This is a genomic window from Curtobacterium sp. LFS079 (genome assembly GCF_047977865.1).
Taxonomy (GTDB): domain Bacteria; phylum Actinomycetota; class Actinomycetes; order Actinomycetales; family Micrococcaceae; genus Arthrobacter.
The window spans coordinates 1-57,671 of record NZ_JBFPFO010000009.1; the positions used below are offsets into that span (position 1 = coordinate 1).

Sequence of the window (57,671 nt, forward strand, 5' to 3'; positions counted from 1 at the left end):
CCCCGCCGGGGACCCCGCGCCGGGTGTAACGACCGGGGGGGGCGGGGGGTGCGGCGACACCCGTGTTATTTTGGCCGGGGCACCCCCCCCTTCTTCGGTGACCCTGGTGGGGCGGCACGGGGGGCCCGCCCCCACGCGCCTCACCTTGTACACCGCATTGAAGAACCCCGCCGCGGCTTCCACGACAGCCGCCCGGACCCCACCTAACGAAGGACCCATGACATGACAATGACAAGCGAACAGGCGGCCTGGTTTGCGGACACCTTCGAGAAGCTGGTCGGCAATGTCGGCCAGGCCGTGCTGGGCAAGTCCCATGTCATCCGCCTGACGTTCACGGCCATGCTCGCCGAGGGCCACGTCCTCTTCGAGGACGCTCCGGGCACGGGCAAGACCTCCCTTGCCCGGGCCCTTGCGGCCACGGTCCAGGGCTCGCACAACCGCATCCAGTTCACTCCGGACCTGCTGCCTTCGGATGTCACCGGCGTGACCATCTACGACCAGAAGACCCAGAAGTTCGAGTTCCACAAGGGCCCGATCTTCAGCAACATCGTGCTTGCTGACGAAATCAACCGGGCTTCGCCGAAGACCCAGTCCGCGCTCCTCGAAGTCATGGAGGAATCCCGGGTGACCGTGGACGGCACCACCTACGAGGCGGGCCGCCCGTTCATGGTGCTCGCCACCCAGAACCCGATCGAACAGGCCGGCACCTACCGCCTGCCCGAGGCCCAGCTGGACCGCTTCCTCATCAAGACCTCCATCGGCTACCCGGACCACGCATCCACGGTGCAGCTGCTGGGCGGAAGCAACCTGAAGGACCGTTCGCGCGACCTCAGCCCGATCATCACCACCCAGGCCGTGGCCGACATGGCCGACCTCGCGGCCACCACGCACATCGATACTGCCGTGCTGGAGTACATTTCGCGCCTGTGCGAGGAGACCCGCAACGCCCCCGAGACCCGTCTGGGCGTCTCGGTCCGTGGCGCCCTGGCCATGGTCCGCGCAGCCAAAGTGTGGGCGGCCGGGCAGGGACGCAACTTCGTCCTGCCGGACGACATCAAGGAACTGGCCGGGGTTGTCTGGACCCACCGTTTCGTCATGGACCCTGAAGCCGAGTTCTCCGGCGCCACGGCCGATGCCGTGCTTGGCCGCGTGCTGAACGACGTCGCTGCCCCGCAGCAGCGCGCCAACGTCTGACGCGCTTCCTGTTCCACGAACAAAGGTCTCCATAATGTCTACCGGCACACCCCTGAAACGGGCTGCTGCAACCGTCAAACGCTCCCTGGGCCCGCTCGGGGAGCGTCTCGGCGCCCTCGGGGGAGGGGCCGGGAAAGCGGCGGCCGCGATCCCCGGCAAGATCCCGCCAAAACTGCACCCGGCCGCCGTCTGGCGTGAAGCGTCGCAGGCCCTGGCTGAGTGGCTCACCCCGCTCGGGAAGACGCTGCGCAGCCTCTGGCTCGCCTACGCCTGGCCGCCGCTGTCCGTGGTCAGCATCCTCGGCTGGGTAGTCCTGGCCGCTGCCGTCCTGCTGTGGATCACCGGCCAGGCCTGGGGCTGGCAGGAGGCAAAGTCGGCAGCACTCGTGGCCTTCCTGTTGTTCCTCTTCGCGGTGGCTTTCATTCTCGGCCGCTCCGCCTACGGGGTGGTACTCGACATGTCCCGGACGCGGGTGGCGGTAGGCGACGACGCCGTCGGCAGCATCGCGGTGTCCAACACCTCCACCAGGCCGCTGCTGCCGGCCGACCTCGAACTCCCGGTGGGCAGCAACACCGCGGTTTTCCACCTGCCCAGGATGAAACCGGGCCAGGTGCACGAGGACCTTTTCACCATCCCGACGGCGCGCCGTTCCGTGATCGTTGTGGGCCCGGTGCGTTCCGTGCGGGCTGATCCGCTGCACCTTCTGCGCCGCCGCGTGCTCTGGACGGACCCGGTGGACCTCTATGTCCACCCGAAGACCACGGTCCTGGCCGGCTCGGCCGCGGGGTTCATCCGCGACCTGGAAGGCATGCCCACCACGGAGCTTTCCAGCGCGGACGTCTCCTTCCACGCCCTGCGCGACTACGTGCCGGGCGACGACCGCCGGCACATCCACTGGAAGACCACCGCACGCACCAACAAGCTGATGGTCCGCCAGTTCGAGGAGACCCGGCGCGCGCACCTGGCCATCTCGCTGTCCATTAACACCGACGAGTACGACTCCGAGGCCGAGTTCGAGCTCGCCATCTCCGTGGCCGCCTCCATCGGCCGGCAGGCCATCCGTGAACAACGCGAACTCGACGTACTGACCCAGAAGGGACCGCTGCGCTGCGAAACCGGCCGGAACCTGCTGGATGACATGACCCGGATTGTCGGGGCACCGATGCGACGGAACGCCGTCGACCTCGCCCGGACCCTTGCGGACACGGTGCCCAACGCCTCCGTGGTCTTCTTTGTCGTGGGCAGCGGAGTCACTCCTGCGCAGTTGCGTTCCGCAGCGGCGTCGGTACCCGCCGGAGTGCGCAGCCTTGCCGTGCGTGTGCAGGCAGGTGCGGCAGCGGCGCGGGCCAACATCGCAGACCTGACCGTCCTGACCGTTGGCGATCTTGACGATCTCGCCCTGGTACTCCGGAAGGCGGCCGCATGAGCTCCGTCCAGACTCCCCGCGCCCGGCGCGGCAAGCGGGCCGTGGTCGCCAAGTCGGCTTTCGCTGACGGCCGCCCCCTGTGGCATTCCGCGCTCGACGCCGGCGCCCTGGTCCTGCTGTTGGGCCTCGGCATGCTCGGGTTCAGCCAGAGCTTCGGCGGCGATCCGCACTATCTCCTGGCCGGCTTCGGCGGAATCGTGACCGGCCTGGCAATTGCCGCGGCCAATGCGCACTACCGCCTCGGACTCCTGATCACCGTGGCGGTGGCATTCGGCGCGTACATGATCCTGGGCACGCCCCTGGCGGTGCCGGATGCCGCCATCGCGGGCATGCTGCCCAGCCTCGACTCGCTGCGGACCCTGCTGCTGGGCGTGGTGTTCGCCTGGAAGGACATGCTGACTGTCGGCGTTCCCGTGGGCACGGCGGGCGGAATGCTGATCGTACCTTTCCTCAGCGCATTGATCTGTGCACTGACGGGCGGACTGTTCGCCTGGCGGCTGAAGAGCCCCTACTGGCCCCTCCTGCCCGTGATGGCACTGTTCGTCACCGGCATCCTGTTCAGCACCAGCGCGGCGTTCCTCAACGTCGAACGCGGCGTGGGAGTCGCCATCGGTGCCATCGTCTGGGCAACCTTCCGCCGCGACGTGCTGCGGCGCAACGACACCCGCCGGGTGTCCGCCAACCGCCCCGGGGCTGACGCCCAGGTGGCACGGCGTGGGCGGCTGCGCCGCCTGGGGATGGCGGCAACGGTGATCGCGGCCGCCGTCGGGATCACCGCCGTCGCTTCGCCGCTGGTCACGGCCACCGACGACCGCAAGGTGCTGCGCAACAGCATCGTTCCGCCGTTCGACCCGCGCGACTACATCACACCGCTGGCAAGCTTCCGGGAGTTCGTCAAGGACAAGAAGGACGACACCCTCTTCACAGTCAAGGGCCTGCCCAAGGACGGCCGGGTCCGCCTGGCCGCCCTGGACTCCTTCAACGGACTGAACTACAACATGGATCCGAACGGCTCCGGCAGCTTCAACAAAGTGGGTGACGCCCGCGCGCTGAACACCGGGACCGGGGAGGCCGCCGGAACCGCGGGGACCGACTACACGCTGGACATCACCGTGGGGGACTACCAGGGCTACTTCGTGCCCGGCGGCCGCCGCACCACGGGAATCAGCTTCGCCAACGGTTCGCAAGCGGCGTCCGGGCTGTATTTCAATGCCGGAACGGACACCGCGGTCACCACGAAGGGCCTCAGCCAGGGCGACAACTACTCGGTGCGGGTCTCGGACCCCGGCAAGCTCGAACACGGCCAGCTGACCCAGTACGATTTCGCCAAGCTGACGCTCCCGGCACCGCAAGAGGTGCCGCCGGTGGTCGGTTCGCAGGCCAACGAACTGTCCGCCGACGCCCCCACGGCGATCGACCGCGTGCGGCAGATCGAAGCCCATTTCCAGAAGTCCGGGGCGTTCAGCAACGGACTCGTCGCCGACGGCCAGCTTCCCAGCCTGCCCGGCCATAGCGCCGCCCGCATCCGCAGCCTGCTGACAGCCAAGCAGATGCTCGGCGACGACGAACAGTACGCGGTGGCCATGTCCCTGATGCTGCGCCATCTGGGCATCCCCTCGCGTGTGGTGATGGGTTTCTACCCGGACCCGAAGAGCCCCGAAAATGGTGCTGCGGATGTCCCGATCAAGGGCAAGGATGTCCACGCGTGGGTCGAGGTGGCCTTCGACCGCGTGGGCTGGGTTGCCTTCGATCCCACCCCGCCCAAGGACAACGTGCCGATTCCACCGGACCCGCAGACCAAGTCCAAGCCCAAGCCGCAGGTGCTGCAGCCGCCGCCCCCGCCGCAGGAGCCCGCGGACCTGCCGCCGGACTCCACTCCGGATGCCTTGGATGCCGACGAGAAGAAGAACAACCCGTGGCTGTTCTGGGGTGCGCTGCTGGCTGCGGTCGGCACCGCGCTGCTTCCGCTGGTGATCCTCGCGCTGCCGCTGGCGCTGATCCTGCTGTTGAAACTGCGGCGCAGGAAGAGCCGGTTGAGCACCGGCCACCCGGCACAGCGGGTCGGCGGCGGGTGGAGCGAGGTGGTCAGCCTCGCCACCGACATGGGCGCCGCGATCAACAGCAAGTCAACCCGCCGGGAGTCCGCCGAGGTAATCGCCGAGGCGTTCCCCGTGAACGGTTCGACGACGACGATGCTCGCCGGCCGTGCCGACGCTGCCATCTTCGGGGCGGGGCAGCCCAGCGAAGAAGAAGTGCAGAAGTACTGGGAAATCGTGGACGGCTCCCTCAAGGACATCACCAGCAACGTTGGCTTCTGGAAGCGCCAACAGGCGCGGTTCTCGCCGCGGTCCCTGCTGGCCGAGGGGCGCACGGCGATCCGGGATGGCAGCCTCAAGCCGCACCGGCTCCGCGCGGTCTTGCGCAGGAACACGCTCTTCGGCAGGAACACGGAGCAGCAGGGCGATGCAGGGAAGGAACAGCAGGAGCAATGAGCGGCAACGAGGAACAGTGCCCCGCCTGCCGGCAGGTCGTGAAACCCGGCGCATCGTTCTGCACCAGATGTGGTTCTCCGCTCAGCAACCGTGGTGCCAGGATCGAGCGCAACATCCGCCAGGCCCAGCCGGCCGGCCTGGACCCGGCTGTCCCTCATGCCGGAAGCGATGCCGGTAGGATCGCCATAGCGCCCACGCCGCCCGGTTCCGAAGGACCGCGGCCGTCGGGACAGCGCATGCCGCAGGGACCAGGGGGAGGGTTAAAGATGGACAACAATGTGGGACTGGTTCCGGCGTCGACGGGCAAGCGGCTGGGAGCCGCGGTGCTCGACTGGCTCGGACCGGCAGTCCTCCTGGGCATTGGATTCGGCGTCGGAGCGGCCGGGATTACGGAGCGGCGCAGCAACGGCTTCATTGTCTACGACACGGGGCTGTTTGTAGTCCTCGGCAGCATCGCCACGGGGTTGACCCTCGTCTACACCCTCGTGCTGCTTGGCATCGAAGCCCGCAGTGGCAACACCATCGGAAACCGGATGATGGGCATCCGCAGCACGGACTCCGACGGATATGCCCCTGGCGCCGGCGTCGTGTTCCTGCGCGGACTCATCACCGGCGGGGTGCTGCTCCTGACCGTCATCGCCGCTGCGCTGGTGATGGCACTCGGGTGGTTGGGCATCGCCCTGCTCATCCTCGGTCCGCTCTTCGCGCTGTCCGTCGCGTGGGCCGTGATCGTGGTTGTTTCCAATGCCTGGGACAAACAGGGCAAGCTGCGGGGCTGGCACGACAAAGCGTCCAAGGCGTTGGTGTTCGATGTCTCCGCGGGCCGCAACCCGGTCAAGACCGGCGGCATCCCGGGTGAGTACAACTTCGCCCCGATGGACCTGCCACCGGTGCAGCAGGTGGCATCGCCGGTTGCGATGCCGGCCGCGAAGGGCCCCGCCCAAAATGCCGGGCAGCCCCTGCAGATCCCGCAGCCGGGAGTTCCGGCAACCGGAGCGTCGCATGGAGCCCCGATGCAGCAGCACAACCCCGTACAGCAGCACAACCCGAACCAATGGCAGCCGCCCGTCTCCGCGCCGCCCTGGGCTGCCCCGGCAGGAGCACCCGGTCCGGCAGGCGCGCAGGCCCCGACCCACCCGGACGACGACGTCGAACGCACCCAGCTGCGCCCGGGTGTCCAAGCCGCCGCACCGGCGGTGCTGCGTATCCGCCTCGACGACGGTCAGGACCTCGAAGTGGGCAGCTCCCTGCTGATCGGACGCAATCCCGCTCCGATGGCCGGGGAAACGGTTGAGCAGCTGTTCCCGGTGTCCGATCCCGGGCGTTCGATCTCCAAGACCCACCTGCAGCTTCGGCGTGAGGGCGACGGCGTTTGGGTCACGGACCGGAACTCCACCAACGGCTCGGCCGTCACCACCCCGGACGGCATCCAAAACAAGCTGGTTCCCGGAGAGGCCGTCTTCATCCGCCCCGGCTCCACCGTCCAGTTCGGCGACCGTTTCTTCCACCTAGGACAGGCATGAATTCACACCCCGCAGCCGCAGCTGCCACCGCCAATGAGTCCGGATTCGGTCTCAGCTACGGCTACGGTACGGACCGTGGCCTGCGCCGCGAACTCAATGAGGATTCGTTCATCGCCTCTGATCCCGTATTCGCCGTGGCCGACGGCATGGGCGGTCATGAAGCAGGCGAGATCGCCAGCGGCCTCTGCGTCCGCACGCTCGGCGGTTACCCGCAGCTGGCTTCCGGCATCCGTACCGCTACGGCAGCGGAGCTGCAGGAGTGCCTGCTGGCGGCGGACGCCCGCATCCGCAGCGCGACCGGCGCCCGGGCCGGTACCACCCTGTCCGGCGTCGTCGTGGTGGAACAGCTGGGCCTGCCCTATTGGCTGGTCATGAACATCGGCGATTCGCGCACCTACCGGCTCAGCCAGGGTGGATTTGCCCAGATCAGCGTGGACCACTCCGAAGTACAGGAAATGGTGGACGCCGGAAGCATCACGGCGGAAGAAGCGATCGTGCACCCGCGCCGCCACGTCGTCACCCGTGCGCTGGGGACCGGAGACGAGACGGAGGCCGACTTCTGGCTCCTGCCGATCCACGAAGGGGACCGGATCCTGGTCTGCTCCGACGGACTCACGGGCGAGCTCAATGACGAGCACATCTTCCGGATCCTGAGCACCGTGGGCCATCCCCAGGATGCCGTGGATGCCCTGATCCAAGCGGCCCTGCGGTCCGGTGGCAGGGACAACGTGACGGTTGTGGTGGTGGACGCCAAGAACGTCATGAACGACGCGGGCGTGGCAACCACCGCTCCGCGGCCGGGCGCCGATGCTGAGGACGAGGACACTTTGCCGCGCCATGAACTGCCTGCCCCGGATTCCGGCGGCAGCGGCGGGCCGGACGGACACGGAGACGGCGGCAATGGCAAGGAATAGTTACGTTCCCGGTGACTGGTTCGGCGTGGTCCGCTCCGGCACCGTCGTCGTGCTCGGCCCTGGCACCGGCCCGGAGCTGCTTGACTCCCTGTGGGCCCTGCTTGGGCGCGGCCCGGAAATCCATGAGGTCCTGAACGAGGTCACCGAAGCCTTCGGGGTGTCCCTGACCCGCATCCCCCCGTTCGGCATCATCGACACCACGGATGCGCTGCGCGTCGTCCTGCGCGGCGACCTCGAACTGGAAACCCTGGATGGTGCCCTGCAAAGCCTCCATGGCCGCGACGTGACCACCTGGGCGGAGCGCCGCATGGAGCTCCCTGCCTCCTACCGCCTGCGGATCGGCGCGGCCCAAAGTATCGGCCAGGACCCCGTGGCTGAACGCCCCCTGCCTTTGCAGGAGGGAGTAGTGCTGCTGTCCGGGCTGGTGGCAACCCTCACCGGCGGCGACGAACCCACGGTTCGGGCCGATGCCATGGCAGCCCCGGCGTCGCCCATTACCGCAGCCTCCACCATTGCCTGGCCCCCGACGGCGGAGCGTCCGGCTTCGGTCGAAACGATCCTCGCGCTTGAGCCGGAGGCCGGGACGGTGTCCGGGGCCGTGCCCGGCGACGAAGAGCCGGAAGATGCAGCTCGGGATGACGCGGCACATGACGACCTGGAACTGACGATCGCTCCTGGACAGCTCCGTGACGACTCGGATGCGGCCGAAGAACCGGCTGCTGAAGACCCGGCCACCGAAGAGCCGGCAGCCGAAGACCCGGCCGCTGAAGAGCCGGCAGCCGAAGAGCCGGCCGCCGCGGAAGCCGGGGTGGACACTGGAGCCACCACTGACGAATTGGTCCGGAACCTGGAACAGACCAGCAGCTACGACCACCTGTGGGAGCGGACCGTCATCCGCAGCATCGAGGATGCCGCCGTGCGGCTGGACCAGGACGACGAGGAGCATGCGGAGCCCGCGCAGGTGCCGGCCCGGCCGGAGCCGCAGGCGCCGGAGGCCCGGCCCAGGTTGCCCGAGCCGCAGGTAGCCCCGCCGCAAGCGGCCCCGCAGCCGCCAGCCCCGCCGCAACCAGCCCCGCAAGGCAGCGGATTGATCTCCTCAGTGCCTTGGCTTTCGGGCAATCCTGCGCCCGCACCGCAACCGCCCGCACCGCAACCAGTTGCGCCGCAGCTGCCCGCACCGCAACCGCCCGCACCGCAACCAGTTGCGCCGCAGCTGCCCGCACCGCAACCGCCCGCACCGCAACCAGTTGCGCCGCAGCTGCCCGCACCCGGCGCCTTCTCCGGCGTCGGCGACGACGACAGTGACCACGACGGCCACACGGTCATGAAAAGCAGCCTGGCGAGCCTCACCTCCCCGCCGGCTCCGGCCGCCCCGGCCGGCGGCGAACTTCTGCCCGATGGAACGAAGCGTCCGCTGGTCCTGGCCCGGGTCTGCCCGCAAGGCCACGCCAACCCGCCCACCTATGCGCAGTGCCCGTCCTGCGGGAGCGCCCTATCCGGCGACGGCGTCCAGGTCCCGCGTCCGAGCCTCGGCAAGGTCCGGCTGTCCACCGGTGAAGTCATCGAGCTGGACCGGTCCCTGGTCATCGGACGCCAGCCGTCGGTGTCCCGGGTCCAGGGCGGCGGCATGCCGGCGCTGGTCCAGGTGGAGAGCCCGGGCGGGGACATTTCACGTTCCCATGTGGAGGTCCGCCTTGAGGGCTGGCACGTGATGCTCTGCGACCTCAAGGCCACCAACGGCACCGTCCTGGTCCGGGAAGGCCAGGCGCCGCGCCGGCTTGCCCAGAACGAGATGGCCATCGTCCTGGACGGCGACATCGCCGAGCTGGGCGACAACATTTCATTGCGTTTCGAGGAGATTCTGTGAGTTCCAAGCGGCCCCCTGCACCACCGCCGCCCCTTCCCGGCTACAACTACATCAGCCACCTCGGCTCCGGGGGCTTTGCAGACGTCTACCTCTACGAACAGGACCGGCCGCGCCGCAGGGTCGCCGTCAAGGTGCTCCTCTCGGACCTGAAGACCGAGGATGCGCGCCGCCGCTTCGAATCCGAAGCCAACCTCATGGCGCAGCTGTCCTCACACCCGTACATCGTCACCATCTTCGAGGCCGAGACCACCGAAGACGGCCACTCGTACCTGGCCATGGAGTACTGCTCGCGTCCCAGCCTGGACGTGCGCTACCGACGCCAGCGCTTCAGCGTGGACGAGGTCCTGGCGGTGGGCATCCAGGTGGCGTCCGCCGTCGAGACCGCGCACCGCGCGGGAATCGTGCACCGCGACATCAAGCCCGCGAACATCCTGGTGACCGACTACAACCGGCCGGCGCTGACTGACTTCGGCATCTCGGGCACCATCGGTGACGACAGCGATGAGGACGCCGGAATGTCCATCCCGTGGTCGCCTCCGGAGCAGTTCCGCGGCGGCCCGGTGGACGGCGTACCCGTGGACGTCTGGGCCCTCGGCGCCACCCTTTACACCCTGCTCGCCGGCCGTTCGCCCTTCGTGATGCCGGGGCAGGACAACTCCCAGCGTGAGCTGATTTCCCGGATCACCAACTCACCCGTGCCGCGCCTCGGCCGGGCCGACGTTCCGGAGTCGCTGGAACTGGTGCTGTCCACCGCCATGGCCAAAGCCCCGCAATCCCGGTACTCCTCGGCGCATGCCTTCGCACTTGCGCTGCAGCGGATCCAGGCCGAACTGAACCTGTCGGTGACGCCCTTTGAAGTGCTGGCCGAGCCCGCCGGCTCCGACGACGCCCACCCGGACGACAACTTCGAGGAAACCCGGGTCCGCAGTGTCGCCTCGATCGACCCCGACGGCGGTACCTCGCCTACCGGTTCCGCGCCGACGTTCCCGGCCCGGACCTTCCCGCAAACCCGGACCCAGCCGCCCGCCGTGCCGGCTGCCCCGCAGGCGACTCCGCGGGCTAGTCCGCAGGCAAAACCGCAGGCGACTCCGCAGGAGGAACACTACGATTCCACCGTCCTGCGCGGCTGGACGCCGGGGCCTGCTCATACGCCGCCGCCGGCCTTCCCCGGCGGGACGCCCGCCGGACAACGGCCGGTTCCGCAGCACTCCGAGGCCGACCTTGCCGCCACCGTCAACCGGCCGGCGGCGGCCGCGGACGAAGACAGCGAAGCCGCGGAAACCGGAGCGCCGGACCACCGCAGACGGAACCTCGTGCTCGCTGCCGTCGGCGCCGCGGTGCTGGTGGTCGCCGTCGTCGTCGGAATAGTGCTGGGCGCCAATGCACCCCAGAAGGCGCAGCCGATGGAAACGAACAGTAAAGCGCCGGCGGACGCCCTCGACAACGGAGTTGTGCCGGACGTCGCGAACCTGACAGCCAGGCGCACCGCGCCCGGAAAAGTCCGCTTCACCTGGGCAAATCCGCAGCCGCAGGAGGGCGACACCTACAAATGGCGCCGTGCATTCGCAGCCGACGCCGACTACCACGCCACGAAGGCCTTGACGATGGAAATCACCGAAAACCCAGGCGGCCGGACCTGTATCCAGGTGATCATCGTCCGCTCGGACGGCAACGCGTCACCGGCCGGCGACGACTCCGTCAACTGCTTTATCGGGAAGTAATGAAACACAGCTACGAGGACCAAGGAGGCCTGGCATGGGAGATCTGGCAATAGATTTCTGTGGGGAATGGCACGAGCCATCCGACGAAGACGTCTTCAACATCGGCCGCGAGGGTGACCTGGAGGTCGACGACAACCCCTACCTGCACCGCCGTTTCCTGCAGATCGCGCGCTATGACGGCATCTGGTGGCTGAGCAACGTGGGCACCATGCTCTCTGCCACCATCGCGGACGGCTCCGGCGGGATGCAGGCCTGGCTTGCGCCGGGCGCCCGGATCCCGCTGGTGTTCAGCCACACCAAAGTGATCTTCACCGCCGGACCCACCACCTATGAGTTCGCCGTGCACCTGAAGACGCCGTCCTTCCGGCAGGAAGTGCGCGACGACGAGTCGGCCGGCGACACGACGATCGGGCCGGTCGTGTTCACCGATTCGCAGAAGGCACTGATCGTCGCATTGGCTGAGCCGATGCTGCGCCGCGACGGGACCGGCTTCAGCTCGATCCCGTCCTCGGCGGAGGCCGCCAAACGGCTGGGCTGGGCCCTGACCCGCTTCAACCGCAAGCTCGACAACGTCTGCGACAAGCTGGACCGGGTGGGAGTGGTGGGCCTGCGCGGCGGTGGCGGAAAGCTCGCCACCAACCGGCGGGCCCGGCTGGTGGAGCACGCGGTCACCTCGCACCTGGTCACCTCGGAGGACCTGTTCCTGCTGGAAAAGATGAGGGGCGCTGACGAAGCATGAAGTTCCGCCTGACTTTGCGCCGCGATCCCGCCGTTGCCAAGGACCTCGCGGTCACCGTGGACGGCCGTGCCACGGTCGCGGACATCGCCGGCGAGCTCTGGGCCGCCGACCCGGACCGGCAAGGCACCGATGTTCCTCGGAACCTCTCCCTCAAGGTCGATGAAGCCTTCGTCGGGGCAGGCATGAGCGGCATCGTCCTGGACCCTGCCGGGAACCTGCTGGAGTCCGGGCTGCGGCCCGGATCGACGGTGTCCCTGACCCAGGTGAGCGAACAGTTCACCACCCCGGGCGGAACCCGCGGCCCGACGGCGGCGACCCTCCGTGTGCTGTCGGGTCCGGACTCGGGGAGCGAGTTTTCCCTGCCGTTCGGCACCAGCTACATCGGCCGGGACCGGGAAGCGGACATCCGGCTCAACGATCCCATGACCTCCAAGCGGCACGCCCGCATCACGGTCGCCGAGACGGTGGAAATCGCGGACACCAACTCCGCCAACGGCCTGCTCATGGACGGCCTGCCGGTGGCACGGGCCACCCTGAATTCCTCGGACACGGTCACCCTCGGCGACACCACGGTCGGCGTCGTCGCGCTGTCCCGCAACCACGGCGCCGCGCCCAGCTCCCCGCTGGTGGACTTCAACCGTTCCCCGCGGGTGGTACCGCGCTTCGACCCGCCCAAGCGCGTGGTTCCGGCCGGCCCGAAGCGCCCGGACCACCAGCCGTTCCCGTACATCATGCTGATGGCTCCGCTCCTGATGGGCGGCATCATGTTCGCCATCACCCAGAACGTTCTCTCCGTGGTCTTCATGATGATGATGCCGCTGTTCATCGTCGGCCACTACGTGGACCACAAGGTCCAGTCGAAGCGGCAGATGAAGGAGGCCATCAAGCAGTTCCGAGCCTCCATGCTGGCGTTCCGCGAAGACATCGCCGAGCAGCAGAACGTCGAACGCTCTGTGCGGCTGCAGGAATCGCCCTCCGTGAGCGACACCGTGGACGCGATCTACAAGCTCGGCCCGCTCCTGTGGACCCACCGCCCGGAACACAAAGGCTTCCTGGGCGTGCGCTTCGGACTGGGCACGGCGCCGTCGCGCATTCCGTTCGAGGAGCCCGGCAGCAACGACACCGAGGCGCAGTACATGCGCGAGATCCAGGAATGCCTGGCCCAGGTGCGGATGATCGACGGCGTGCCGATCGTCTCCCAGCTGCGGACCTCCGGCTCCTTCGGCATCGCCGGTGAGCGCGGATTGGTCGACGACGTCGCCCGCGGCATGGTGCTCCAGCTGGTGGGCCTGCATTCGCCGGCGGAGCTTGTGGTGACCGCCCTGACCTCCGGCCGTTCGCGTGAGCGCTGGAACTGGCTGCAGTGGCTGCCCCACGTCGGCTCCGGCCACAGCCCGCTTTCCGGCGACCACCTCGCGGCGGGGCCAGGCGCCGGAGCTTCCCTCCTGTCCAGGCTCGAAGATCTCGTGGAGCAGCGGGAGGCCGCATCCAAGGACCCGCGGCCGCTGCCGCGACCGTCCCTCGCCAACGAGCACGGCGACGTTGCAGCGCCGGTGCTGCCCACGGTCCTGGTGGTCGTCGAAGACGACGCGCCCGTGGACCGCGGCCGCCTCACCCGGCTGGTGGAGCGCGGACCCGATTCCGGCGTCCACGTCATGTGGGTCGCCGCAAACGTGCAGGCCCTCCCCGCCGCCTGCCGCGACTTCATGGCTGTCGACGGCGACCACGGCACCACCACGGGCCAGGTCCGGCTCGGACGGCACACCTATCCTGTGAGCTGCGAAAGCGTCGAAGCCGGGCTTGCCACCCAGCTTGCCCGCATGATGTCGCCCCTGGTGGACGTGGGCAAACCGGTCGACGACGACTCCGACCTTCCCCGCGCCGTGTCTTATGTGACGCTGGTGGGCAAGGAATTCATGGACCTCCCGCAGTCGGTGGCTGAACGCTGGCAGGAGAACAACTCCGTGCACTCCAGCGCCGTGCCCAACCGCAAGGACAACGGCAGCCTGCGCGCCCTGGTCGGATCCAAGGGCGTGGAACCGTTCTACCTGGACCTGAAGAACGAGGGCCCGCACGCCCTCGTCGGCGGAACCACCGGTGCCGGCAAGTCCGAGTTCCTGCAGTCCTGGGTGATGGGCATGGCCTCGGCCTACAGCCCGGACCGGGTCACGTTCCTCTTCGTGGACTACAAAGGCGGTGCCGCGTTCGCGGACTGCGTGAAGCTTCCGCACACCGTGGGCCTGGTGACAGACCTTTCGCCGCACCTGGTGCGCCGCGCCCTCACCTCGCTGCGGGCGGAGCTGCACTACCGCGAGCACCTGTTCAACCGGAAGAAGGCCAAGGACCTCCTCGCCCTGCAGCGCGAAGCTGATCCTGAGGCACCGCCGTACCTGATCATCATCGTGGACGAGTTCGCCGCCCTCGCCTCCGAGATGCCCGAGTTCGTGGACGGCGTGGTGGACGTTGCCGCCCGTGGCCGCTCCCTGGGCGTGCACCTGATCCTCGCCACCCAGCGCCCCGCCGGTGTCATCAAGGACAGCCTGCGGGCCAACACCAACCTGCGGGTCGCGCTGCGCATGGCCGATGAGGAGGATGCCACGGACATCCTCGGCGTGCCCCTGGCCGCGTACTTCGATCCCTCCATTCCCGGCCGCGGCGCTGCCAAGACCGGTCCGGGCCGGATCCAGGGCTTCCAGACCGGATACGCCGGCGGCTGGACCACCGAGAAGCCGCAGCGTCCGCGGATCGACATCGTGGAGATGGCCTTCGGTTCGGGTGCGAGCTGGGAGGCGCCCGCTCCGGTGGGCGCCGTCAAGGAGGAACCCGCCGGACCGAACGACATTTCGCGGATGACCACCAACATCATCCGGGCCGCGGATTCCCTGGGCATCATGCCGCCCCGGAAGCCGTGGCTCAACGAACTGGCCACCACCTACGATTTCTCCAAGCTGCCCAATCCCCGTACCGATGAGCGGCTGCTGCTTGGTGTGGCCGACGACCCGGTACACCAGGACCAGCCCACCGTGTTCTACGAACCCGACAAGGACGGGAACATGGCCGTCTATGGCACGGGCGGCTCGGGCAAGTCGGCGGCGCTGCGCGGTATCGCCATCGCCGCAGCCGTCACGCCCCGCGGCGGCCCGGTGCACGTGTACGGCATCGACTGCGGCTCCTCGGGACTCAAGATGCTCGACGGCCTGCCGCACGTGGGCGAGATCATCGGCGGGGACGACGTCGAACGCGTCGGCCGCCTGCTGCGCTGGCTCCGCGACATCGCCGAAGACCGTTCCGCGCGCTTTGCCGAGGTCCGGGCCTCCACCATCGTGGAGTACCGGAAACTTGCCAACAGGCCCGACGAGAAGCGCATCTTCGTGCTGGTGGACGGCATGTCGGCCTTCCGCGAAGCCTATGAGTACAGCCGCCTTTCAGCCCTGTGGGACATCTTCCTGCAGCTGGCCACGGACGGCCGTCCGCTGGGCATCCACCTGGTGGTCAGCGGCGACCGGCCCAACTCTGTGCCCGCGTCATTGCTCGCCTCGATCCAGCGGCGACTGGTCCTGCGCCTCAGCTCCGAGGACGACTACATGACCCTGGACGTTCCCAAGGACGTGCTCAGCCCGGCGTCACCGCCCGGCCGCGGGCTCCTGGGCGATCTTGAGGTGCAGCTGGCCGTGCTCGGCGGGAACTCCAACCTCGCCCTGCAGGCCCGCGAAGTCACCAAGCTTGCCCAGGCCATGCAGCGCCAGGGCATGGAGGAGGCGCCGCAGATCCAGCGCCTGCCGGAGCAGGTTGACCTGGACATCCTGCCCGCCGGCGGCCCCGACCAGCCGGTCATCGGCGTCGACGACGAATCCCTCGACCCGGCGGCCATCGCCGCGAAGGGTCCGCTGCTGGTGTCCGGCCCGCCCGGTGCGGGCCGCACGGTTGCGCTCGTCACCATGGCCTACGCGCTGCGCCGCTCCAACCCGGACACGGAACTGATCTACATCGGGGCGCGGCGCTCCGCCGTGGCCGGCCTGAAGGTGTGGAACCGTTCGCTCGTGGGAGCCGACGAGGTGGAGGAAGCCGCGGAAGAACTGACGGAGCGGTCCACGGAACGTCCGGGAACCATGGCGATCTTCATCGAGGGCCTGACGGACTTCACCGATTCCCTCGCCGAAATGGCCATCAACAACCTCGTCACCGCGTCGATCAAGGCGGACCAATGGGTGGTCGGCGAATCCGAAAGCTCCACCTGGTCCCAGGCATGGTCCCTGGCCCAGCCCTTCAAGTCCGGGCGGCGCGGCCTGCTGCTCAACCCCTCGGATGTGGAGGGCGACAGCCTGCTCAGCACCTCCCTGGGCCGGGTCAGTCCGGACTTCATCCCGGGCCGCGGGTACATCGTGGGGCGCGGCAAGGTCCGCAAGATCCAGGTGGCGCTGCCGCCGGAGAACCGCAGCTAGCTGTGGTTCTCCGGCAAGCCCCGGTTCTCCGGGAGGCCCCGGTTCTCCGGGAGGCCCCGGTTCTCCGGGAGGCCCCGGTTCTCCGGGAGGCCCCGGTTTCGCCAGTGAATGGATTTGCCGGGGCCGCCCGGGTGTAGGAAAATTCCGGGACCATCCCCAATTTCCGGGCGGCACCGCTGCCCTTCGAGGCAATCATGACTGTTCGCCCCACCCCGAAGCACGGTGTTCCCGCCCGGGCAGCGGCACGGACCCCGTTCGCCGCGTCCCTTGCGGCCGTGCTCCTTGCGCTCCTGCTGGGTGCCTTCCCGCTGCTGACTGCACACGCCGAAGAGTCGGCCAAACCCTGCCCGCCCGGGCAGGTCTGCCAGCTGATCCCGCCCCTCCCGACGGCGTCGCCGACGCCCAGCGCGACGACGCCGACGGATCCCGCCCCGGTCATCCGGAAGCCTGCGCCGGCGAAGCCTCCGGTGGTGACGCCCGCGCCGACGGTCCTGGTGCCCGCCCCGAGCCCGACGGCGGCGGAGCCGACGCCGTCAGCCACCCCGACGCCGTCGGCAACAACCGCTTCCGCGACCCCGACGCCGAGCCGCTCGAGCGCAAGCGCGGAGCCTTCGGGCGAATCGAACTGGAACAAACCCATCGACGACGGCAAGGAAGCGAGCCAGGCCGCCCTGGTCAGCGACAAACAGGCCTCGGGGACGGGGGTTTTCGGGATCCTCGCCATCATGGCGGGCGTACTGGTGGTGGGCCTCGGCGGCCTGGCCTTTGCGTTGTGGAGCAGGAACCGGATCGGCACCCACTGAGTTCCAGGCTTTCCCGTTTTCCGCCCGCCTTTTGCTCTGCCGTGAATTGTCGGCCCTTTGCGGCAAGATAGGAGGGTGAGCACAGCAGAGAGCGTCAGTGGAAGCACGCCCGGAACCATCGAGGCCGTCGAGGGGGAGGTCCCTGCGCAGCCGGTCCGCGAAGAGTACGACGACCTTGCGGACCTTGTCCGCAAGCATCGCTACGCGTACTACCAGGAGGACGCGCCCACCATCTCGGACGCGGAATTCGACGCCCTCTACCGCCGCCTCGAGGAACTGGAAGCGCTGCATCCGGAACTCGTCTCGAATGACTCTCCCACGCAGGAAGTAGGCGGCGAGGTATCTGCCGCATTCGCCGCCGTCGAGCACCTCCAGCGGATGTACAGCCTGGAGGACGTGTTCTCCCTTGAGGAGCTCGAGGCTTGGGTGCGGAAGGCCGAAGCCTCGGTGGAGAAGCTGGGATCCGGCGTCCCGCCGGTCGCGTGGCTGACCGAGCTCAAGATCGACGGCCTGGCTGTGAACCTGCTCTACCGCGACGGCAAGCTGGTCCGGGCCGCCACCCGCGGTGACGGCACCACGGGTGAGGACATCACCCACAACGTGCTCACCATCAAGGAAATCCCGCGCGAACTCAGCGGCTCCGGGTTCCCGGCCGAAGTGGAGATCCGCGGTGAGGTCTTCATCCCGTCCAAGGATTTCGCCGAATTCAACGAAGCCCTGATCGAAGCCGGCAAGGCGCCCCTGGCCAACCCCCGCAACGCCGCGGCGGGTTCGCTGCGCCAGAAGGATCCCGCCGAGACTGCCAAGCGCCCGCTGCGGATGTTCGTGCACGGCATCGGCGCCCGCGAGGGACTGGCCGCCGCCAGCCAGTCCGAAACATACAAGTTGCTGGCCGAATGGGGCATGCCGGTCAGCCCCTACCTGAAGGTGCTCGGTTCCTTCGAAGAGGTCCTGGACTTCATAAAGCACTTCGGCGAGCACCGGCACGATCTCCTCCACGAGATCGACGGCATCGTGGTCAAGATCGATGACTTCGCCACCCAGCGCGCGCTGGGCTACACCTCCCGGGTTCCCCGCTGGGCCGTTGCCTACAAGTACCCGCCGGAGGAGGTCCACACCAAGCTGCTGGACATCCAGGTCAACGTCGGCCGCACCGGCCGGGTCACGCCGTTCGGGATCATGGAGCCCGTGAAGGTGGCCGGTTCCACCGTGGAGATGGCCACCCTGCACAACCAGGACGTGGTGAAGGCCAAGGGCGTCATGATCGGTGACATCGTGGTCCTGCGGAAGGCCGGGGACGTCATTCCGGAAATCGTCGGACCGGTCCTGGCCCTGCGCGAACAGCAGGACCCGCCTGTGCGCGAATTCGTCATGCCCACTGAATGCCCGTCCTGCCATACGCCGCTGGCGCCGGCGAAGGAGGGGGACGTGGACATCCGCTGCCCCAACTCGCGGTCCTGCCCCTCCCAGCTGCGCGAACGCGTCTTCCACGTCGCGGGCCGGGGAGCCTTCGACATCGAGGCTCTGGGGTGGGAAGCGGCGATCGCGCTTACCCAGCCGGCCGCTCCGGAGGTACCGCCGCTTGAGAATGAGGCACGGCTTTTCGACCTCACTCCGGAGGACCTGCAGAATGTCATGATCCGCCGCGAGAAGCGCAGTAAGGGCGCAGGCACGGGGGAGTGGGAACTCGTTCCCTATTTCTGGACGAAGCCCACCGCGAAAACCCCCTCCAAGCCGAGCGCCAACACCCAGAAACTCTTCAAGGAACTGGAGAAGGCCAAGACCCAGCCGCTGTGGCGCGTCCTCGTCGCCTTGTCCATCCGGCACGTGGGACCCACGGCCTCACGGGCGCTGGCGACCCGCTACGGTTCGATGGAGGCGTTGCTAGCCGTGCTCGAAACGGCCGATGCGCGTGAGCAGCTGGCGGAAGTCGACGGCGTCGGCCCCATCATCGCCGACGCCCTCATCGAATGGTTTGCCGTGGACTGGCACCGTGAAATCGTGCACAGGTGGAAGGCCGCCGGGGTCCGCATGGCCGACGAACGCGACGGCTCGGTGCAACGCAACCTCGAAGGCATGACCGTCGTCGTCACCGGAACCCTGCCCAACTTCAGCCGCGACGAAGCCAAGGAAGCCATCATCATCCGCGGCGGCAAGGCTGCCGGTTCGGTCTCGAAGAACACCAGCTACGTGGTGGCCGGGGAAAGCGCCGGGACCAAACTCGACAAGGCCGAACAGCTGGGCATCCCTGTCCTGGACGAGGACGGCTTCCGCGCGCTGCTCGACGGGACGCTGCCCGGTACTGAAACCGGGGCGGGCACTGATCCCGAGGCATCCGTGCCTGCCGAAGGCGCCAGCGAAGGAACTGCCGGATGACTGACGCCTTGGAACTCCTCGCCATCGCCAAACGCGCGGCCGCTGCCGGCGCCGGCGTGCTCGCCACCCGCTCCGCCGGGGGAAGCAGCGGTGCCGGCCTGGACGTCAGCAACAAGGGCGACGCCGGCGACTGGGTGACCGCTTTCGACGTCGCCGCCGAGGAAGCCGTCCGTGCGGTAATCACTGCCGCACGCCCGCACGACACCATCACCGGTGAGGAGCACGGCACCACCCGCCCGGAAGAAAGCAGCGGCTTCCGCTGGTCCATCGATCCCCTGGACGGCACCACCAACTTCATCCGGAACATCGTCTACTACGCCACCTCCGTGGCTGTCGCCGGGCCCGACGGCGCCTGGCTGGCCGGCGTCGTCCATGCGCCGGCACTGGGCAGGGTGTATTCTGCCGCGCGCGGCCACGGCGCCTGGCTTGAGGTAGCCGGCGAGGCTAGCAGGCTGACGGGGCCGGTGCCCGGCCGCGGCGGACTGATCCTCGCCACCGGGTTCAGCTACGATCCGGCCACGCGTTCCAGCCAGCTCAGCGGCCTGCCCGGCATGATGGACGGCTTCGCGGACGTCCGCAGGCTGGGATCGGCGGCGCTGGACCTGTGTCTCGTGGCGGACGGCAGCCACGACGCCTACGGGGAACGCGGACTCAACGAGCACGACTTCGCCGCCGGCGCCCTGATCGCCGAAGAGGCCGGTTGCTGGGTCCGACGCCCCAAGCTGCAAAGCCCGCTCGACGGCGGACCCGAGGACTACGACCGTCTCTCGGCCTGGACGTGCGCCGGGCCGCTGGAGCTCTCGGGCAAGTTCCCGCTCTGAACTCAGCGGCCGGGGCGGCCAGGCCGCCCCGGCCGGACCGTTTCCGCTAGAAGCCTGAACCGATCGAGGTCAGCTGCGGCGCCTCGATTCCGGCGTAGCGGCTGACCGGACGTTCCAGGCCGTAGTGGCCGCGAAGCGTCGAAGCCGTGTATTCGCGGCGGAAGAGGCCGCGCTCCTGCAGGATCGGCACCACCTGGTCCACGAAGGTTTCCAGGCCCGAGGGGAGCACCGGGGGCATGATGTTGAAGCCGTCGGCCGCTCCGGCGTCGAACCACTCCTGGATGGCGTCCGCGACCTGCTCGGCGGTTCCGGCGAAGGTGCGGTGCCCGCGGCCGCCGCCGAGGCGCCCGATGAGCTGCCGCACCGTCAGCTGTTCCCGGCGGGCGAGTTCCACGATCAGGGAGTAGCGGCTCTTGGCGCCCTCGATCTCGTCCTCGGAGGGAAGGTCGGCCGGCAACTGCCGGTCCAGGGGCAGGTCCTCGGGTGCCAGCCGGAGGGTCTTGGCGAGCTGCTCGCGGGCATACTCGGGCTTGATCAGTTCATCCAGCTCCCGCTCCAGCTTCAGCGCCTCCGCCTCGGTGGCACCGATCACCGGGACGATGCCCGGGAGGATCTTGATGCCTTCCGGGTCGCGGCCGATGGCGGCCGTGCGGGCCTTGAGGTCGGTGTAGAAGGCCTGCGCGTCGGCCAGGGTCTGGTGCGCCGTGAAGACCGCCTCGGCGTAGCGGGCGGCGAGGTTCTTGCCGTTCTCCGAGGAGCCGGCCTGCACGATCAGCGGGTGGCCCTGCGGGGAGCGGGGCACGTTCAGGGGGCCGCGGACCCGGAAGTGCTTGCCTTCATGGTCGATCGTGCGGATCCTTCCGGCATCGCCCCACACGCCTTCTGCCTTGTCGGCCACGATCGCGTCGTCATCCCAGCTGTCCCAGAGTTTTTGGGCAACCTCGATGAACTCGGCCGCGCGCTCGTAGCGGACGGCGTGCGCCGGCTGGTCGTCCACGCCGAAGTTCCGGGCGGCGTCGGGCCCGGCTGTGGTGACCACGTTCCAGCCGGCGCGCCCTCCGCTGACCCAGTCAACGGAGGCGAAGCGGCGGGCCAGGTTGAAGGGCTCGTTGTAGGTGGTGGAGGCGGTGGCGATGAGTCCGATCTTCTCCGTGGCGCCCGCGATGGCGGTCAGCAGGACGGTGGGTTCCAGCTTGCCGGCGGGCCGGCGTCCGACCTCGCCGAACAGCACGGGCGAGTCGGCGAAGAAGATCGAATCCAACTTGCCGCGCTCGGCGATGCGCGCGAGCTGCTGGTAATGCGCCACTTTCGTATTGGCGTTGGGGTCGCTTTCCGGCAGCCGCCAGGAGGCTTCGTGGTGGCCTGTGCTCATGAGGAAGGCGTTGAGGTGGAGGGTTCGTTGGGTGCTCATTCGGCGGTCCTTTCCTGGGTCCTGGCCGCCAATCAACCACGCCCGCCGCGGCCGGCGCCAGCTGTCCGACATCTTCACGAAACAGCGGGAAACCGGGCTTCACGGCCCGCAACCGGACTCAACACGGCGCCATTCAAAGCAACATCGGAAAGGCGCCCCGGCGACGTTCCGGAAGGGCCGCCGTCGGGCTCAACAAGTGATAGATCGGTCACGGAAATGCCCGTTTCGGGGGTCCGCCGCGTGCGGCGCCACTACGATGGATCGGTGCAATTACCGTTCACCGTCCGTCCCGCCAGTCCGGCAGACTATGACGACGTAGCCCGCATCACGCTCGACTCCTACGTCACCGCCGGCTACTACGGAGATCCGGAGCACCCGTACCTGCGCCAGCTCCAGGACGTGGCCGGCCGCGCCGAATACGCCGACGTGTGGGTGGCGGAACGCGGCGGCGCAGTGATCGGCTCGGTGACCGTGGCCTCGGCCGGCGGACCCTTCGCGGACATCGCCTACGAGGACGAACTCGAGATGCGCACCCTCGTCGTGGATCCGGCCGTGCAGCGCTCCGGCGCGGGCAAAAGCCTGGTCAAGGCCCTCGTGGATCACGCCCGCTCCCGTGCCGGCATCAACGCCGTCGCCCTGACCACCGGCGCCACCTGGGAAAGCGCCAACGCCCTGTACCAGGCCACCGGATTCGAGCGGGTGCCGGAACGGGACTGGTTCGTGCCGGGCACCGACATAAAGCTGTTCGTTTACCGGCGCGAGCTCGGCCAGCCCTAAAGTTTCACCGTAGACCCCGGCCACCGGGCCGGGCGCGGCGACAGGAGAAGCGCGGCATGCGCAAGACTTACGGCACGGGTTCGGTCTGGGAACAGTCCCTCGGATACTCGCGTGCGGTGCAGGTGGACAACACCCTTTACATTTCCGCCACGGCCGCCTCCGGTCCGGACGGCATCGTGGGCGATGACTTCTACTCGCAGAGCAAGTACATCCTCGAGAAGCTTGGCACCGTGCTGGCCGACGCCGGGTTCTCCTACGAAGACGTGGTGCAGTCGAAGCTGTACCTGACGGACATCAGCAAGTGGGAAGACGCCGGCCGCGCCCACGGCGAGGTCTTCGGCGACATCCGTCCCACCCTCTCTCTGGTGCATGTGCTGCCGTTCCTTGACCCGCAGATGCTCGTCGAGATCGAACTGGTCGCACGGAAGAGCGCCAACTAGACCCTCCTTATTTGGCGCGAACGTACAGTTGAGGCCCTGAAACCGCCGGTTTTGGGGCCTCAACTGTACACTCGGCGTCGTTCCTGAAGCGGGATGTCCGGGTCAGTGCTCGTCGTCGAGCGGGTGCGGCACCACGGGCACCGGGGAGGTCAGCGGCAGCCCGGCCCGCAGGAGGCGGATCTTCTTCAGCTTCCACAGCACGGCCAGCAGCACGAACCACAACGGCGTGGCAAGGAACGGCAGGCGGGTGTCGTCGCCGATGAACAGCGTGGCTGCAATGAAGGCGAAGAAAGCCAGCACCAGCCACGGCGCGAAGCGGGCCAGGGGCATCCGGAAACCGGAGGCGGCGTGGCGTTCAGGGAAGCGCCGGCGGTAGAGGATGAAGCTCACCACGATCGAACCCCAGGTGAAGAGCACCAGCGTGGCGCAGACCGAGGAAACGAACGTGAATGCGGCCACCACGTTGTCCCCGGCGAACAGCAGCGGGATCGCGGCGAAAAGGAAGACGCTGGTGAAGAAGACCGCCTTGCGGGGCACTCCGCGGCTGTCCGTCCAGGCGAATCCCTTGGGGGCGTGGCCGTCCTTGGCGAGCCCGTAGAGCATGCGCGTACCGGAATAGAGCCCCGAGTTGGCGCTGGAGGCGGCCGATGTAAGCACCACCAGGTTGATGACCAGGGCGGCGATGCCGAAGCCCGCATAGGCCAGGGTGGTCACGAAAGGGCTCTTGCCCGGCACGATCCGGTCCCAGGGCGTGATGGTCATGATGATGGTCAGTGCACCCACGTAGAACACCAGGATCCGCGCCACGATGGAATTGATCGCCTTGGGCAGGGTCTTCCGGGGAGACTCGGTCTCGGCCGCAGCGGTGCCCACCAACTCGACGCCGATGAAGGAGAAGATCCCCATCTGGAAGCCGAGGATGAAGCCGCTGAGGCCGAAGGGGAACATTCCGCCGTGCTCCCAGAGGTTGGCCAGCGAGGCGTGGGTGCCGGTGTCCGGGTTCTGGAAGCCGGTGAACAGCAGCACCAAGCCCGTGGCGATGAGCCCGACGATCGCCACGATCTTCACCACTGCGAACCAGAATTCGGTTTCACCGAAGTACTTCACAGGCTGGAAATTCAATACGATCAGCACCAGGGCGGCGATGAGCGCGGGAACCCAGGACGGAATGCCGGGATCCAGGTAGGCCACATAGCCGGTGATGGCGACGATGTCCGCCACGCAGGCCACCACCCACGAGACCCAGTAGGTCCAGGAGACGAAGAACCCTGCCCACGGCCCGATCAGGTCCTTGGCGATGTCCCCGAAGGTCTTGTAGTGCAGGTTGGAGAGCAGGAGTTCCCCGAGGGCGCGCATGACGAAGAAGATCATGAAGCCGATGACCAGGTAGACGAAAATCACCGCGGGACCGGTGACGCTGATCATCTTCCCGGAGCCCATGAACAGGCCGGTACCGATGGCACCGCCGATGGCCATGAGCTGGAGGTGCCGGTTCTTCAGGCCGCGTTCGAGTTCGTCGCGGGGTGCGTGGGTGATGGTTGATGTGGACATGTGTCCTCCTGTGGTTGGGGTGTTTCCGGGTTCCAGGGCAACGCAGGGCAGGGCGGAGCGCGGCGCGTGGGTGCGCGCCGTGTAGGAAGGTGCTGTGGACTTGCAGGATTCAGGTTTGGCTGGATGTGTCGGGACCGGACAGGCTTCAGCGTGCGACGACGCGGAAGTGGTCCAGGGCGGGGTCATGGGCCCCGCGGACATAGCCGGAAGGGGCTGCCCCGGTGCCGCGCAGGAAGGCGATCGATTCGGCACCCAGGACCTCTCCGGGCAGGACGTTCGGGATGCCCGGGGGATAGGCAGCCAGCGAGTCCACGGAGATGCGGCCCTCCGCTTCCTGCCAGGGGACGGTTTCCACGGTGCTGAAGAACGCCTCCTGGAGGCCCATCCGGCGCTCGCCTGCCGGGGGAAGGGCACGCATCCGTTCGGGCTCGCTTTCTGCCTGCGGCAGTGCATGCAGCGCCGTGAGGAAGCGTTCGACGTCGGCCGGTGCGGTGGCGCCCACCAGCAGCAGAAGGGCGGCCGGGGTGGCGAGTTCGCAGTAGATCCGGTGGTCCCGGATGAGCCGGTACTGGGCATCGGTGCCCGTGATTCCGGCACCGCGGGTGTCGATGGCGATCTTGAAGGGGTCGTTGGCCACGGCGTCGGGGCTGGCCAGGATGTCCGGTGTAGCGTCCCGGAACCGGGTGCTGGCACGCACGCCGGCGCGGATGGCTTCCGCGGATTCCAGCGCCTTGCCGATCATTTCCGCGCCTTCGACGACCAGGTGGCGCCGGGCCTCGTCCAGGGAGGCCAGGAGCAGCGCGCTGCAGCTGGTGGACTGGAAGGAACGCACCACGCGGTCCACCAGGGACTCAAGCTTCCGCGCTAACGGGCCGTGGCCCAGGTGCAGCATGGCGGACTGGGTGAGGGACCCGGCGCCCTTGTGCGTGCTGGAGATGACCAGGTCCGCCCCGGCCCGGACGGCGTTGACGGGCAGTGAGGGGTGCAGGCCAAAGTGCGAACCCCAGGCCTCGTCCACGATGAGCGGGACCCCGTGCCGGTGGGCCACGGCGCTGATGGCCGCGACGTCCGCGACCGCGCCGAAGTAGCTGGGGCTGACCAGGTACACCGCCGCGCTGTCCGGGTGGGCGGCCAGGGCTTCCTCCACCTGTTCGGCGGTGACGCCGTGCGCGGAGCCCAGCCCGGCGTCGACGGCGCCCTGCACGAAGTGCGGCTCCAGGCCCACATGGGTGATGCCGTCGATGACGCTGGAGTGGACGCTGCGCTGGACCACGAACTCCTTGCCCAGGGCCCGGACCACTGTGGTGGCGATGTGGTTTCCGCCGGAGGCGCCGTTGGTGAGGAACCAGGTCCGGGACGCTCCCCAGGCTTCGGCGGCGAGGGCCTGGGCCTGCATGAGGGGTGTCTCTCGCCCGGAGGACACGAGCCGCCAGTCCTGCTGGTCGATTCCGCTGAACAGCATGGGGAAGTCCATGGCCAGGGCCTCCGCTCCCACCAGGGACGCGACCCCGGGGGCGTTGCCGCCGCGGCCCTGATGGGCGGGAACGTGCAGGCGCTGCCAGTCATGGGCGGCCAGCGAGCGCAGCGCGTCGGCGTATGGGGCGGTGGACCGGGAGGGGGAAACGGGTGCGGCTGCAAGCGGGACGGCCGGCCCAGCGGTGGGGGAAATCAGGGGCATGACATGAACGTTAGTCAGCTCACACCACCTAGGGAATATCATGTTTTCGTACTGTTCAACATAGTGAGTATGTGATGATCAACCTCCAGCAACTCAGCGTCCTCCTCGCCGTCCGGGAGCACGGGAGCCTCACCAAGGCCGCCGAAGCCCTGGGCTACGGGGTTCCCACGGTGACCCACCACCTCAACACCCTGGAGCGCCACCTCAAGGTGCGCCTCGTGGAACGCGACCGGCGCGGCGCAACGCTGACGCCGCTCGGTGCGGCCTTCGCGGAGGAAGCCGCGCAGATCCTCCAGAAGGTCGGCCAGGCCGAACGGCTGGTGGCCGAACAGCGCGACGCCGGCCTGGTTACCTTGCGCGTTGGCACCTTCGCCTCCATCGGTTCCCGGCTGCTTCCCTCCGCCATCGCCGAACTGCAGCAGCGCATCCGCGTCCGCGTGGAGGTGATCGAAGCCGAACCAACGGAGGTGGTGCGGCTGCTCCTCGCCGGGGACGTCCATGCCGGGCTCATCTACGAAGCCGAGGACGATCCCGCCTTCGTGTCGGCGGACCTCGCTGTCGTGCCGCTGCTGGTGGAGCCCTACCGCGTGATGCTTTCCCGGAACAGTCCGCTGGCCGCCCAGGAGGTGCTGGATTTCGCGCAGCTGCACGGCGAGGCCTGGATCCATAGCAGGTCCGACAACGAGGCCTCCGACCGGGTCCTGAAGAAGACCTTCAGCCTGGTGGGCCAGCAGCCGCGGGAGCTCATGCGCACGGACGATCTCAACATGATCCACGGCCTCGTGGCACAAGGCTTGGGGATGGCACTGAGCACCGAGACCGCCGTCGACACGCGTTTCGACGTCACCCTGCGACCGGCCGTCCAGGACCTCGGGAAGCGGCGGGTTTCGTTCATCACGCTGAACTTCACCACCCTGAACAAGGCGATGCCCCCGGCCATCGGGCTGTTGGAAAAGCTCCTCAGGCAGCGGACCGCCGGAAGCACCGGTGCCTGAACGGGCGACTCAGCGCCGGCCCGGCACCCCGTAGCGGTGCTCGGGACGGCCGGTGGTGCCGTAGCGGAGCTGGATCTCGACGGCGCCGTCGTCGGCGAGCGAAGACAGGTACCGTTGCGCGGTGGCCCGGGACACCCCCACCCGCTCGGCGACCTCCGCGGCGGAGTACTGCTCACCGGGTTCCAGGGATTCCAGCACCGCGGACTCGGTGGCCGTGCGCGGCCTGCCCGACGACGAGACCTCCCCTGCGAACAGCGCCCGCCGGGCTTTCTCGATGGTGTCCTGATCCACGGACTGCTGCCGGTCCAGGATCCGCCGGTAGCGGGCGTAGGCGCGCAGCTGCTGGGAGAGGGCGTCGGCCGTGAAGGGCTTCAGCAGGTACGCCAGGGCACCGCGGCGGGTGGCCGTGCGGATGGACACGGCATCCGACGCCGCCGTGAGCATCATGGCGTCCACATCCAGCTGCCCCAGCAGGTCCAGGCCGGAACCGTCCGGCAAGTAGACATCCAGCAGCACCAGGTCCGGCCGCAGGCTGTGGACCGACTGCAGCGCCTGCGCGGTGGATCCGGCCGGGCTCAGGGCCAGGAATCCGGCCACTGAATCCACGTACGCCGCGTGCAGGCGCGCCACGTGGAAGTCGTCGTCGACTATCAGCACCCTCAGGTCCGTGCTCATTCTTCCTCTTCCGTTTGCTCGCTGTTCCTGCCGGGCTCGCCGGTCGTATTAGGCAGGGCGGCCGTGGTCCCGGGCAGGGAGGCCATGAAGACCGCTCCCGGCCCGCCCGGGGAACCCGGGTCCAGCAGCCGCACGTCCCCGCCCCGGCGGCGCGCGAGCTTCCGGCTCAGCGCGAGCCCCAGGCCGTGGCCGCCGGGCCCCGTGGACTGCGGCTCGGCGGTGGTGAATCCTTCCGCGAACACCGTTTCGGAGTCGGCCCCTGCCAACCCGTCCCCGGAGTCCGCGACGACAATGTGCAGCGTGCCGCCGTCGTCCCCGCCCTTCCCGGCGGGCAGTTCATCGAGCAGCTCCACTTCCACCCAGCGGTCCGTGGCAGAACCGGTGACGGCGGCGTTCACGGCGTTGTCGATCAGGTTGCCCAGCACCGTGGTGACGTCCTGCGGGTCCGTGACGGTGCCGCGCACCAGGGTTTCGGGGCCGATCCGCAGTACCACGCCGCGTTCATCGGCTCCCACGCTCTTGGCCCCGATGAAGGCCTGCAGGTAGGGATCCTGCAGCAGCCCGGCCTGCTGCATCGGGAAGGTCAGGGGGCCGGTTTCGGAGATCTTCGCGATGTAATCCTTGGCCTGCTCACTGCGGCCAATGCTCAGGAAGCCGGCGATCGTGTGGAGCTGGTTGGCGAACTCGTGGCGCTGGGCGCGCAGGGCCGTGGACATGGTTCCCACGGCGTCCAGCTGCCGGGTGAGCTGCTGCAGTTCGGTGCGGTCGCGCAGCATGACCACCCAGCCGAGGTCTTCCTTGCGGTGCAGCGCCTTGCGGGCGTTGACCACGAGTACCCGCCCCGCTGCAAGGACCTCCACGGCCTCGGCGTCGTGCATGGCGTCGCGGGTGAGTTCCTTCAGCTGTTCCGGGACGGCGGCCGCCGCCCACGGCTGCCCGATCCGCACGGAAGCGCTGGCAGGGGAGGCGGTGCCGTCGCCGTCGGGCCCGTCCTCCCCGGGCACATCCAGGAGGCGCCGCGCGGCGGCGTTGAACACCGTGATGCGGCCGTCCGCCGAGACGCCGATGACGCCGTCGTCCACGCCCTGCAGCACGGCCACCTGGTCGTGGACCAGGGTGCTGATCTCCTCCGGTTCCAGCCCCAGGGTGAGCCGCTGCAGCCGGCGGCGCAGCAGGAACGAGGCGAGCACGCCGGCCAGCAGGGCCCCTGCCGCGGTGAGGGCGATGGGCACGATGTCCTGGCGCAGGCTTTGGCTCAGCGATTCCATCGAGTAGCCCACGCTGACTTCGCCCACCACGGCGCTGGAGCCGGGGGCGTACACGGGGACCTTTGCGCCCGCGGACGGACCGAGCGTGCCGGTGTTCCGGGTGGTGACTTCCTTGCCGGCCAGCGCCTCGGACGGGTCGGTGCTGACGCGTTCGCCGAGCCGCTCGGGTTCCGGATGGGCCAGCCGCAGCCCGGCTTCATCCGTCACCACCACGAACAGGGCGCCCGTGCGTATGCGGGCGGCTTCCGCGGCGGCCATGATCGGCCCCTTGGCGAGTACCGCCTGCGGGGGAGTGCCGCTCTGCTTGCTGATCGAGTCCACCTCGGTGCGGATCTCCGGGGCGGAGGCCACCGTACGGGCCAGTGTGAGTGCCTGGTTCTCGGCTTCCGCGCCGATCCGCTGGTACACCAGCCAGGCGTGCACCGCGCCGCTGAGCAAAACCACCAGAAGGACGACGCCGAGCTGCAACAGCAGCGTCTGCGTGGAGAACCGCATGGCGAGCCGTGGCATGGGCAACCTTTCCGCCTGCGTGGACTGTTTCCAGCCGGCGGAGCCTTCAGCGGCGGCGCTGGCGTGGATGGGAACTTCAACTCCATTGAATCACTGAGCAAAACGAGCAAAATGCTGGCAATGAGCAGTATGCCAATCAAATCCGGCAAACCCCGGGATGTGATGCAGCTCGCCCTACATTCGTAATGCGCACCACACCGATGTGATGCCATTCATAGTTAGGAGCCGGCCGTGCTGGTACTGCTTGGATTCGCCATGATCGCGGTTTTCATGGCGCTGATCATGACGAAGAAGTTGACGCCGGTGCTGGCGCTGATCATCGTCCCCACCGTTTTCGGCCTGTTCGCGGGAGCCGGGCTCGGCATCGGCGACATGGTGATGACCTCCATGAAGTCGATGACCTCCACGGCCGCGCTGCTTATGTTCGCGATCGTGTACTTCGGGCTGATGATCGACGTCGGCCTCTTCGATCCGCTGGTGAAGTTCATCATCCGCAAGCTGGGCAACGACCCCGCCAAGGTGGTCCTCGGGACGGCGATCCTCGCCGCCGCGGTCTCCCTGGACGGTGACGGTTCCACCACCTTCATCCTCACCACCGCCGCGATGCTGCCGGTCTACCTGCGCCTGAGGATGAGCCCCGTGGTGCTGACCTGCGTGGCCGGCCTGGCCAACGGCACCATGAACATCCTGCCGTGGGGCGGCCCCACCGCCCGCGCCGCCACCGCCCTGAAGATCGACGTCAACGACGTCTTCGTGCCCATGGTCCCGGCCCTCATCGCCGGCCTGCTGGTGGTCTTCGTCTTCGCCTGGCTGATGGGCCTCCAGGAGCGCAACCGCCTCCGCGCCTCCGCTCCCGAAATCTGGGGCGAGTTCGCCGATCTCGATGAAGCGTTCGACGGCGGCAAGGGCGGCAGCGTTGCCGGAACCTCCCGCGGCACGTCCGGCACCCGTCCTTCCGGCACCCGTCCTTCCGGCACCGGTGTTTCCGGCAACGGCGGCGGCGTGGCCGTCCTTGAGCGCAGCGAAACCGAACTGCTCGTGGACGAGCATGACTCTGCCCTGACCGACACCGCTCTGGATCCGAAGCGCGCCACCCTGCGCCCCAAGCTGTTCTGGTTCAACCTCGGCCTCACCGCCGCCGTCATGGTCATGCTGGTCCTGGACCTGGTTCCGCTGCCCTACGTCTTCATGGTCGGCTCAGCGATCGCCCTGCTGGTGAACTTCCCGAAGGTCAAGGACCAGGGCGCCCAGCTGATCGCCCACGCACCGTCGATCGTCGCCGTCGTCAGCATGGTCATGGCCGCCGCCGTCCTCACCGGCGTGCTAAACGGTACCGGCATGGTGAAGGAAATGTCCGCCTGGCTCGTCCAGATCATCCCCGGCGAGCTCGGCCCGTTCATGGGCGTCATCACCGGCCTGCTGAGCATCCCGATGACGTTCTTCATGAGCAACGACGCCTTCTACTTCGGCGTCCTGCCGGTCCTGAGCGAAACCGCGGCCCACTACGGCGTCGGCGCAGCCGAAATGGCCCGCGCCTCGATCACCGGCCAGCCCTTCCACATGCAGAGCCCGCTGGTCCCGGCCATCCTGCTGCTGGTCTCCCTCTCCAAGGTGGAACTGGGCGACCACCACAAGAAGGTCCTGTGGCGGGCCGCAGTCGTGGCGCTGGTCATGCTCGGCGTAGGCCTGCTGACCGGAGCAATCGGCATCGGCTGAACCCCCGGCCAAGCTGCAATGCGAAACAGGCATCCTCCGCGGAGGGTGCCTGTTTCGCGTTGCAGCCCGATTCCGCTGACACATTCCGGCCGAATGTGGTTACCAGCAATAAACATTGGTTTACTAGCCGGACGTGACAAAGACGTCACCGTGATCAAGGAGGCTCAATGGATATCGAACGCCGGACCATGCTGAAGGGGCTGGGTGCGGGTGGAGTGGCAGGAGGGCTGGGCCTTCTCGCCGCGGCTCCGGCCAGGGCCGATGCGCCGCCGGAAGTGCAGAACATCCTGTCCGCCGCCGTGGCCTGGCGGGTCACCGCCGCCGAGCGGGAGATGCTGTACCGGCAGGCTTTCAACATCGCCCGCGACAGGCTGGACAACGCACTCCGGGGCGTCGGGCAGAGGCGCCGGGGTGCCAAGCCCCTGGCGTTCATTTCCGACGTCGACGACACCGTGCTCTCCTCCAACCCCTACTGGGAATTGCTGATCGCCGCCGGCAGGCAGGCCTTCGACGACGAGCTGTGGGATGCCTGGGTGCGGGAGAACGGCCCGACGGCGACGCCCGGCGCCGTCGAGTTCACCCGCTACGCCGAAAGCCGCGGCGTGGAGGTCTTCTATGTCTCCCAGCGTGACCAGGGCCCGGACACCCAGCAGATCGGCGTCGCGAATCTGCGGCACGCCGGCCTGGCCTATGCTGACGACGAGCACGCTGTTTTCCAACGAGAGTCCTCCAACAAGGAACCTGCCCAGCAGGCCATCGCGGAAAAATACGAGGTCATCGCCTACCTCGGCGACAACCTCAACGACTTCCGCCGCCGCTACTACGTCAAGTCAGTCGAAGAACGGCGAACCCTTGCCGCCGAGGACGCCGACCGCTTCGGCCGGGACTTCATCCTGTTCCCGAACAACACGGACGGCCACTGGATTCGTGCCATCTTCGGCACGAGCGAACCGGCGGACACCCCGGAATACCGGGCCCGGATGCTCCTGGCAGCACAGGGCAAGGTCTCCTGAGCCCCCAAACACAAAGCAAGACGGCACGTGCACATGGTGCACGTGCCGTCCTGCTTTGTTTGGGCGGCCCAAGGCCGGGGACGGGCGGCGGCAATGCCGGCGTTGAGCCGCTCAATGGGCCGGAGGGTTCGTCTGCCCCAAGTGCGGCGGCCGCGACTGCTGGCGCCAACAGGCCACGAACACCGACCCCGCGCCACTGAAGGACCTCGTCATCCCCGGCGACAGCGACCAGTGACTACGTCGGGACCATGTGACGCGGCTTTTTGCAGGACCGCATTGGGTTGCTCTACCTCTCTGCAATGCGTCGCGGGTCCGCGGCATATTCGGACCAGCTACCGGGGTAGAGGCGGCCACGACCGAGCCCGACATGTTCGAGGGCCAGCAGGTTGTGGCACGCGGTGATGCCCGATCCGCAATAGGAAACGACAGCAGAGCCGTCCCGGACCCCGGCACGCGCGAACGCCTCGCGCACCTCGGCGTTGGGCCGCAGCCGGCCAACGGAGTCGAGATTCTCTCGGCATGGCACATTCACCGCTCGGGGGATATGCCCGGCTTGGGGATCCGTGGCGAGCTGAATGCTGCCGTCGAAGCGGTCGGCATGGCGGGCATCGACCACGATGCCCGCCCATCCCTCGAGGTCGTCGGCTTGCACCACGGACTCCTCGGGCCATGGAGCCGCTGTGAAGCTCGCTGGCGCAGGATGCACGGGGTCTCTGTCGAGCAGACCCGGCCATGCCGCGATGCCGCCATCGAGCAATGCCGCCCGCTTCCCGAGCGCCCGCAGCATCCACACGAGCCGTGCCGCAATGACGCCCCCGGCGTCGTCGTAGGCGACGACCGTCGAGTCGTCGCCTACGCCGAGAGAAGACATCCCCCGGGCGAACACCGCCGGATCGGGCAGTGGATTGAGCCCGCTCGGACCGGCGCCGCCTGAGAGCCACGCGTCGAGGTCCACGAACACGGCGTTTGGGATGTGCCCGCTGTCGTAGGCGCCCCGCCCGGAGGAACCGTCGAGGTACCAGCGTGCGTCGGCGACAACCACGCCATCGCGGTGCCTTTGAAGCCAGACTCCGTCGACGAAAGGAGGAATAGAGTCCGGGAGTTCCTGAGTCGCGTCCATGCCCCACGATATGCCGAAAGTCCATAATTCAAGACAGAATGTCTCATATACCGAGATGTCTGCGCCATATCCCTGAGTTGCGGTCTGATCAGGGGCAGCTGAGTTCGTCAATCAGCCCGGCCTACTGCGGGGCGACTTCAGCCAAGCAGATACCTAATTTTGGGGTTCGACTGCGTGTTTGGGGGCTACCGCGGCCCGTTCCGCGGAGCTGTCGTGTGTGTTCGCGGTGGCCTCCTTTTTCTGTACCCGGCGCGCCCATGCTGAGGTCACGATCGGGCAGAGGACTGCGGAGACGACGACCGATGCTGCCACGAGGACGGTGGCGTGGTCTGCGGCTGGGGCGTAGACGGGGTTGGCTGTGGCGATGATGGCGGGGACAAGCGCAGCGTTGCCGGCTGTGGTTGCTGCGGCGAGGCCTGCAACGCCATCACCGCCGGTGAGTTTGTCGGCGAGCAGCAGCACTGCGCCGCCGACGAGGACCACGAACAGGCCAAGGGCGATGCCGAGGAGCCCTGCTTCTACGACTGCGTTGAGGTTGATGGTCAGGCCGAGGGACAGGCCGAGGAACGGCACCATGGCAGGTACCAGTGGGGCCAGGAGAATCCGTATGTTCTTGTCCAGGTTTCCAAGGAGCATGCCCAGGGCCAGCGGGAGGATGGCGCCGACGAGTGCCTGCCAGGGGAAGGCGGACAGTCCTGCGATGCCGAGGGTAACCATGGTCAGGAAGGGGCCTGATTCCAGGGACAGGATGGAGTAGGCGCCGGCGTCCCGCTTGCGGCCGAACTGGCCCATGAGGGAGATGTAGAGCCCGCCATTGGTGTCGTTGAGTGCGGCGACGAGCGCGAGGGTTGAGAGGCCTGCGAGGATTCCTGAGTCGATGGGTGCTTCACCGAGAAAGTGTCCGGCGATGACGCCGATGAGGATGGCGAAGAGGATTTTGGAGCCGAGCAGCACGCCGCCCTTTTTAAGGATGTAGGGCGTGGATTTGACTTCGAGTGTTGCGCCAAGGCAAACGAAGAACACGGCCAGCAGGGGTGCCAGGCCGGTGAAGAATGCGCCGGTGAAAGATCCGAAGAATTTTCCGGCGTCAGGTGCGAGGGTGTGGATGACGGCGCCGATGCCAAGGGGCACCAGCATCATTCCGCCGGGGACTTTTTCCAGGGCTTTCTTGATGGGAATCGACATTGATTTCTCCTGTGAATGGCTGGGGTGTGCTTGGTCCGCGCGTTCCTGGGCGGGTGCGCGGGTGGGGGTGTGTTTAGCCCAGGCTCGGGATGAGCAGGACTTTGCAGGCGTCTCCGGTGAGCAGTTCGACGGCTTCGTCGATGTCGCTGAGCTTCTTGCGGTGGGTGATGAGCCAGTCCAGTTCCAGCTTTCCGGAATCGAGGAGCAGCAGGCTTTGTTCCCAGGTTTCCCAGAGCCGGCGTCCGAAGATGCCGCGCAGGGTGATGCCCTTTTTGTTGATGTAGGCAGCGATGTCGACTTCTGCGGGGCGGCTGGGGTGTCCGACGGTGATGACGGTGGCTTCGCGGCGGACGGCTTCGAAGAGTGTTGTCAGCGTGCCGGGGGCTCCTGAGCATTCGAAGGCGACGTCGAAGCCGCCGCGGCGGCCGGTCAGTTCGCGGCAGCGGTCGACGATGCCGTCGTTGGGGTGCAGGGCTGTCGCACCGAGTTTCTCGGCTTGGGCCCTCCGGTAGGGGTTGGGGTCGACGGCGATGACATGGCTGGCGCCCATGAGCAGTGCCAGGTTCACGACGACGAGGCCGACGGGGCCTGCGCCGCTGACGAGCACGGCGCGGCCTGCGACGGAGTAGTTGGCGCGCTGGATGGCGTGGACGGCGACGCCGGCGGCTTCGAGCAGGGCGCCGGATTCCAGGGACAGTCCGGTGGGGAGCTTGACGCAGATGTCCTGCGGGACGGAGGCGTACTCGGCGAAGACGCCGTCGATGTGCATTCCGAGGATGCCGGTGCGTTCGCAGGTGTGTGCGTCGCCGGTGCGGCAGGGGAAGCACTGGCCGCAGGTGAGGTGGCTTTCGAGGGCGACCTGGTCGCCGACCTTGAGGCCGGTGACGCCGGGGCCGACTTCGACGATGGTTCCTGCGCCTTCGTGGCCGAGGATGACGGGGAGGTTGAGGTTGAACGCCTGGGCCGAGGGGGTCCATTCGTAGAGTTCACGGTCGGTGCCGCACAGGGACGCGGCTCCTACTTCGATGACGACTGAGCCTTCTGTGGCTTTGGGGTCGCCGGCGTCGGTGACGTAGGTGACGCCTCGTTCGGCTGCGTTCTTGACTACTGCCCGCATGGGGGCCGCCTTTCGTTGGTTCTGGTGATGCGTGGAGGGAATATCTGTTGGGGATCAGCTGGGGAGTTGGCCGGCGAAGCGGCGCAGGATGTCGGTGGGGCCGACCTGTCCGCCCTTGAGGAGCAGCCGGCATGCGGCGACGGTAGAGTCGTCGTCGGCCCGCAGGATGGGGCCGGCAGTGACGAATTGGTCGGAAACGCGCAGCTGGCGTACGCCCATGGCGATGAGTGCATGGCTGGAGGTGTCACCGCCGCAGACGGCGATGTCGTGGGTGAGACCGGCGTCGGCCATCCGGGCGGCGATGCCGCCGATCAGTGTGCCGACGTAGCCGGCATCCACCGGTTGACCGGCACCGTAGCGGGGGTCCGCGGCTCCACGGGTGGTGTGCACGACGACGTTCCTGCCTGCCCTCAGGGCAGCGGAAACCCGTTCGTCGAGGGCTGCGACGAGCGTTCTGTCATCGCGCTGCAGCAGCTCGGCAGGCACGGGAACGTCCTCCCAGCCATTGGAGATAGCGTCGTTGAGCTGCTCCGCCGTGGTGCTGGACGCCGACGCGCTCACCGCCAGCACCGGCCCGGCCGGGCGCTGTGGCCCGGGAGTGCGGGGAGCCTGGTCCGAGATTGAGCGTGCCAGGGCTGCCATGATGCCGCCGGATCCGACGACGATGGATGGACCGTGGCCGTGTTCTTCACGCGTGAGGGCTTCGGCGATGGCATCCATCTGGTGTTCGTCCACAGCGTCGACCACAAAGGCCTGCGCCCCGCGTTCCCGGCGCCGGTCCGCCCAGGCATCCTTGAAGGTGCCGTCGTCATAGGCGGGCAGATGGATGGCCCCGGGCACCTGGCCGCCGCCGAGCTGTTCGGCCAGGACTTGGCGCAGGTCGGCCTCGGGCATAGGGGTGGAGGGGTGCCGTGACATCACCGGATGGCGGTCCAGGCGGTAGATTTTTCCGGCATGGGTCGCGTAGTGGTTACTGAAGGCGGTGTAGCGGCCGAAGCCCGGCTGGGCCGGCACCACGGGAATGGGGCCGTGCATGGGGAACTGCTCATGGAGCAGCTGGATCCCGCGGCCAATGCTTCCCACAGTGGCGGAGCTGTCGAACGTGGAGCAGACCTTGTACAGCAGCACGTCCAGGTTCAGGGCCGCTATGCCGGCCAGGTCACGGGTGACCAGATTGTCGAACGCTGCCCCGGACAGGGACCGTGCCGGACCTGCGAACCCGACGACGTCGGTGTCCGTGGGCAGCGGCGCGTCCCCGATGACCAGTGCACCTTCCAAGCCGCAGCGGTGGGACTGGGCCAGGACGTCGGCGGCTCCGGTGAGGTCGTCCGCGACGAAACCGAAAGCTGGCATGTCAGGCACCTTTCCCGAAAGCCTGGACCGCATGCAACAGGGCGTCATCTCCAGTTTCCGCCTGCTTGGTGGCTGCAGTCTGCAGCGGCACCCCGCCCACGGCTGCTTCCCACGACTGGCGCAGGCTGCGCACTCCGGCGCCGGGACCGTCCGGGTGGGCTGCGACCCCGCCGCCGGCCAGCATCATCAGGTCAGTGGAACCAACCGCGTCGAACGTGGGCCCGGGGGTGGTGACGTTCTGCCCGGAGGACAAGACGGGCAGCGGTGTGATGCTCTGGCCGAGAGGTTCGAGCAGGCTGCGGATGTTCGCGGCGACTTCTTCGTCGAGTTCGTAGAACTTGCTGCCGAGTCCGCTGGCGTGCAGGTGGTCGGCGCCGGCAAGGCGGGCCATTTGCTGCCAGACCCGGTAATCCATTCCCAGGGCCTTGGACCGCATGGAGGCGGCGAGGCCCGCACGGTGGCCGTGGATCGGGACCTCGGCGAAGCTGCGGAGCAACGCCAGGGCCGGCATTCCCATCACCGGGATGTTCAACATCACGCAGCGGCCACCGGCTTCAACAACCAGGTCGTGACGTTTGCGCAGCCCGCCAAGGTCGCCGGTGATGTTGAAGGCATACATCGTCGAGTGTCCAGTGACCTGCTCCGCGGCACGGATTTCCTCGGTAGCAACCGCGACCCGCCGTTCCAGCGGCAGATACGCCGGATCGGTCATCAGCTCGTCGTCCTTGATCAGGTCAATGGACGCCATCGCCAGATCCCTGACGACCAGACGGAACTCCTCTTCCGAGAGCCCGACATTGGGCTTGACGATGGTGCCGACCATCACGCCCTGAACGTCACTGATGAGTTTGCGCGTCCCCCCGATGCCGAAGGCCGGCCCAGGGTGGGCGGCCACGAAGTCCTCCGGCAGAACAATGTCCTGCAACCGGCAGGCATACAAATCACCCAGCTCGAAAAGATTCCCTGCGATGGCAGTCTGCAGGGTGGCCAGGTCGGGTCCGACGTTCTCCATCGGGAAATCAACAGTCACCAGGGCAGCACGGACTTTTTCCGGGTTCGCCCGTGACGGCAGGGAAGGCCGGCAAAAGCCAAGCTCCTGAACATCCGATATCCGGGCGGCGTGCCGTTCCCGGATGCGGGCGGATTCGCCGGGCACCGGCAGGAACGTGCCGCTGGACTGCTCACCCGCCATGATGGCAGCGGCCTTCTCGGGCTCAATCTCAGATTCAAGGTAATAGGTGCAACGCACCGAGCGCGGGTCGCGCATGGAATTCTCCAATTCAAGGGGGTTTGAAACTCACGTATCTGACTGTCACCTGCAGGTACTTTCATTTCGCTCACGCACCAATGCGGGCTCAAGCAGGTGACTTGCGCTCCATGTCCCTGGCATCTTCCGTGATCCCAAGTTCCGAAGTTGTACGTACCTTTGATACGTACAATAATGGGTGGCGTAGGTCACGTCAAGGCCGATTGAAAACGCTGCAGACCGCTAGGGATGCGGCGGGAGGGCTAAGATTTGCACAGCGGCAGAGGAGTTAGCGTGAGTTTGGAACCAGCAGAACCAGCGTCGGGACCGGCGGGACGCAACGGCGGCCTGAACCGGGAGGCCGGAGGCCCGCTCCACGCGCAAATCCGGGACATCCTGCACCGGCAGATCGTGGACCTGGCCCTGTCCCCGGGCTCCTCCCTGCCCACCGAAGAGGAACTGCAAAGGCAGTTCGGGGTCTCCCGGAGCGTCGTGCGCCAGGCCCTGTCAGGCCTTGCCGACCTGGGTCTGATCCGACGCCAGCGCGGCCGCGGCAGCGTAGTGGCCGCAACGCCTGTCCTTCGACGTCACGTTCAGCGCGCCGGCGGCCTGGATGAGCAGGCGGCTGCGCACGGGCAACGCATGCGCACCCATGTCCTCAGCGTGGAACCTTCCGAACCGCCCCAGGCGGGCATCGAGGCCCTCAACACCACCAACACGTGGAAAATCGAGCGGGTCCGCTATCTCGACGATCTTCCCGTTGCCTTCATGCGCACCTGGGTCCCGCGCGACTTCTTCCCGCACTTCACCGCGGAACTGCTCGAAAACGCCTCACTCCTCAGCCTCATGCGCGACCATGGTTACCACCCCGTCGGCGGACCCCGCCAGATACAGGCCGCATCTTCAGATCCTGACCTGGCACGGAAACTGAACATCAACACCCGGGAACCGCTGCTTCTGCTCCAAGGTGTCACCCGGGACGCCCTCGGCCATGGTCTCGAATGGTTCAACGTCTGGCACAGCCCTAACACCGTCTTCGACGTTGACGCACAAGTCACCAGCCAGCCAGGGCGTGTCTCCCATGAGCACATCCGCCGCCTGCGCAACCTGACCCAGCAACTTGAATCAGAACTAGCCGACCTGGAACGTGGAGCACGCTAAAGCGCGCCCACGTCCAACCGGCCTCTGAAGGATCGTCCGGTTCGCCGCCGGAAGCCAGCCACGGCCGACAGCCGGAAGGTGACGCGGCGCCGGACGCGCATACGGCTCTTGAGCCAGCCCAACCAAAGTAGACTGGTCCGGAAAACCATTTGAACTTGCAGGGGAGATCCATGGCTGCGATCAACCGTGACGATGTGGCGCATCTTGCGCGGCTCGCTCACATTGAAATGAGTGCCGAAGAGCTGGACCGGATGGCGGGCGAACTCGCCGTCATCGTGGACTCGGTGAAGTCCGTCAGCGAAGCCGCCGGGGACGACGTCCCGGCCACGTCCCACCCGATCCCGCTGAGCAACGTCTTCCGCGAAGACGTCGTTGGCCACACTTTCACCGCCGAGCAGGCGCTGTCCGGCGCGCCGGACGCCGCCGAGGACCGCTTCAAGGTCCCGGCCATCCTGGACGAGGACTAAGACGATGACTGACACCGAACTCATCCGCCTGTCCGCCGCAGCCCTTGCCGCAAAGCTTGCCGTGGGCGAAGTGACCTCCGTCGAGGTGACGCAGGCATACCTGGACCGCATCGCCGCCGTCGACGGCCAGGTCAACGCCTTCCTGCACGTCAACGCAGAGGAGGCGCTCGCCGTCGCCGCTGAAGTGGACGCGATCCGCGCCGAAGGCGGGGCTGCCGCCGAGGAACTGCACGAACTGGCCGGTGTGCCGATCGCCGTCAAGGACCTGATCGTCACCATCGGCCAGCCCACCACGGCCGGTTCGAAGATCCTCGAGGGCTGGCACAGCCCGTACGACGCCACCGTCATCAAGAAGCTGCGCGCCGCGAAGATGCCGATCCTGGGCAAGACCAACCTGGACGAATTCGCCATGGGTTCCTCCACGGAGCACTCGGCCTACGGTCCCACCCGCAACCCCTGGGACCTGGACCGCATCCCGGGCGGCTCGGGCGGTGGCTCCGCTGCCGCCGTCGCCGCCTTCGAGGCGCCGCTGGCGCTCGGCACGGACACTGGCGGTTCCATCCGCCAGCCCGGCGCCGTCACCGGCACGGTCGGCGTGAAGCCCACTTACGGTGCGGTGTCCCGCTATGGCGCCATCGCCATGGCCTCCTCCCTGGACCAGATCGGCCCGGTCTCCCGGACGGTGCTGGACTCGGCGCTGCTGCAGGAAGTCATCGGCGGCCACGACCCGCAGGACTCCACCTCCCTGACCGATCCCTTCGACAACCTGGTGGCGGCCGCACGCACTGGCAACGTCACGGGCATGAAGATCGGCATCATCAAGGAACTGCACGGCGAGGGCTACCAGGCCGGCGTCGAGAACCGCTTCAACGAATCCCTGGAGCTGCTCAAGGACGCCGGCGCGGAAATCGTCGAGGTTTCCTGCCCGAACTTCAAGTACGCGCTCGGCGCCTACTACCTGATCATGCCGTCCGAGGCGTCCAGCAACCTGGCCAAGTTCGACGGCGTCCGCTTCGGCCTGCGCGTGCTGCCCAAGGATGGGCCCCTGACCATTGAACGCGTCATGGGTGCCACCCGCGCCGCCGGTTTCGGCGACGAGGTCAAACGCCGCATCATCCTGGGCACCTACGCCCTGAGCGCCGGCTACTACGACGCCTACTATGGTTCGGCCCAGAAGGTGCGCACCCTGATCCAGCGCGACTTCGACGCCGCGTTCGCCCAGGCCGACGTGCTGATCTCCCCGACGGCGCCCACCACGGCGTTCAAGCTGGGGGAGAAGCTCAACGACCCGCTGGCCATGTACCTCAACGACGTGGCCACGATTCCGGCGAACATGGCCGGCGTCCCGGGCCTGACCTTGCCCGGCGGCCTGGCCGACGAAGACGGCCTGCCCGTGGGTATCCAGCTGCTCGCCCCGGCCCGCGAGGACGCCCGCCTCTACCGGGTGGGTGCCGTCCTCGAATCGCTGCTCGAAGAGAAGTGGGGCGGCCCGCTGCTTGACCGTGCCCCTGAACTGCAGGCACCCGCGATCGGCGCCGCAAACACCGTGGGAGGTTCCAACTAATGTCTGCCGACACGATCCTCAGCTTCGAAGAAGCCATGGAGAAGTACGATCCCGTCCTTGGCTTCGAGGTCCACGTGGAGCTCAATACCAAGACGAAGATGTTCTCCTCTGCCCCGAACGTCTTCGGTGACGACCCGAACACCAACGTCAACGAAGTCGACCTCGGCCTGCCGGGCGTCCTCCCGGTGGTGAACAAGGCCGCCGTCGAGTCCTCCATCAAGATCGGCCTCGCGCTGAACTGCAAGATCGCCGAAACCTGCCGCTTCGCCCGGAAGAACTACTTCTACCCGGACACTCCGAAGAACTTCCAGACCTCCCAGTACGACGAGCCCATCGCATACGACGGCTACCTGGACATCGAACTCGAGGACGGCACTGTGTTCCGCGTCGAGATCGAGCGGGCGCACATGGAAGAGGACGCCGGCAAGCTCACCCACATGGGCGGCGCCGCGGGCCGCATCCAGGGCGCCGACTACTCCCTGGTGGACTACAACCGAGCCGGCGTGCCGCTGGTGGAGATCGTCACCAAGCCGATCGAGGGTGCGGGCAGCCGCGCGCCGGAACTGGCCAAGGCTTACGTTGCCGCGGTCCGCGAGATCGTCAAGAACCTCGGCGTGTCCGACGCGAAGATGGAGCGCGGCAACGTCCGCTGCGACGCCAACGTCTCCCTGCGCCCGCACGGCCAGGAACGCTTCGGCATCCGCTCCGAAACGAAGAACGTGAACTCGCTGCGCGCCGTCGAGCACGCCGTCCGCTTCGAGATCCAGCGCCACGCCGCCGTCCTTGACTCCGGCCAGCCGGTAATCCAGGAGACCCGCCACTGGCATGAGGACACGCGCACGACGACGTCGGGCCGCGCCAAGTCCGACGCCGACGACTACCGCTACTTCCCGGAGCCGGACCTGGTTCCCGTCGTTGCCTCGCGTGAGTGGGTGGAGGAACTGCGTGCCACCCTGCCCGAGCCGCCCGCCGAGCGCCGCAAGCGGCTCAAGGAAGCCTGGGGCTACTCGGACCTGGAGTTCCGCGACGTGGTGAACGCCGGCGTCATGGACTCCATCGAGGAGACCATCGCGGCCGGCGCCAGCGCCTCCGTGGCCCGCAAGTGGTGGATGGGCGAGATCGTGGGCCGTGCCAAGACGGCTGACGTCGATCCCGCCGAACTCGGCGTGACCCCGCAGACCATCGTTGAGCTCAACGCCCTGGTCGAAGAAGGCAAGATCAACAACAAGATGGCCTCCCAGGTGCTCGACGGCGTGCTCGCCGGCGAGGGCAGCCCTTCCGAGATCGTCGAGAAGCGCGGCCTTGCGGTCGTGTCCGACGACGGCCCCCTGCTGGAAGCCATCGACGCCGCCCTGGCCGCCCAGCCGGACGTCGCGGAGAAGATCCGCGGCGGCAAGGTCCAGGCCATCGGCGCGATCGTCGGCGGCGTCATGAAGGCCACCCGCGGCCAGGCCGACGCCGGCCGCGTGCGCGAGCTGATCCTGGAGAAGCTCGGCGTCGAGGGCTGACCTTCCCCGCACCACCCAACTGGCTCGCAGTTTAAGGCCGTTTTGACCCGTCAAAACGTCTACAACTGCGAGCCAGTTTTTGTTTAACCGGCGCAGGTGACGAATCACTGTTACTTTGAGCTTGTTTCAATCATCATCTTGCAAACGTCCCGCGCGTCACTTATGGTTTGTTAAACGGTTAACGAGCGTGGCCTGAGTCACAGCCAAGAGTCAGCCAAACGCCAAACCCAGCCAAACGAGGAGAGCGCATGAACCAGACGACGGAAGCCGCCCCGGCCCTGCCGGCTGCCCGCGACGTCCCGGCCCATGCCGAAGGCCGCCCGGGCCGCGGAAAGGGAAAGCCCGTCAAGTCGGAGAAACGCCGGATGCCGGCCGGCAAGCAGGGTTTCCGGGCCAGGCTGCGCCGCGACAGGCAGATGCTGCTGATGATGGTGCCGGGCATCGTCTTCCTGCTGCTGTTCTTCTACATCCCCATCCTCGGCAACGTCATCGCCTTCCAGGACTACCAGCCGTTCCTGGGCATCGGGGACAGCTTGTGGGTGGGCTGGCAGAACTTCGTTGACCTGTTCGACAACCCGGACTTCCTGCAGGCCTTCTGGAACACTCTGTACCTGGCTGCCTGGCAGCTGGTCTTCCTGTTCCCGGTGCCGCTGGTCCTGGCGCTGATCGTGGACTCGCTGATCAGCACCCGGGTCCGGAAGATCTTCCAGAGCATCGCCTACCTGCCGCACTTCCTGTCCTGGGTGCTGGTGATCGCGCTCTTCCAACAGATGCTCGGCGGCGCCGGATTCATCAACAACTCCCTGCGCCAGTTCGGCATGGACCCTATTCCCTTCATGACCAACCCGGAAACCTTCCCGGTGCTGGTGGTGGCCCAGATGATCTGGAAGGACGCCGGCTGGGCGATGATCATCTTCCTCGCCGCCCTGGCCAGCATCGATGCGTCCCTGTACGAGGCGGCAGCCGCCGACGGCGCCGGGCGCTGGCGCCGCATGTGGCACATCACGCTCCCCGGACTCCGTTCGGTGATCGTGCTGCTGCTGATCCTGCGGATCGGCGACATCCTGTCGGTCGGCTTCGAGCAGTTCATCCTGCAGCGCGACGCCGTGGGCGCGGGGGCCGCCGAGGTGCTGGACACCTTCACCTACTACACCGGCGTCGTGGGCGGCGGCTGGAGCTCCGGCGCCGCCGCCGGCCTGGCCAAGGGCGTGGTGAGCGCCCTGCTGATCTACGCCGCCAACAAACTTGCCCACCGCTTCGGCGAGGACGGCATCTTCGCAAAGAAAGTCGGCTGAGCATCATGGCAGTCACACAATCCGCGGGAAGAATCCCGCTCGGCCGCAAGCCGAAGGAACTGAGCTACAACCCCAAGCGTCCTGTCTGGAAGGAGCGGCCTTCGCCCCTTTACCAGACCGTCAAGGCCCTGGTCCTGGTGCTCTTCGGCGCCTCGATCATCGTGCCGATCCTGCTGGTGGTTTCCACCTCGCTGGCGGACAAGGAACAGCTCGCCAAGGCCGGCGGCTTCGTGCTCTGGCCCGAGCGGCCCACCCTGGAGGCCTACCAGACCATCTTCAACGGCCCCATGGTGCTGAATTCCCTGGGCGTCAGCGCCTTCGTGACGATCATCGGCACGGTCCTGGCCCTGTTCGTAACGATCACCATGGCTTACGCCACCAGCCGGCCGGTGTTGTTCGGCCGCCCCGTGGTCCTCGCGGTGCTCTTCACCCTGCTGTTCGCTCCGGGCCTGATCCCGTCCTTCCTCATGATCAAGCAGCTCGGCCTGCTGGACAGCCTGTGGTCGCTGATCCTGCCCGGCATCTTCGGGGCCTTCAACTTCGTGGTGATGCGCTCCTTCTTCATGAACATCCCGCAGGAACTCATCGAGAGCGCCCGGATCGACGGCGCCAGCGACTGGACCATCCTGTGGCGGATTGTGATGCCGCTGTCCAAGGCGGTGATCGCCGTCGTCGGGCTGTTCTACGCGGTGGGCTTCTGGAACTCCTTCTTCAACGCCCTCCTCTACATCAACGACCACAGCAAATGGCCTATCCAGCTGCTGCTGCGCAACTTCGTCGTCCAGGGCTCCGGCGCCGCCGACGGCCTGGGGATCTCCTCGGTGCCGCCGAGCCAGTCCATCCAGATGGCCGTGGTGGTGGTGGCCCTGGTCCCGATCCTGATGGTTTACCCGTTCCTCCAGAAGCACTTCACCAAGGGCGTCCTCACGGGCGCGGTGAAGGGCTGAGTTTTTCCGAGCTGTCCATACCCAGTTGAAAGGCATGAACACATGAGTGCACCAACCCTGAACACGGGCTTCAGCCGCCGGGGCTTCCTCGGCCTGGCCGGCCTGGCGGTCACGACGGCGGGCCTTGCCGCCTGCGGTGGCGGCGGCACCTCCGGCGGCAGCGGCGGAGCGGCCGCTTCCGCCGGAGTCAAGCTCCCCACCTACAAGGAGTTCACCGGGGTCACCGCCGACCTCGCGGGCAACTCCAAGGGCCTGCAGGCAGCGTTCTTCAAGCTGCCCCAAGGCGTCACCTCGGTCAAGGAAGCCCCGCTCAAGGGCAAGGTCACGGGCCTCACCGAGACCTTCGAAACCATGAGCCCGGGCATGAAGGACAACCCCTTCTGGCAGCGGCTCAACGCCAAGCTCGGCGGCGAACTGCAGCTGCAGATCGCCGAGGACATCGGCGACGGCTACCCCGCCAAGTTCGCCACCGTCCTGGCCAGCGACGACCTGCCGGACATGATGTGGGTCCCGCCGAACCAGGGCATACCCAATGTCGGCCCCATGCTGGAGGCGAAGTTCCAGGATCTCACCAAGTACCTCTCCGGCGACGCCGTGCTCGAGTACCCCAACCTCGCCGCGCTCAAGCCGGACTCCTGGAAGACCGCCGTCGTCAACGGCAAGATCTGGGGCGCGCCCATCCCGAGCACGCCGTTCGGACAGATCATGTCCGGCCGCCGCGACGTTTGGGAAAAGGTCGGCGGCCTGACCGCGTCCTCGGCGGACGAATTCCTGGCGAAGGCAAAGGAGCTCACCCGGCCCGCGGAGCGCAAGTACGCCCTGGAACCGGCCTATGTGAACATCCTGCACATGGTCACCGAATGGTTCGGCGCCCCCAACGCCTGGGCTGTCAACAAGGACCGCACCCTGACCCACCTGTTCGAGACCCCCGAGTACGCCGCCGGCGTCGAGTTCACGGCCAAGCTGTTCGCGGCCGGAGTCTTCTACCCTGACGTGAACGTTCCGGACATCCGCAACCGCGTGGCCAACGGCAGCGTTGCCGGGCAGGTGCTGGTGGGTCCGCACGACATCAAGGCCTACCGTGCCTTCAACAAGGACCAGGCGTTCGACATCCTCGTGCCCTTCAGCGCGGACGGCAAGGTGAAGCCCACCTACGACATGGGCTACGGCACCGTCGGCTTCACCCCGTTCAAGAAAGCCGACGAAGGCAAGATCCGCGAACTGCTGTCGCTCATCAACTACCTCTCCGCTCCGTTCGGCACCGTGGAATACATGCAGAAGAACTTCGGCGAGGCCGGCAAGGACTACGCCCTTGACGCCAAGGGCAACCCGCAGCTCACCGAATCCGGCACCAGCAACCTGCCGGGTCTTGTCTCGGCGCTGAACATCATGTCCAGCCCGGAGAACGTGGTCTTCAACCCCGGCTTCGACGATGACACCAGGTACGTCAACGGGCAGCAGAAGAAGCTCCTGGACCTCGCCTGGCGCAATCCCACCAACGGCACGTACTCGGACACGAACTCCAAGGTGGGCGCCAAGATCACCAAGCAGCTGCGCGACAAGGTGGTCGACATCATCACAGGGCGCGCCAAGATGGCAGAGCTGGAGGCCGCCGTCAAGCGCTGGAAGTCCGAGGGCGGCGAGAAGATCCGCGACGAATACCAGGCGGCATTGCCGTCCGATGTCCCGGTCTTCCGCGCGTAAGCGAAGGTTCGCCTTAGCCTGAACACAGCAGACTGGGGCTGCAGCAAACGAGCAGGGGGAAAGCATGGCCAGGACAACAGGCAGCGGAATCCGCCCGACCATCCGCATGGTCGCGGCCGAGGCAGGGGTCTCCACGGCGACGGTGTCCTACGTGATGTCCGGCCGGCGCGGCGAAGGCGGGCCGGGGGTCTCGGATACCACCGTGGAGCGTGTGCGCGCCGCGGCGGAGCGGCTCGGCTACCGGCCCAACCAGGCGGCCCGGGCCATCCGGACCGGGCGGACCAACACCGTCATCCTGTCCTTGACCATGCTCTCGGACCCTTGGTCGCTGTCCGTGATCGAGGCCGTGCAGAGAGTGGCGGCGCCGCTGGGGATCACGCCGCTGATCCTCGGCGACGCGGACTGGATGAAGGTGCTCCAGAGCCACGACGCCGATGCCGTGTTCGTGGATGCCGTCACCCCGGAACAACACCGGGCCCTGGCCGGGCTTGCGGCCCGTGGCACCACCTTGGTGGTGTTTGACGAGGAACTCGAGGCCGCCGGTTTCGACGTCATCCGTTCCGTTGCCGGACCCGGCTGCACCCTCGCGGTGGAGCACCTGTTGGCGGGCCACCGCAAGGTGGGTTGCCTGGTGCCCGCCCGCGAGGGGCAGCCCCCGACCGGGCAGCGCTACGAGGCCTATACCTCCACGCTCGCCCGGGCGGGCATCGGCGTGAACAAGGACCATGTGGGCGTCTTTGACGGCACCACCGCGGGCGCCTATGCGGCCACCATGCGCCTGCTTGGCCGCGAAGACCGGCCCACCGCCCTGTATGCCACCACGGATTACGCGGCCGTCAGCGCGATCAACGCCGCGCAGCGGCTCGGGCTGACCGTCGGCCAGGACGTGGACATCATCGGCGTCGGCAACGCCAGCGAAGGCGAGCGGATGTCGCCCTCGCTGAGCACCGTAGGCCCGGTGGACTTCTTCGAGCGGGTGGCGCGGCTGCTGCTGAAGAGGGCCGTCGACGGCGGCAGCACCCCCGCGGCGCCCCCCGCGGTCCTGAACTTCCCCTGGCAGCTCTTCGTCCGGGAATCGGCCCCGCACCGCAGCGAAACCAACAGACTTTACTGAGAACAGAAAGAAGCACGAAACACATGGGAACCGAAGACATGAAGATCGGCGTGGTGGGCTTCGGCCTGCGCGCAGGGCTCTGGCGCCACGCGCACAAGCCGGGGCAGGGTTCGGAGGTGACCATTATCTGCGACACCAGCGAACGCGGCCGTGCCGATGCTGCCGCGCGCATCCCTACCGTGAAGGTGACCGGCGATCTCCAGGAACTGATCGATAGCGGTATCGACGCAGTCCTGGTGCTCACCCCGGACAACCAGCACGCCGCCGTCGCGGTCCGTACGCTCCGGGCGGGCATCCCGACCTTCTGCGAGAAGCCTCTCGACATCACCATCGAGGCCGCGGATTCCATCCTGCAGGCCGCGTACGAAAGCGGTACCCGGCTTTATGTAGGCCACAACATGCGCCACATGCCCGTGGTGGTCCAGATGCGCGAGCTGATCGAACAGGGCAGGATCGGCGAGGTCAAGGCCGTCTGGTGCCGGCATTTCGTAGGCCACGGCGGGGACTACTACTTCAAGGACTGGCACTCCGAGCAGAAGAACGTCACCTCGCTGCTGCTCCAGAAGGGCGCGCACGACATCGACGTCATCCACTGGCTGGCGAACGGCTACTCCCGGCGGGTGTCCGCCGTCGGCGACCTGGCGGTGTACGGCGACGTGCAGGACCGCAGCGACAACAGCGCCAAGCGGATGGGCGACTGGTTCTCGCTGGACAATTGGCCGCCCACCGAACAGCACGGGCTGGCCGAGCGGATCGACGTCGAGGACATTTCCATGGTGAACATGGTGCTGGACAACGGCGTGCTCGCCTCCTACCAGCAGTGCCACTTCACCCCGGACTACTGGCGGAACTACACCGTGATTGGCACCAAGGGCCGGATCGAGAACTTCGGCGACGGGCCGGGGGAGCGGATCGGCGTCTGGACCAAACGCACCCTGGGCTACGCCGAGCCGGACGAAACCATCACCATCCGGGACGGCGAGGGCGGGCACGGGGGCGCCGATCCGCGCCTGATTGCCGAGTTCCTGCGCTTCGCGGCCGACGGCGGGCCCACCCAGACCTCGCCGGTTGCCGCCCGCCAGGCGGTGGCGGCCGGCGTGCTGGCCGCTGAATCGCTGCGGGCCGACGGCGGAGCCCGGGAAGTGCCGGCGCTCCCGGCCGGACTGGTGGACTATTTCGAGAGCGGCCAGCCGGCGCGGGCACAGCTTTCCTAGGGCTGCTTAGCCGCCCAGGCTGTGCATGACTCCTGCGAGCGCATCGCACACTGTCCGTACGGAGCGCCGCTCCAGGTTCTCCGGCCGGGCAAGCAGGTCGATCCGGCGGCGTGTGTTGATTCCGCGGAGCGGTCGCAGCACGACGCCGGACCCGGCCTGCGGATCAAAGGCCGGTCCGGAGGTGAACCGGGGCAGCAGGCCCAGGACATCCCCCGCCGCAACGAGGGCGGACACGGTCGTGTAGTCGTTGACCCGGTGCACGATGTTCAGGGGCTTGCTCGCAACCGCGGCGACGGCCTTCAGCACATCATCGGGGGAGTATCCGGGCCGGCTCGTTACCCAGGGTTCGTCGGCGATGTCGGCCACGCTGACTGATTCTTTTCCGGCCAGGGGATGCCCGGGCGGGAGCGCGATGTCGAGCGGTTCGCTGGCCAGCGGAATGACGGCTATCCGCCCCTCGGGCCACGGCCTGCTGTGCTCCATCCGATGCGCGAGGACCAGGTCGTAGCGCGCCGTCAGGGCGGGGAACTCCTGCTGGGCTACATCTTCATCGGAGAAGCGGACTGTGGGCAGCCCGGACCCTTTCAGGGAGCGGGCGAGGGGTGCGAACAGGGCCTGGCCGGCGCTGTGGAAGCCGCTCAGGGTCACCGCGGCGTCAGGCTCTTCCTGGTACGAGTCGATGGCGGCCCTGGCCTGCGCCATGGCGAGAATTACGGCACCCCCGGCGTCGGCGAGCACCTGGCCGGCGTCGGTCAGGACCAGGTTCCGGCCCTCCTTGCGGGTGAGCGGCACCCCGGCGCTGCGCTGCAGGAGGGTGAGCTGCTGGGACACGGCGGAGGGCGTGACCATCATGGCCTCGGCGACGGCCTTCACGCTGCCGAGTTCACCGAGTTCACGCAACACCTGGAGCTGGCGGACATCCATAAGCCAATCCTAAAGCGTTGGCCAGCTCGATGTAGCACCCCTGAACCATCCTCCCCGCACGGTTTGCGCGAACGTACAGCTGCGGCCCCGAAATCGCGGATTTTGGGGCCACAAGTGTACGTTCGCGCTCCTCGCTAGAGGCCGTTGCGCACCACGGTTCCCTGCGCGACGACGGTGCGCACCTTTTCGAGGGCAGTGCCGTCGCTCAGCGGGTCGGCATCGACCACGACGGCGTCGGCGAAGGCGCCCGGCATGAAGCGGCCGGCCTTGCCTTCCCAGTTGAGCAGGCGTGCAGCGTAGGTGGTCGCGGCGCGCAGCGCCTCGAGCGGGGACAGGCCGGCCTCGTTGAGCAGCCGGACTTCCTTCCCCAGCGGGGTGACGTCGTTGCCGAAGGAGTCGGTGCCGGCTACTACGGTGACACCTGCCTCGTGGGCAGCCAGGACGGCGGCCTTGTGGATAGGCGTGTACTCCTTGCCGCGGGCGGCGAGGATCGGATCGGACGAGGTGGCCATGCCGGAGATGGCGTCCATGGTGGGCGTGAAGTAGGTGCCGCGGCGGGCCATCTCGGCGATGGTCCGCTCCGAGACGAACACACCGTGCTCGATGCTGCGGACGCCGGCGCGCACGGCGCCGTCGATGCCTTCGGCGCTGTAGGCGTGGCAGAGTACGCCTGCGCCGCGGGCGGCCTTGACGATCGAGGAGATCTGCTCGTAGCCGTAGACCAGTTCCCGGGGGTCCTGTTCCGGCAGGCCGGCGCGCGGGTTGGCGCGGGTCTTGATGACTTCGGCGCCGCGGGCAAGGTTCACCTGGACGAGGTAGGCCAGGTCCTGTGCCTCGGTGATGCCGTTCTTGAGGGCCGCAAGCGGGGCGAGATCCGGATCGGCCAGGATCGAGTCGCCCTGCTCCGGGGAGATGAACAGGCCGGCAGGGCGCATGCGCGGAGAGGCACCCGGAGCCCAGGCCGGGAGGGCGGCGAGGGCGATGTCCTGGTAGAAACTGCTGGAGCCGCTGCGGACGCTCGTCACGCCGCCGTGCAGCAGGAGCCGGGCATCCGACAGGGCGTTGGCATGCACGTGCACGTCCACCAGGCCCGGGACAACCCAGCGGCCGGCGGCGTTCAGAACGGTGGCGCGGTGCGCGACGGCGGCCACGGCTTTGCGGGTGGCGTCACGGGTCCCGACGGCGGCGACCTTGCCGCCGTCGAGCACCAGGACGCCGTCCTCCAGCGCGCTGCCGGTAAGGGGATCGACGACGGTGCCGCCTTCGATGATGACGGCGCCCGGGACGGTGGGGCGGCCGGGGTAGTTGGGACCGGCGGGGCGTTCGCCGGCCTGTGCCGCCGGCGCCGAGGCGAGCTGGGCCGTGACGCCGGCGACGGAAATGCCGGCGAGGGCCGCCGCGGTGGAGAGGACTCCGCGGCGGGATGGGGTGGCGGCCGGGACTGCCGCGCTGCTGTGGTCATGCAAGCACATGGTTACTCCTTGGGGGACTGCACAATCCTTGAGGAAAGCACAATGGTGCTGGTGGTACCCCTCACCATATTTGGTATACCAAAACGGATTCAAGTCGTTCCCGCCGCATGGCGTCCGCAATTCCGGACAATGTAGCAATAGCTAAACTGTTGAGTGAGATACTTGAGCTTGTTCTAAGCCGTTTGAGGGCATGTAATGGGAGCCATGAAGGCTCTTTATAAGTCCGGCCCGCACGCCGGCTTCGAACTCGTCGACCGGCCCGAACCGGAGGCCGGTCCGGGCGACGTCAAGATCCGCGTGATGACCACCGGAATCTGCGGCACCGACCTGCATATCCAGTCCTGGGACGCCTGGGCGCAAAGCATCATCGAAACCCCGCTCATCGCCGGGCACGAGTTCTATGGCGAGGTCGTGGCCGTCGGCGAGGACGTCCGCGACGTCAAGGTCGGGGACAGGGTGTCCGGCGAAGGCCACGTGGTGTGCGGCATCTGCCGGAACTGCCGCGCCGGCCGCCGCCAGATGTGCATCCACACCGTGTCCGTGGGCGTGCAGCGCGACGGCGCCTTCGCGGAATACGTGGTGATCCCCGAAACCAACGTCTGGGTGCACCACGATCCCTCAGTCACCCCGGAACTCGGCGCCATTTTCGACCCCTTCGGCAACGCTGTCCACACCGCCCTGAGCTTCCCGCTCGTGGGTGAAGACGTGCTCATCACCGGAGCCGGTCCCATCGGCCTGATGGCCATCGCCGTCGCCCGCCACGCCGGTGCGCGCAAGATCGCCATCACCGATGTCTCCGCCTCCCGGCTGGAACTGGCGCGCAGCATGGGCGTGGACCTCGCCGTCGACGTTTCCAAGACGCGCATCAGTGAGGCCCAGAAGGAACTGGGCATGCGGGAAGGGTTCGATATCGGCCTGGAAATGTCGGGACATCCCACGGCCCTGCCTGAGATGATCGACAACATGAACCACGGCGGACGCATTGCCATGCTCGGCCTGCCCAGCCAGTCGATCGACATCGACTGGGGCAAGGTGGTCACCCACATGCTCACCCTCAAGGGCATCTACGGCCGCGAAATGTTTGAGACCTGGTATGCCATGAGTGCCATGCTCTCCTCCAACCCCGTGCTGCACCGCAACATCTCCGCCGTCGTCACGGACAAGCTGTCCGCCACCGACTGGGAGAAGGGCTTCGAGATCGCCCGCGCCGGCACCGGCGGCAAAGTTGTCCTCGACTGGACCGAATTCTAAGGAGACCCCTTGTACACCTCGATCAAAGACCAGCTGCAGGACGAACTGGACGAGATCCGCGCGGCCGGTCTCTTCAAGAGCGAACGCCACATCGATTCCCCGCAAGCCAGCCACATCGCCGCCGGCCCGCTCGGCGAGCCCTCCCGGCAGGTGCTGAATTTCTGCGCCAACAACTACCTCGGCCTGGCCGACCACCCGGAGATCATCGCCGCGGCCAAGTCCGCCATGGACGAGCGCGGCTTCGGCATGGCCTCCGTGCGCTTCATCTGCGGCACCCAGGACCTGCACCTGGAGTTGGAGAAGAAGGTTTCGGAGTTCCTTGGCACCGAGGACACCATCCTGTTCTCGAGCTGCTTCGATGCGAACGGCGGCGTCTTCGAGTCCCTCTTCGGCCCTGAAGACGCGATCATCTCGGACTCGCTGAACCACGCCTCGATCATCGACGGCATCCGCCTGAGCAAGGCCAAGCGCTTCCGCTACGCCAACCAGGACATGGCGGACCTCGAGGCCAAGCTCGTGGAGGCCGAAGGCTCCCGCCGCAAGATCATCGTCACCGACGGCGTCTTCTCGATGGACGGCTACCTGGCACCCCTGGCGGCCATCTGCGACCTCGCCGAGAAGCATGACGCCCTGGTGATGGTGGACGACTCCCACGCCGTCGGCTTCATGGGCGCCACCGGTGCCGGCACCCCGGAACACGCCGGGGTCAGCAGCCGCGTGGACATCTACACCGGCACCTTCGGCAAGGCCCTGGGTGGCGCTTCGGGCGGCTATGTCTCCGGCCGCTCCGAGGTCGTCGCGATGCTGCGCCAGAAGGCACGCCCCTACCTGTTCTCGAACTCGCTGGCCCCGGCCATCGTCGCCGCCACGCTTAAGGCACTCGAACTCGTCCAAGGCTCCGGCGAGCTCCGCACCCGGCTCTTCGACAACGCGGCCCTGTTCCGCCGTCGGATGGCCGAGGAAGGCTTCGAACTGCTCGACGGCGAACACGCGATCGTCCCGGTCATGTTCGGTGACGCCGTGGCCGCCGCGAAGGTGGCCGCCGAAATGCTCGAACACGGCGTGTTCGTCACGGCCTTCAGCTACCCGGTGGTGCCGAAGGGCGCCGCACGGATCCGTGTGCAGCTCTCCGCCGCGCACAGCCCGGAGGACGTGGAAAGCTGCGTGCAGGCTTTCGTGGCCAGCCGGGACGCCGTCAACAGCCGGGAGGCTGCCAACGCGGGTGAAACCGCGGGACACTAGTGCCATGATCCTGACCCTGCTCGGTGGCGGAGGTTTCCGGGTGCCGCTGGTCCATTCAGCTTTGCTGTTGGACCGGCGGCCGGGCCGCGTCACCGAGCTGCGGCTGTTTGACCACGACGCCGGCCGGCTGGCTGTCGTGGCGAAGGTGCTGGAAGAGCAGGCCGCAGGCGTGCCCGACGCACCGAGGGTGCGACTGTTCACCGACCTCGCCGAGGCCCTGCCCGGCACGGACTTCATCTTTTCCGCGATCCGGGTGGGCGGCATGGCCGGCCGCGCCGCCGACGAACGGATCGCCCTGGAGCACGGGGTCATCGGGCAGGAAACCGTGGGTGCCGGCGGGATCTCCTACGCCCTGCGCACCATCCCGGTAATGGTGGACATCGCCCGGGCCGTCCGGAAGCACGCCCCGCAGGCCTGGTTCATCAACTTCACCAATCCTGCCGGCGTCATCACCGAAGTACTGAACTCCCTGCTCGGCGGCCGCGTGGTGGGGATCTGCGATTCCCCGGCCGGACTGGCGCGGCGTGCGCTGTGGGCGGCCGGCTTCCCCGGCCTGGACGTGTACGGTGCCGGCGTCGGGATCGACTACATCGGCCTGAACCACCTGGGCTGGCTGCGCGGGCTGACGGTGGACGGGGCGGATGTGCTCCCGGAACTGCTCGCGGACGCGGACGCCGTCGAATCCTTCGAAGAAGGCCGGCTGTTCGGCGCCCCCTGGATCCAGGCTCTTGGCGCGGTCCCGAACGAATACCTGCACTACTACTACTTCCGCCGGGAGAACCTGCTGGCCGGGCAGGAAGCCGCCGCCAGCCGCGGCAGTTACCTGGCCCGGCAACAGGCCGCCTTCTACGCCTTAGGAACCGGAGAAGGGAAGGACACGGAATCGGCGCTGCGGCTCTGGGAACAGTGCCGGCTGGACCGCGAGCAGACGTACATGGCGGAAAACCGCGACGCCGCCGGTACCTTCGAGCGCGACGCCGCGGACCTGCAGGGCGGCGGTTATGAGGGCGTGGCCCTGGCGATCATGCGGGCCCTGGGCAGCTCAACAGTGGGCAGCTCAACAGCGGGCAGCTCAACAGACGCGGCCGAAACCCGGCTGATCCTCAACATGCCCAACGCCGGAACCCTGCCCGGACTGGACCATGACGCCGTCATCGAGGCCCCGTGCGTGGTGGGCGCGGACGGCGTCCGGGTGCTGCCCGCCGATCCGCTTCCGGGCTATGCCGCCGGACTGGTCACCACCGTCAAGGCGGTGGAGCGGGCCACCATCGAGGCCGCCCTGGGCGGATCCCGGAATGCCGCCTACCGCGCCCTGGCGATGCATCCGCTGGTCGATTCGGTGCGGGTGGCGCACGCCCTGCTGGACGGATACATGGACCACTTCGGGGAACTGGCCTACCTGCGCTGAACCGCCCGGAAGCCCTCCCCGGAAGCCCTGTCGGGAAACCCCGCGCGGGCCTAGGATCGCAGCATGGGCAATGATGCAGCGACAGAAGTCTTGGATCCGCAGGAATGCTGGGAACTCCTCCGCGGCGTGTCAGTGGGACGCCTGGCCGTCTGGCTCGGTGACCACCCGGACATCTTCCCGGTGAACTACGCTGTCGACCACGGGAGCATTGTCTTCCGCACCGGCGCCGGAACGAAGCTCCACGCCGCCCTCGGCGACTTCCCGGTGGCCATGGAGGCCGACGGCGTCGACCCCGATACCGGAGTCGCGTGGAGCGTGGTTCTCCGGGGCAAGGCCGTACCGCTGAAGAACATCGACGACGTGGTCCACTCCTTCTCCCTTCCGCTGTTTCCCTGGGAAGCCGGGCAGAAGGACCAGTTCGTGAGGATTCCCGCGGATTCGGTGTCCGGCCGGCGCTTCACCGTGACGCCGCCGCTGACCTGGTGGACCCCCTACAGCGGCACCAAGCCGGCCAAGGGAGAGTAGCAGCCGTCGTCGCGCGAAGTTCCCGGGACTGGCAGGATGGGTTGATGGCCTCGAATTACGATGTGGTGATTGTCGGCGGCGGCATCGCCGGACTCTCGCTTGCCTCCGCCCTCGCGGGAAAGTGCTCCGTGGCGCTCGTGGAAGCGGAGCAGACCCTCGCGTACCACACCTCGTCCCGCTCTGCGCGGCAGCTGATCCCCAGCTACGGGCCCGCCGTCGTGCAGGAACTCACCGTCCGCACGCTGGAACTGATCGCGGAGCGCGACGCCGGACTGGACGTTCCGGTACTGACGCCGCGGGCGTTCATGATGGTGGGGGACGAAGCGGACCTCACCGCCGAAGCGAGCGGCCACATGCGGCCCATCACGCGCGATGAGGCGCTGGAACTCTGCCCGGCCCTCCGGCCGGAAAGCTTCACCCACGCCGGCCTGGACACCGGCTCCTTCGCCTGCAACGCCCCCGTGCTGCTCGAAGACCACCGGCGCCGGGCGGAAGCTGCCGGCGCGGACATCATCACCGGAGCCCGGGTGCACTCGGCCCAGCGGATCGGCTCCGCCTGGCAGTTCGGTGCCGGCACCGAAGGGCTCGGCGCCGCCGTCGTGGTCAATGCGGCCGGTGCCTGGGCAGACGAACTCGCGGTCCTCAGCGGGGTGGAGAAGCTCGGACTGCAGCCGTACCGGCGCACGGCGGCTGTCGTCGACGTCGAGCACCCCCTGGCGCCCGGAACCCCGATGGTGGCCGAAGCCGCGCACCGCTGGTACTTCCGCCGCGAGGACGGCCAAGTGCTCATCTCGCCCTCCGAGACCGTGCCCAGCGGGCCGGAGGATGCCAAGCCACGCCCGGGGGACATCGAGGCCCTCGTCGCACGGCTGAATTCGCTGACCACCCTGGGCATCCGTTCGGTGAGCCGCGCGTGGACCGGCCTGCGCACCGAAGCAGCGGACGGCATCCCGGTGGTGGGCTTCGACGCCGAGGCACCCGGCTTCTTCTGGCTCGCCGGGCAGGGCGGTTACGGCTTCCAGACCTCCTCGGCAATCGCCGAACTTGCCGCCGCCGCGATCCTTGACACCTCCGGCAGCAGTCCGGTATCCCGGACACCGTCGGCGCTGGCGGCCACCCGCTGGTCCGTCCGCCGATGAACAATTGATCCATGACTACGGGGTTCACCAGCGGGCACGCAAGCACACTGATCCACAACATCGGCGAACTGATGACCCAGGACGGCGAGCACCGCGTCCTGCGGGATGCCGCCGTCGTGATTGAGGGCGAACGCATTTCCTGGATCGGCGCGGCGTCCCAGGCGCCCGCCGCTGATTCCGCGGTGGACGCCGAGGGCCGCGCCGTGCTGCCCGGCTGGGTGGACTCGCACTCGCACCTGGTCTTCGCCGGCGACCGCACCGCCGAATTCGAAGCCCGCATGGCGGGGGAGAGCTACAGCGCCGGCGGCATCGCCGTGACCATGGGCGCCACCCGCGCCGCCAGTGAAAAGGAACTGACCCGGC

At 67.7% G+C, this 57,671-nt stretch carries 43 protein-coding genes and 2 pseudogenes (1 of these 45 running past the window's edge); 33 read left to right on the plus strand and 12 right to left on the minus strand.

All coding sequences use genetic code 11. The annotated features are described in order from the left end of the window. Positions 1 to 222 precede the first annotated feature (222 nt). The 12 genes from ACNQPB_RS14540 to ACNQPB_RS14595 all read left to right on the plus strand — a co-directional run bounded on the left by ACNQPB_RS14540 (position 223) and on the right by ACNQPB_RS14595 (position 20,318). Positions 223 to 1,194 carry an AAA family ATPase gene (locus ACNQPB_RS14540; RefSeq protein ID WP_498752850.1) on the plus strand — a complete coding sequence of 324 codons (972 nt, stop codon included), beginning with the start codon at positions 223 to 225 and terminating at the stop codon, positions 1,192 to 1,194. Between the two features lie 34 nt (positions 1,195 to 1,228). After that, entirely contained in the window at positions 1,229 to 2,620 is a 1,392-nt protein-coding gene (locus ACNQPB_RS14545) for a DUF58 domain-containing protein (protein WP_498752851.1), read from the plus strand. Continuing rightward, positions 2,617 to 5,112 (plus strand): transglutaminase TgpA family protein, encoded by a 2,496-nt coding sequence (locus ACNQPB_RS14550; protein WP_498752853.1) that lies wholly within the window; start codon positions 2,617 to 2,619, stop codon positions 5,110 to 5,112. Before ACNQPB_RS14545 ends, ACNQPB_RS14550 begins: the two co-directional genes overlap by 4 nt. Before the next feature lie 266 nt (positions 5,113 to 5,378). Then, the gene (locus ACNQPB_RS14555; RefSeq protein ID WP_498752855.1) at positions 5,379 to 6,635 is read left to right on the plus strand and encodes an RDD family protein; all 1,257 of its coding nucleotides are present in this window, start codon (positions 5,379 to 5,381) and stop codon (positions 6,633 to 6,635) included. Then, entirely contained in the window at positions 6,632 to 7,549 is a 918-nt protein-coding gene (locus tag ACNQPB_RS14560) for a PP2C family protein-serine/threonine phosphatase (RefSeq protein WP_498752856.1), read from the plus strand. The genes ACNQPB_RS14555 and ACNQPB_RS14560 overlap by 4 nt, the downstream gene beginning before the upstream one ends. Next, the gene (locus ACNQPB_RS14565) at positions 7,536 to 9,416 is read left to right on the plus strand and encodes a double zinc ribbon and FHA domain-containing protein (RefSeq protein ID WP_498752857.1); all 1,881 of its coding nucleotides are present in this window, start codon (positions 7,536 to 7,538) and stop codon (positions 9,414 to 9,416) included. Before ACNQPB_RS14560 ends, ACNQPB_RS14565 begins: the two co-directional genes overlap by 14 nt. Further along, positions 9,413 to 11,137: a serine/threonine-protein kinase gene (locus ACNQPB_RS14570; protein ID WP_498752859.1), complete on the plus strand. Its 1,725-nt coding sequence runs from the start codon at positions 9,413 to 9,415 to the stop codon at positions 11,135 to 11,137. The genes ACNQPB_RS14565 and ACNQPB_RS14570 overlap by 4 nt, the downstream gene beginning before the upstream one ends. 34 nt (positions 11,138 to 11,171) lie before the next feature. Then, entirely contained in the window at positions 11,172 to 11,876 is a 705-nt protein-coding gene (locus tag ACNQPB_RS14575) for a hypothetical protein (RefSeq protein ID WP_498752861.1), read from the plus strand. Further along, positions 11,873 to 16,318: a type VII secretion EssC family protein gene (locus ACNQPB_RS14580; RefSeq protein WP_498752863.1), complete on the plus strand. Its 4,446-nt coding sequence runs from the start codon at positions 11,873 to 11,875 to the stop codon at positions 16,316 to 16,318. The genes ACNQPB_RS14575 and ACNQPB_RS14580 overlap by 4 nt, the downstream gene beginning before the upstream one ends. A gap of 194 nt (positions 16,319 to 16,512) precedes the next feature. Further along, on the plus strand, positions 16,513 to 17,121 hold the full coding sequence (locus ACNQPB_RS14585; protein WP_498752865.1) for a hypothetical protein: 609 nt from the start codon (positions 16,513 to 16,515) through the stop codon (positions 17,119 to 17,121). Positions 17,122 to 17,196: 75 nt separating this feature from the next. Next, positions 17,197 to 19,497: an NAD-dependent DNA ligase LigA gene (gene ligA / locus ACNQPB_RS14590; protein ID WP_498752867.1), complete on the plus strand. Its 2,301-nt coding sequence runs from the start codon at positions 17,197 to 17,199 to the stop codon at positions 19,495 to 19,497. Continuing rightward, positions 19,494 to 20,318: an inositol monophosphatase family protein gene (locus ACNQPB_RS14595; RefSeq protein WP_498752868.1), complete on the plus strand. Its 825-nt coding sequence runs from the start codon at positions 19,494 to 19,496 to the stop codon at positions 20,316 to 20,318. The genes ligA and ACNQPB_RS14595 overlap by 4 nt, the downstream gene beginning before the upstream one ends. A 46-nt stretch (positions 20,319 to 20,364) precedes the next feature. Here the strand turns inward: ACNQPB_RS14595 and ACNQPB_RS14600 are convergent, their stop codons facing one another. Then, positions 20,365 to 21,729: an LLM class flavin-dependent oxidoreductase gene (locus tag ACNQPB_RS14600; RefSeq protein WP_498752870.1), complete on the minus strand. Its 1,365-nt coding sequence runs from the start codon at positions 21,727 to 21,729 to the stop codon at positions 20,365 to 20,367. A gap of 264 nt (positions 21,730 to 21,993) precedes the next feature. Between ACNQPB_RS14600 and ACNQPB_RS14605 the strand changes: the two genes are divergently transcribed. Beyond that, on the plus strand, positions 21,994 to 22,506 hold the full coding sequence (locus ACNQPB_RS14605; RefSeq protein ID WP_498752872.1) for a GNAT family N-acetyltransferase: 513 nt from the start codon (positions 21,994 to 21,996) through the stop codon (positions 22,504 to 22,506). 56 nt (positions 22,507 to 22,562) lie between these two features. Continuing rightward, the gene (locus tag ACNQPB_RS14610; protein ID WP_498752873.1) at positions 22,563 to 22,946 is read left to right on the plus strand and encodes a RidA family protein; all 384 of its coding nucleotides are present in this window, start codon (positions 22,563 to 22,565) and stop codon (positions 22,944 to 22,946) included. Between the two features lie 102 nt (positions 22,947 to 23,048). Here the strand turns inward: ACNQPB_RS14610 and ACNQPB_RS14615 are convergent, their stop codons facing one another. Together ACNQPB_RS14615 and ACNQPB_RS14620 are read right to left on the minus strand one after the other, a co-directional pair. Next, positions 23,049 to 24,497 (minus strand): amino acid permease, encoded by a 1,449-nt coding sequence (locus ACNQPB_RS14615; protein ID WP_498752875.1) that lies wholly within the window; start codon positions 24,495 to 24,497, stop codon positions 23,049 to 23,051. Positions 24,498 to 24,642: 145 nt separating this feature from the next. Then, positions 24,643 to 26,175, minus strand: a complete 1,533-nt coding sequence (locus ACNQPB_RS14620; RefSeq protein ID WP_498752877.1) for an aminotransferase class I/II-fold pyridoxal phosphate-dependent enzyme — start codon at positions 26,173 to 26,175, stop codon at positions 24,643 to 24,645. A gap of 74 nt (positions 26,176 to 26,249) precedes the next feature. On the opposite strand from ACNQPB_RS14620, the gene ACNQPB_RS14625 reads away from it, so the two are divergent. Further along, positions 26,250 to 27,170, plus strand: a complete 921-nt coding sequence (locus ACNQPB_RS14625) for a LysR family transcriptional regulator (protein WP_498753083.1) — start codon at positions 26,250 to 26,252, stop codon at positions 27,168 to 27,170. A gap of 9 nt (positions 27,171 to 27,179) precedes the next feature. Here ACNQPB_RS14625 and ACNQPB_RS14630 read toward each other — a convergent pair whose 3' ends face one another. Further along, positions 27,180 to 27,845: a response regulator gene (locus tag ACNQPB_RS14630; protein ID WP_498752879.1), complete on the minus strand. Its 666-nt coding sequence runs from the start codon at positions 27,843 to 27,845 to the stop codon at positions 27,180 to 27,182. After that, positions 27,842 to 29,623: a sensor histidine kinase gene (locus ACNQPB_RS14635; RefSeq protein ID WP_498752881.1), complete on the minus strand. Its 1,782-nt coding sequence runs from the start codon at positions 29,621 to 29,623 to the stop codon at positions 27,842 to 27,844. The genes ACNQPB_RS14630 and ACNQPB_RS14635 overlap by 4 nt, the downstream gene beginning before the upstream one ends. Before the next feature lie 231 nt (positions 29,624 to 29,854). Between ACNQPB_RS14635 and ACNQPB_RS14640 the strand changes: the two genes are divergently transcribed. Continuing rightward, a complete protein-coding gene (locus ACNQPB_RS14640) occupies positions 29,855 to 31,339 on the plus strand; it encodes a CitMHS family transporter (protein WP_498752882.1) in 1,485 nt (494 codons plus the stop codon). A 167-nt stretch (positions 31,340 to 31,506) separates the two neighbouring features. Continuing rightward, entirely contained in the window at positions 31,507 to 32,352 is an 846-nt protein-coding gene (locus ACNQPB_RS14645) for a 5'-nucleotidase, lipoprotein e(P4) family (protein WP_498752884.1), read from the plus strand. A 286-nt stretch (positions 32,353 to 32,638) separates the two neighbouring features. Here the strand turns inward: ACNQPB_RS14645 and ACNQPB_RS14650 are convergent, their stop codons facing one another. The 5 genes from ACNQPB_RS14650 to ACNQPB_RS14670 all read right to left on the minus strand — a co-directional run bounded on the left by ACNQPB_RS14650 (position 32,639) and on the right by ACNQPB_RS14670 (position 38,394). Next, positions 32,639 to 33,394: a sulfurtransferase gene (locus ACNQPB_RS14650; RefSeq protein WP_498752886.1), complete on the minus strand. Its 756-nt coding sequence runs from the start codon at positions 33,392 to 33,394 to the stop codon at positions 32,639 to 32,641. A gap of 231 nt (positions 33,395 to 33,625) precedes the next feature. Beyond that, positions 33,626 to 34,657 (minus strand): 2-keto-3-deoxygluconate permease, encoded by a 1,032-nt coding sequence (locus ACNQPB_RS14655; protein ID WP_498752888.1) that lies wholly within the window; start codon positions 34,655 to 34,657, stop codon positions 33,626 to 33,628. A gap of 73 nt (positions 34,658 to 34,730) precedes the next feature. Further along, a complete protein-coding gene (locus ACNQPB_RS14660) occupies positions 34,731 to 35,774 on the minus strand; it encodes a zinc-dependent alcohol dehydrogenase (RefSeq protein ID WP_498752890.1) in 1,044 nt (347 codons plus the stop codon). Positions 35,775 to 35,828: 54 nt separating this feature from the next. Then, a complete protein-coding gene (locus ACNQPB_RS14665) occupies positions 35,829 to 37,127 on the minus strand; it encodes a four-carbon acid sugar kinase family protein (protein ID WP_498752892.1) in 1,299 nt (432 codons plus the stop codon). 1 nt (position 37,128) lies between these two features. Continuing rightward, entirely contained in the window at positions 37,129 to 38,394 is a 1,266-nt protein-coding gene (locus tag ACNQPB_RS14670) for a RuBisCO large subunit C-terminal-like domain-containing protein (protein ID WP_498752894.1), read from the minus strand. 390 nt (positions 38,395 to 38,784) lie between these two features. Between ACNQPB_RS14670 and ACNQPB_RS14675 the strand changes: the two are divergent. The 10 genes and pseudogenes from ACNQPB_RS14675 to ACNQPB_RS14720 form a co-directional block, all read left to right on the plus strand. After that, positions 38,785 to 38,877: pseudogene (locus tag ACNQPB_RS14675) on the plus strand (GntR family transcriptional regulator); the annotation flags it as partial. A 186-nt stretch (positions 38,878 to 39,063) separates the two neighbouring features. Further along, positions 39,064 to 39,534: pseudogene (locus ACNQPB_RS14680) on the plus strand (UTRA domain-containing protein); the annotation flags it as partial. A gap of 170 nt (positions 39,535 to 39,704) precedes the next feature. Beyond that, the gene (gene gatC / locus ACNQPB_RS14685) at positions 39,705 to 40,001 is read left to right on the plus strand and encodes an Asp-tRNA(Asn)/Glu-tRNA(Gln) amidotransferase subunit GatC (protein WP_070350810.1); all 297 of its coding nucleotides are present in this window, start codon (positions 39,705 to 39,707) and stop codon (positions 39,999 to 40,001) included. 4 nt (positions 40,002 to 40,005) lie between these two features. Beyond that, positions 40,006 to 41,565, plus strand: coding sequence for an Asp-tRNA(Asn)/Glu-tRNA(Gln) amidotransferase subunit GatA (gene gatA, locus ACNQPB_RS14690; protein ID WP_498752896.1), 1,560 nt, complete (start codon positions 40,006 to 40,008; stop codon positions 41,563 to 41,565). Beyond that, on the plus strand, positions 41,565 to 43,073 hold the full coding sequence (gene gatB / locus ACNQPB_RS14695; protein ID WP_498752898.1) for an Asp-tRNA(Asn)/Glu-tRNA(Gln) amidotransferase subunit GatB: 1,509 nt from the start codon (positions 41,565 to 41,567) through the stop codon (positions 43,071 to 43,073). Before gatA ends, gatB begins: the two co-directional genes overlap by 1 nt. Positions 43,074 to 43,438: 365 nt before the next feature. Then, positions 43,439 to 44,368: an ABC transporter permease gene (locus tag ACNQPB_RS14700; protein ID WP_498753085.1), complete on the plus strand. Its 930-nt coding sequence runs from the start codon at positions 43,439 to 43,441 to the stop codon at positions 44,366 to 44,368. Positions 44,369 to 44,373: 5 nt separating this feature from the next. Then, a complete protein-coding gene (locus ACNQPB_RS14705) occupies positions 44,374 to 45,315 on the plus strand; it encodes a carbohydrate ABC transporter permease (RefSeq protein WP_498752899.1) in 942 nt (313 codons plus the stop codon). A 42-nt stretch (positions 45,316 to 45,357) separates the two neighbouring features. After that, positions 45,358 to 47,019, plus strand: a complete 1,662-nt coding sequence (locus ACNQPB_RS14710) for a type 2 periplasmic-binding domain-containing protein (RefSeq protein ID WP_498752901.1) — start codon at positions 45,358 to 45,360, stop codon at positions 47,017 to 47,019. Positions 47,020 to 47,083: 64 nt separating this feature from the next. Continuing rightward, the gene (locus ACNQPB_RS14715; protein ID WP_498752903.1) at positions 47,084 to 48,133 is read left to right on the plus strand and encodes a LacI family DNA-binding transcriptional regulator; all 1,050 of its coding nucleotides are present in this window, start codon (positions 47,084 to 47,086) and stop codon (positions 48,131 to 48,133) included. Positions 48,134 to 48,156: 23 nt separating this feature from the next. After that, entirely contained in the window at positions 48,157 to 49,347 is a 1,191-nt protein-coding gene (locus ACNQPB_RS14720; protein WP_498752905.1) for a Gfo/Idh/MocA family protein, read from the plus strand. A 6-nt stretch (positions 49,348 to 49,353) separates the two neighbouring features. Here ACNQPB_RS14720 and ACNQPB_RS14725 read toward each other — a convergent pair whose 3' ends face one another. Both ACNQPB_RS14725 and ACNQPB_RS14730 read right to left on the minus strand, forming a co-directional pair. Next, positions 49,354 to 50,271: a LysR family transcriptional regulator gene (locus ACNQPB_RS14725; RefSeq protein WP_498752907.1), complete on the minus strand. Its 918-nt coding sequence runs from the start codon at positions 50,269 to 50,271 to the stop codon at positions 49,354 to 49,356. Between the two features lie 134 nt (positions 50,272 to 50,405). After that, complete coding sequence (locus ACNQPB_RS14730) at positions 50,406 to 51,743, minus strand: amidohydrolase family protein (protein WP_498752909.1); 1,338 nt, start codon at positions 51,741 to 51,743, stop codon at positions 50,406 to 50,408. A 204-nt stretch (positions 51,744 to 51,947) separates the two neighbouring features. Here ACNQPB_RS14730 and tdh point away from each other — a divergent pair, with 204 nt between their 5' ends. The 6 genes from tdh to hutI all read left to right on the plus strand — a co-directional run. After that, positions 51,948 to 52,994 (plus strand): L-threonine 3-dehydrogenase, encoded by a 1,047-nt coding sequence (gene tdh / locus ACNQPB_RS14735; RefSeq protein WP_498752910.1) that lies wholly within the window; start codon positions 51,948 to 51,950, stop codon positions 52,992 to 52,994. Between the two features lie 9 nt (positions 52,995 to 53,003). Continuing rightward, a complete protein-coding gene (locus tag ACNQPB_RS14740; protein WP_498752911.1) occupies positions 53,004 to 54,236 on the plus strand; it encodes a glycine C-acetyltransferase in 1,233 nt (410 codons plus the stop codon). Between the two features lie 4 nt (positions 54,237 to 54,240). Further along, a complete protein-coding gene (locus ACNQPB_RS14745) occupies positions 54,241 to 55,644 on the plus strand; it encodes a 6-phospho-beta-glucosidase (RefSeq protein ID WP_498752913.1) in 1,404 nt (467 codons plus the stop codon). 63 nt (positions 55,645 to 55,707) lie between these two features. Beyond that, positions 55,708 to 56,169, plus strand: a complete 462-nt coding sequence (locus tag ACNQPB_RS14750) for a pyridoxamine 5'-phosphate oxidase family protein (RefSeq protein ID WP_498752915.1) — start codon at positions 55,708 to 55,710, stop codon at positions 56,167 to 56,169. Between the two features lie 44 nt (positions 56,170 to 56,213). Then, positions 56,214 to 57,308: an NAD(P)/FAD-dependent oxidoreductase gene (locus ACNQPB_RS14755; protein WP_498752917.1), complete on the plus strand. Its 1,095-nt coding sequence runs from the start codon at positions 56,214 to 56,216 to the stop codon at positions 57,306 to 57,308. 11 nt (positions 57,309 to 57,319) lie between these two features. Further along, positions 57,320 to 57,671, plus strand: partial view of an imidazolonepropionase gene (gene hutI / locus ACNQPB_RS14760; protein ID WP_498752919.1) — the 5' portion only. The gene runs 887 nt beyond the window's last position; the window shows 352 of its 1,239 coding nt (coding positions 1-352); it begins with the start codon at positions 57,320 to 57,322; the stop codon falls past the right edge of the window.

Excerpts from the sequence above, each read along its gene's own strand:
- ACNQPB_RS14745 (WP_498752913.1), top strand. The coding sequence starts at position 54,241 with ATGATCCTGACCCTGCTCGGTGGCGGAGGTTTCCGGGTGCCGCTGGTC.
- ACNQPB_RS14610 (WP_498752873.1), top strand. The coding sequence starts at position 22,563 with ATGCGCAAGACTTACGGCACGGGTTCGGTCTGGGAACAGTCCCTCGGA.
- ACNQPB_RS14725 (WP_498752907.1), bottom strand. The coding sequence starts at position 50,271 with ATGGATGTCCGCCAGCTCCAGGTGTTGCGTGAACTCGGTGAACTCGGC.
- ACNQPB_RS14660 (WP_498752890.1), bottom strand. The coding sequence starts at position 35,774 with ATGCGGGCAGTAGTCAAGAACGCAGCCGAACGAGGCGTCACCTACGTC.
- gatC (WP_070350810.1), top strand. The coding sequence starts at position 39,705 with ATGGCTGCGATCAACCGTGACGATGTGGCGCATCTTGCGCGGCTCGCT.
- ACNQPB_RS14755 (WP_498752917.1), top strand. The coding sequence starts at position 56,214 with ATGGCCTCGAATTACGATGTGGTGATTGTCGGCGGCGGCATCGCCGGA.
- ACNQPB_RS14720 (WP_498752905.1), top strand. The coding sequence starts at position 48,157 with ATGGGAACCGAAGACATGAAGATCGGCGTGGTGGGCTTCGGCCTGCGC.
- gatA (WP_498752896.1), top strand. The coding sequence starts at position 40,006 with ATGACTGACACCGAACTCATCCGCCTGTCCGCCGCAGCCCTTGCCGCA.
- ACNQPB_RS14645 (WP_498752884.1), top strand. The coding sequence starts at position 31,507 with ATGGATATCGAACGCCGGACCATGCTGAAGGGGCTGGGTGCGGGTGGA.
- gatB (WP_498752898.1), top strand. The coding sequence starts at position 41,565 with ATGTCTGCCGACACGATCCTCAGCTTCGAAGAAGCCATGGAGAAGTAC.
- ACNQPB_RS14545 (WP_498752851.1), top strand. The coding sequence starts at position 1,229 with ATGTCTACCGGCACACCCCTGAAACGGGCTGCTGCAACCGTCAAACGC.
- ACNQPB_RS14585 (WP_498752865.1), top strand. The coding sequence starts at position 16,513 with ATGACTGTTCGCCCCACCCCGAAGCACGGTGTTCCCGCCCGGGCAGCG.
- ACNQPB_RS14555 (WP_498752855.1), top strand. The coding sequence starts at position 5,379 with ATGGACAACAATGTGGGACTGGTTCCGGCGTCGACGGGCAAGCGGCTG.
- ACNQPB_RS14710 (WP_498752901.1), top strand. The coding sequence starts at position 45,358 with ATGAGTGCACCAACCCTGAACACGGGCTTCAGCCGCCGGGGCTTCCTC.
- ACNQPB_RS14750 (WP_498752915.1), top strand. The coding sequence starts at position 55,708 with ATGGGCAATGATGCAGCGACAGAAGTCTTGGATCCGCAGGAATGCTGG.
- ACNQPB_RS14630 (WP_498752879.1), bottom strand. The coding sequence starts at position 27,845 with ATGAGCACGGACCTGAGGGTGCTGATAGTCGACGACGACTTCCACGTG.
- ACNQPB_RS14705 (WP_498752899.1), top strand. The coding sequence starts at position 44,374 with ATGGCAGTCACACAATCCGCGGGAAGAATCCCGCTCGGCCGCAAGCCG.
- ACNQPB_RS14540 (WP_498752850.1), top strand. The coding sequence starts at position 223 with ATGACAATGACAAGCGAACAGGCGGCCTGGTTTGCGGACACCTTCGAG.
- ACNQPB_RS14670 (WP_498752894.1), bottom strand. The coding sequence starts at position 38,394 with ATGCGCGACCCGCGCTCGGTGCGTTGCACCTATTACCTTGAATCTGAG.
- ACNQPB_RS14625 (WP_498753083.1), top strand. The coding sequence starts at position 26,250 with ATGATCAACCTCCAGCAACTCAGCGTCCTCCTCGCCGTCCGGGAGCAC.
- ACNQPB_RS14730 (WP_498752909.1), bottom strand. The coding sequence starts at position 51,743 with ATGTGCTTGCATGACCACAGCAGCGCGGCAGTCCCGGCCGCCACCCCA.
- ACNQPB_RS14700 (WP_498753085.1), top strand. The coding sequence starts at position 43,439 with ATGCCGGCCGGCAAGCAGGGTTTCCGGGCCAGGCTGCGCCGCGACAGG.
- tdh (WP_498752910.1), top strand. The coding sequence starts at position 51,948 with ATGAAGGCTCTTTATAAGTCCGGCCCGCACGCCGGCTTCGAACTCGTC.
- ACNQPB_RS14620 (WP_498752877.1), bottom strand. The coding sequence starts at position 26,175 with ATGCCCCTGATTTCCCCCACCGCTGGGCCGGCCGTCCCGCTTGCAGCC.
- ACNQPB_RS14715 (WP_498752903.1), top strand. The coding sequence starts at position 47,084 with ATGGCCAGGACAACAGGCAGCGGAATCCGCCCGACCATCCGCATGGTC.
- ACNQPB_RS14575 (WP_498752861.1), top strand. The coding sequence starts at position 11,172 with ATGGGAGATCTGGCAATAGATTTCTGTGGGGAATGGCACGAGCCATCC.
- ACNQPB_RS14595 (WP_498752868.1), top strand. The coding sequence starts at position 19,494 with ATGACTGACGCCTTGGAACTCCTCGCCATCGCCAAACGCGCGGCCGCT.
- ACNQPB_RS14550 (WP_498752853.1), top strand. The coding sequence starts at position 2,617 with ATGAGCTCCGTCCAGACTCCCCGCGCCCGGCGCGGCAAGCGGGCCGTG.
- ACNQPB_RS14665 (WP_498752892.1), bottom strand. The coding sequence starts at position 37,127 with ATGCCAGCTTTCGGTTTCGTCGCGGACGACCTCACCGGAGCCGCCGAC.
- ACNQPB_RS14655 (WP_498752888.1), bottom strand. The coding sequence starts at position 34,657 with ATGTCGATTCCCATCAAGAAAGCCCTGGAAAAAGTCCCCGGCGGAATG.
- ACNQPB_RS14635 (WP_498752881.1), bottom strand. The coding sequence starts at position 29,623 with ATGCCACGGCTCGCCATGCGGTTCTCCACGCAGACGCTGCTGTTGCAG.
- ACNQPB_RS14560 (WP_498752856.1), top strand. The coding sequence starts at position 6,632 with ATGAATTCACACCCCGCAGCCGCAGCTGCCACCGCCAATGAGTCCGGA.
- ACNQPB_RS14580 (WP_498752863.1), top strand. The coding sequence starts at position 11,873 with ATGAAGTTCCGCCTGACTTTGCGCCGCGATCCCGCCGTTGCCAAGGAC.
- ACNQPB_RS14565 (WP_498752857.1), top strand. The coding sequence starts at position 7,536 with ATGGCAAGGAATAGTTACGTTCCCGGTGACTGGTTCGGCGTGGTCCGC.
- ACNQPB_RS14615 (WP_498752875.1), bottom strand. The coding sequence starts at position 24,497 with ATGTCCACATCAACCATCACCCACGCACCCCGCGACGAACTCGAACGC.
- ACNQPB_RS14600 (WP_498752870.1), bottom strand. The coding sequence starts at position 21,729 with ATGAGCACCCAACGAACCCTCCACCTCAACGCCTTCCTCATGAGCACA.